Annotated in this window: 35 protein-coding genes; 28 read left to right on the top strand and 7 right to left on the bottom strand. The window is 40.1% G+C overall.

Annotated elements, in window-relative coordinates:
- Positions 1–63: 63 nt before the first annotated feature.
- Positions 64–1,077, bottom strand: coding sequence for a zinc-binding alcohol dehydrogenase family protein (locus NYF15_RS00470; protein WP_371352400.1), 1,014 nt, complete (start codon positions 1,075–1,077; stop codon positions 64–66).
- A gap of 93 nt (positions 1,078–1,170) precedes the next feature.
- Entirely contained in the window at positions 1,171–1,602 is a 432-nt protein-coding gene (locus tag NYF15_RS00465; RefSeq protein WP_130151823.1) for a MarR family winged helix-turn-helix transcriptional regulator, read from the bottom strand.
- Between the two features lie 123 nt (positions 1,603–1,725).
- Between NYF15_RS00465 and NYF15_RS00460 the strand changes: the two genes are divergently transcribed.
- On the top strand, positions 1,726–2,154 hold the full coding sequence (locus NYF15_RS00460; protein WP_054553604.1) for an organic hydroperoxide resistance protein: 429 nt from the start codon (positions 1,726–1,728) through the stop codon (positions 2,152–2,154).
- 27 nt (positions 2,155–2,181) lie between these two features.
- Here NYF15_RS00460 and NYF15_RS00455 read toward each other — a convergent pair whose 3' ends face one another.
- Complete coding sequence (locus NYF15_RS00455; protein WP_371352399.1) at positions 2,182–3,915, bottom strand: GMC oxidoreductase; 1,734 nt, start codon at positions 3,913–3,915, stop codon at positions 2,182–2,184.
- Between the two features lie 262 nt (positions 3,916–4,177).
- Between NYF15_RS00455 and NYF15_RS00450 the strand changes: the two genes are divergently transcribed.
- Positions 4,178–6,301, top strand: a complete 2,124-nt coding sequence (locus tag NYF15_RS00450; RefSeq protein WP_371352398.1) for a methyl-accepting chemotaxis protein — start codon at positions 4,178–4,180, stop codon at positions 6,299–6,301.
- A gap of 492 nt (positions 6,302–6,793) precedes the next feature.
- Positions 6,794–8,293, top strand: coding sequence for a DUF3360 family protein (locus tag NYF15_RS00445; protein WP_130151820.1), 1,500 nt, complete (start codon positions 6,794–6,796; stop codon positions 8,291–8,293).
- Between the two features lie 41 nt (positions 8,294–8,334).
- Here the strand turns inward: NYF15_RS00445 and NYF15_RS00440 are convergent, their stop codons facing one another.
- On the bottom strand, positions 8,335–8,916 hold the full coding sequence (locus tag NYF15_RS00440; protein WP_130151819.1) for a TetR/AcrR family transcriptional regulator: 582 nt from the start codon (positions 8,914–8,916) through the stop codon (positions 8,335–8,337).
- 101 nt (positions 8,917–9,017) lie between these two features.
- Between NYF15_RS00440 and NYF15_RS00435 the strand changes: the two genes are divergently transcribed.
- Complete coding sequence (locus NYF15_RS00435) at positions 9,018–9,560, top strand: carboxymuconolactone decarboxylase family protein (RefSeq protein ID WP_237119174.1); 543 nt, start codon at positions 9,018–9,020, stop codon at positions 9,558–9,560.
- A gap of 55 nt (positions 9,561–9,615) precedes the next feature.
- Here NYF15_RS00435 and NYF15_RS00430 read toward each other — a convergent pair whose 3' ends face one another.
- Positions 9,616–10,140: a hypothetical protein gene (locus tag NYF15_RS00430; protein WP_371352397.1), complete on the bottom strand. Its 525-nt coding sequence runs from the start codon at positions 10,138–10,140 to the stop codon at positions 9,616–9,618.
- Between the two features lie 49 nt (positions 10,141–10,189).
- Between NYF15_RS00430 and NYF15_RS00425 the strand changes: the two genes are divergently transcribed.
- A complete protein-coding gene (locus NYF15_RS00425) occupies positions 10,190–10,549 on the top strand; it encodes a DUF1294 domain-containing protein (RefSeq protein ID WP_371352396.1) in 360 nt (119 codons plus the stop codon).
- Positions 10,550–10,608: 59 nt separating this feature from the next.
- Here the strand turns inward: NYF15_RS00425 and NYF15_RS00420 are convergent, their stop codons facing one another.
- Both NYF15_RS00420 and NYF15_RS00415 read right to left on the bottom strand, forming a co-directional pair.
- A complete protein-coding gene (locus NYF15_RS00420; protein ID WP_130151815.1) occupies positions 10,609–10,959 on the bottom strand; it encodes a PEGA domain-containing protein in 351 nt (116 codons plus the stop codon).
- A 129-nt stretch (positions 10,960–11,088) separates the two neighbouring features.
- On the bottom strand, positions 11,089–13,050 hold the full coding sequence (locus NYF15_RS00415) for a serine/threonine-protein kinase (RefSeq protein ID WP_130151814.1): 1,962 nt from the start codon (positions 13,048–13,050) through the stop codon (positions 11,089–11,091).
- 267 nt (positions 13,051–13,317) lie between these two features.
- Between NYF15_RS00415 and tagH the strand changes: the two genes are divergently transcribed.
- The 23 genes from tagH to NYF15_RS00300 form a co-directional block, all read left to right on the top strand.
- Complete coding sequence (tagH, locus tag NYF15_RS00410) at positions 13,318–14,607, top strand: type VI secretion system-associated FHA domain protein TagH (protein ID WP_371352395.1); 1,290 nt, start codon at positions 13,318–13,320, stop codon at positions 14,605–14,607.
- Positions 14,608–14,624: 17 nt separating this feature from the next.
- A complete protein-coding gene (tssJ, locus tag NYF15_RS00405; protein ID WP_062567665.1) occupies positions 14,625–15,080 on the top strand; it encodes a type VI secretion system lipoprotein TssJ in 456 nt (151 codons plus the stop codon).
- Between the two features lie 15 nt (positions 15,081–15,095).
- Positions 15,096–16,424, top strand: coding sequence for a type VI secretion system baseplate subunit TssK (gene tssK, locus NYF15_RS00400; protein WP_130151812.1), 1,329 nt, complete (start codon positions 15,096–15,098; stop codon positions 16,422–16,424).
- 15 nt (positions 16,425–16,439) lie between these two features.
- Positions 16,440–17,720, top strand: a complete 1,281-nt coding sequence (gene tssL / locus NYF15_RS00395) for a type VI secretion system protein TssL, long form (RefSeq protein ID WP_130151811.1) — start codon at positions 16,440–16,442, stop codon at positions 17,718–17,720.
- Between the two features lie 10 nt (positions 17,721–17,730).
- Positions 17,731–21,231: a type VI secretion system membrane subunit TssM gene (gene tssM / locus NYF15_RS00390; RefSeq protein WP_371352394.1), complete on the top strand. Its 3,501-nt coding sequence runs from the start codon at positions 17,731–17,733 to the stop codon at positions 21,229–21,231.
- Entirely contained in the window at positions 21,213–21,941 is a 729-nt protein-coding gene (gene tagF / locus NYF15_RS00385; protein WP_371352393.1) for a type VI secretion system-associated protein TagF, read from the top strand. Before tssM ends, tagF begins: the two co-directional genes overlap by 19 nt.
- Positions 21,934–22,725 (top strand): Stp1/IreP family PP2C-type Ser/Thr phosphatase, encoded by a 792-nt coding sequence (locus NYF15_RS00380; protein ID WP_130151808.1) that lies wholly within the window; start codon positions 21,934–21,936, stop codon positions 22,723–22,725. Before tagF ends, NYF15_RS00380 begins: the two co-directional genes overlap by 8 nt.
- Before the next feature lie 176 nt (positions 22,726–22,901).
- On the top strand, positions 22,902–24,014 hold the full coding sequence (gene tssA, locus NYF15_RS00375) for a type VI secretion system protein TssA (protein ID WP_130152420.1): 1,113 nt from the start codon (positions 22,902–22,904) through the stop codon (positions 24,012–24,014).
- Between the two features lie 12 nt (positions 24,015–24,026).
- A complete protein-coding gene (gene tssB / locus NYF15_RS00370; RefSeq protein ID WP_062567659.1) occupies positions 24,027–24,530 on the top strand; it encodes a type VI secretion system contractile sheath small subunit in 504 nt (167 codons plus the stop codon).
- Complete coding sequence (gene tssC, locus NYF15_RS00365; protein ID WP_062567658.1) at positions 24,527–26,020, top strand: type VI secretion system contractile sheath large subunit; 1,494 nt, start codon at positions 24,527–24,529, stop codon at positions 26,018–26,020. The genes tssB and tssC (NYF15_RS00365) overlap by 4 nt, the downstream gene beginning before the upstream one ends.
- Before the next feature lie 28 nt (positions 26,021–26,048).
- Positions 26,049–27,575, top strand: coding sequence for a type VI secretion system contractile sheath large subunit (tssC, locus tag NYF15_RS00360; protein WP_130151807.1), 1,527 nt, complete (start codon positions 26,049–26,051; stop codon positions 27,573–27,575).
- A gap of 2 nt (positions 27,576–27,577) precedes the next feature.
- Entirely contained in the window at positions 27,578–28,345 is a 768-nt protein-coding gene (locus NYF15_RS00355) for a type VI secretion system accessory protein TagJ (protein ID WP_371352392.1), read from the top strand.
- 17 nt (positions 28,346–28,362) lie between these two features.
- A complete protein-coding gene (gene tssE / locus NYF15_RS00350) occupies positions 28,363–28,848 on the top strand; it encodes a type VI secretion system baseplate subunit TssE (protein ID WP_062567655.1) in 486 nt (161 codons plus the stop codon).
- On the top strand, positions 28,845–30,671 hold the full coding sequence (gene tssF / locus NYF15_RS00345; RefSeq protein ID WP_237119167.1) for a type VI secretion system baseplate subunit TssF: 1,827 nt from the start codon (positions 28,845–28,847) through the stop codon (positions 30,669–30,671). Before tssE ends, tssF begins: the two co-directional genes overlap by 4 nt.
- Positions 30,668–31,648 carry a type VI secretion system baseplate subunit TssG gene (tssG, locus tag NYF15_RS00340; RefSeq protein ID WP_062567653.1) on the top strand — a complete coding sequence of 327 codons (981 nt, stop codon included), beginning with the start codon at positions 30,668–30,670 and terminating at the stop codon, positions 31,646–31,648. Before tssF ends, tssG begins: the two co-directional genes overlap by 4 nt.
- 19 nt (positions 31,649–31,667) lie before the next feature.
- Positions 31,668–34,271 (top strand): type VI secretion system ATPase TssH, encoded by a 2,604-nt coding sequence (tssH, locus tag NYF15_RS00335; protein ID WP_130151804.1) that lies wholly within the window; start codon positions 31,668–31,670, stop codon positions 34,269–34,271.
- Positions 34,272–34,497: 226 nt separating this feature from the next.
- Complete coding sequence (locus NYF15_RS00330; RefSeq protein ID WP_062567651.1) at positions 34,498–34,977, top strand: type VI secretion system tube protein Hcp; 480 nt, start codon at positions 34,498–34,500, stop codon at positions 34,975–34,977.
- Between the two features lie 71 nt (positions 34,978–35,048).
- On the top strand, positions 35,049–36,902 hold the full coding sequence (locus NYF15_RS00325; protein ID WP_130151803.1) for a type VI secretion system Vgr family protein: 1,854 nt from the start codon (positions 35,049–35,051) through the stop codon (positions 36,900–36,902).
- Positions 36,903–36,905: 3 nt separating this feature from the next.
- On the top strand, positions 36,906–37,262 hold the full coding sequence (locus NYF15_RS00320; protein ID WP_062567649.1) for a hypothetical protein: 357 nt from the start codon (positions 36,906–36,908) through the stop codon (positions 37,260–37,262).
- Positions 37,263–37,287: 25 nt separating this feature from the next.
- Positions 37,288–37,578 (top strand): PAAR domain-containing protein, encoded by a 291-nt coding sequence (locus NYF15_RS00315; protein ID WP_130151802.1) that lies wholly within the window; start codon positions 37,288–37,290, stop codon positions 37,576–37,578.
- Between the two features lie 2 nt (positions 37,579–37,580).
- Complete coding sequence (locus NYF15_RS00310) at positions 37,581–38,597, top strand: hypothetical protein (RefSeq protein ID WP_371352391.1); 1,017 nt, start codon at positions 37,581–37,583, stop codon at positions 38,595–38,597.
- The gene (locus tag NYF15_RS00305; protein WP_371352390.1) at positions 38,594–39,439 is read left to right on the top strand and encodes a hypothetical protein; all 846 of its coding nucleotides are present in this window, start codon (positions 38,594–38,596) and stop codon (positions 39,437–39,439) included. Before NYF15_RS00310 ends, NYF15_RS00305 begins: the two co-directional genes overlap by 4 nt.
- On the top strand, positions 39,439–42,675 hold a 3,237-nt coding region (locus tag NYF15_RS00300), incomplete at its 3' end, for a DUF6531 domain-containing protein (RefSeq protein ID WP_371352389.1). The genes NYF15_RS00305 and NYF15_RS00300, both read left to right, overlap by 1 nt.

Genomic DNA, 42,675 nt, shown 5'->3' with positions numbered 1-42,675 from the left:
ACCCTTGGACGTAGGCGTGAAACTTGTTTCGCGCGCCAAGCAAGCGTGACGCCTATATGCTCGTCACTCAAATCCTTCCAAAACAAGCTTTCCGCGAGCTTTATGAGACTCTAATATCCCATGGGCTTTAACAAGGTTTGCTACGTTTATCTTACCTAAATGCTCACCCAATGTTGTTTTGATTGTGCCTTTATCAACTAAGCTAGCAAGCTCTGAAAGAAGCTGATGCTGGGCAATCATATCATCGGTTTGGAACATTGAGCGGGTATACATAAACTCCCAATGCAACGAAATACTTTTACGCTTTAACTTTAAAATATCAAAGCTTGCAGGGTCGTCGATCAGTGCTAATTTACCTTGTGGCTTGATCACTTCCATAATGCTATCAAGGTGTTGGTCGGTGTGCGTTAAGCTCACTACGTAATCAAATTCATTCAGGTCGGCCGCAAGACGTTGCTCGTTAAGGTTTTTGCTATGATCAAGCACATGATCAACACCTAAATCTTTAAGCCAGTTGGCGCTTTCTTCTCGTGCAGCGGTACCAACAACGGTTAAATTGGTAAGCTGTTTGGCAAGTTGCACTAAAATTGAGCCTACACCGCCTGCGGCACCTATCACTAATACAGAGGCTGGTTTATTGTTTTTAGATTTTTCAATCTGTAAGCGGTCGAACAATAACTCCCATGCCGTGATACTGGTTAATGGCAGGGCGGCTGCTTCACTATTACTCAGGCTTGTTGGTGCAAGACCGACAATGCGTTCATCAACAAGTTGCAGCTCAGCGTTACTGCCTTGGCGCGTTAAGTCGCCAGCATAAAACACACGATCACCGACATTAAATAACGATACGTTGTCGCCAACAGCTTTAACTGTTCCCACAGCGTCCCAGCCAATAACTTTGTAACCAGTGTCTGGTGACACATTAGCGCGAATTTTAGTATCAACGGGGTTAACTGAAATTGCTTCTACGGCGACAAGAATGTCGTGACCTGTCGTAACGGGATCTGGTAATTCAATCGCTTGTAATGATGAGTCCGACAACGTTGGGGTTGCTGTAGTGTATCCAAATGCTTTCATGATGGTGTCCGTATTGATGAGTTTTAAACACTATAGCGTATAGAATTATATTAAAAAGAGGTGTAATCCAAATTCACTTTCAAATAATTTTTGTTAATTGAGGTCACTATTTACTAAATCGAGTAACTCGATCAGTTGCAAGGCTTGTTGCTCGTTAATGCTTGGGAAGCGACAACGAATTTGCGACGGTATCTCAGCGGCTTGATCTTGCATCGCCTTGCCTTTGGCTTCGAGCTGCACCAGTCGTTTGCGTTTATCTTGGCTATCTTTAGTGATCGACAACAATGCTTTATCGCTCATTTTTTTCAAAATTTGTGTCATCGCACCACCATCAATGGCGGTTTTTTCAAGTAATTCAGCAATGCTGATCTGATCTTTTTCCCACAGCGCCATCATTACGACGTATTGCGGGTAGGTTAAATCTAATTGATTGAGAGAATCTCGATACGCACGGGCAATCCCATTCGATGCCATATATAAGCGGTGGCATAGCTGGTTATCTAATTTTAGTTGTGGGTATTTCATACTCGATCCTCAAAATTCAACACGAGTATTTTAATTTGCATACAAAGTATTTGCAATCCCGAAAAAGCTGATCTAATATATTTTGCGTGCAAAATATATTTTCACTCAATTAGGAGAGTAAACATGAAAGAACTACAAAGCGTCGCATACACAGCAAAAGCAACAGCAACAGGTGGTCGTGAAGGCACAGCAAAATCAGATGATGGTCGTTTAGATGTGGCACTATCAACACCAAAAGGGTTAGGTGGTGATGATGGTCAAGGTACAAACCCTGAGCAGTTATTTGCAGCAGGTTACGCGGCTTGTTTTATCGGCGCATTAAAGTTAGTTGCTGGCCAAGCAAAAATTAAATTACCAGCTGATACTCACATTAACTCTGAAGTATCAATTGGTCCTATCGAAGGTGGTTTTGGTATCGCTGTTAAGCTTGCGGTATCGGTGGGTGATCTTGATAAAGACACCGCTCTTGCACTGGTTAATAAAGCGCACGAAGTATGCCCATACTCAAATGCAACGCGCGGTAATATTGCTGTCGAATTATCAGTGATCTAATAGCTCTATACCAAAATAGGCCGTGCTTTATGCGCGGCTTTTTTGCTTTTCAGCAATCGATTTTGCTAAATCACCTGAACCAGTCAGCGCTGATACTAGGCCTTCGCGTGGTTCACTAAATTGTATTGGTTTAATTTGGCTTGCTCGGGCTGCATCGAATACCGGTATTTGGCTCATCGCGTATTCCGACAAGGCGGTAATGGTTAATGATGGGTTTACCCCTAAATTACCCGGTATGATTGAGCCGTCAATAACACGTAGGTTTTGATAGCCGAACACTTCTCCTGAGCTATCAACAACGCCGTTAGAAGCATCAGTGCCCATGGCGACTCCACTCATTATATGCGCTGTCATCGGGGCACCAAAGAGCACTTCAGATAAGGCTGAGCCTGGCACGCCACCGAGTTTCTCGGCGTAGAGTTTGGTTGCTTCTTCTGCTTTTGGAAAACTAACACTAAGCGGCGTGTCATTGTCTTTTTGCACCGCAGTAATGCCATTTTTAAATAATCGATACCATTTACGTCGCCATTCAAGGTGAATAAACGCCTCAGATTTTTGCATCACCAAAAATAGAATTGAGCTGCGGGCTTTGCCTTTTGGCCGCAATACTTTGGCTGTTTTTATTGGATGACGCAGTGTATTCACTAAAAATTTAGCAATACGCTTGAGGCCTTTTCCAGTCACCATAGGAACATAAGGTAAATATAGCCATGTGCCATCGGCGCCTTCTCTAAAGCGGCAAATTTCAATGTTAGTGTCTTTATCGACCGAAATAAATGAACTGATCGCAACGCCATCATCAACTTTTTTAGTAGTGTTGTTTGCGGTGGTGAGAGTTTCTGAATTAGTGCGAATTTGCTGACCAAGCCAAGCTGAAATATTGGGCAATGTTTTGTCTTTATCACGCATTTTTAAAAGCAAAGGCACGGTGCCCATGACTCCAGCGCTTAGCACAACGCCACGTGTTGTTAGCGTATAAACATGGCTATTGCGATGACTGGTATCTTTAATCTTAATTTTGTATCCGGCGCTGCCATCTGCATTAATCGGGGTGATTTTGATTACTTCAGAGCTGGGTCTTATCTCTACGCCATTGCGCTCGGCAAAGTACAGATAGTTTTTCATCAAGGTGTTTTTGGCATTATGGCGACAACCAATCATGCAGCTACCACAGTAATGGCAGGTATTTCGCCTTGGACCATCACCATTAAAGTATGGGTCGGGTAGCTCTTTGTTATAGGCTTCGCCTGGTTTTGCAAAAAGCACCCCGGTGTTCACGGTTTTGAACGAGTCACCTTGACCCATCTGCTCTGCAATCTCTTTTAGTGTGTGATCGGCAACATTGGTATAGGTATTTTTGGCACTGCCTAACATGCGCTGTGCAAGGCCATAGTAGGGCATTAGGCTTTCTTTCCAGTCTGATTTTATTAGTGTCCACGCTGGAGATTGAAATACTTCATCATCAGGAATAAGGTGCACATTGGCATAAATTTGTGAGCCACCACCCACACCCACACCATGCAGCACAGTGACTTTGCTGGTAAACGAAAATTGAATGCAGCCTTTTAGGCCAATTTCTGGCTGCCACATATAGTTTTTGATATCTAGGTTGGTCTTTGGAAACGCTTTATCGTCGCGCCGTAGGCCTTTTTCGAGTACTAAAACCCGGTTGCCTTTTTCGCTTAGGCGAAGCGCACTCACAGAGCCACCAAATCCAGAGCCTATAATAATTTGGTCAAAATCAAATGTGTGTTGCTGCATTATTATCACCTGTTGGTGTTTATTATTATGTGCTTATAACTTAGAACGTTTCTGGATAAAAGATAGAACGTAATTTGAAAAAATTAAATAACCATCTAAATATAGTTAATTAATTGTGCTAAGACGTTTCGGCAGAAACAGAGTAAAGCAATTTTCATGGACTGATGGCCCTTAAATTCATACTTTTTTTCTATTCGTCCCTCTGTTGTCATGCAAATGGTCTAAACTATTAGCAAACCAACAATAAAAATGGGAAAAATCGATGCGGCAGTTAGCATTAGCAAAGAAATTATTATGGCTTACCGTAGGCAGTATTTTCATTACTGTGTTTGTTCTATCGAGTGTTTTATGGTGGCAGTTATCAAGCAGTAACCAACAGTTATCTGCGCAATCAGAAAAGCTGATTGTTGCTGAGGTTGAAGACAAACTCGCCTCTAATGCAGCAGCCTATGGTGAACAAGTTGCTGGGTTTATTAACGAAGCGTATCGTGTGCCATACTCTTATGCTGCGATGTTGGGTGATGAAAAAGCTGCAAGTACTCTAACGCGTGAAGCTGTTGTGGAGTTAAACCGCTCATTGCTTGAAAAAAACACCTTACTGTCGTCTATTTATACTCAATTTGAGCGCAATGGGTTTGACAACCGCGATGCAAACTTTGTCAGCGGTTATGATCACTCAGTTGCAGGGGCGGGGACGCTTGAAATTTATTTTACCCGTAATCGTGATGGTGCTATTGAGCAGCAAGTTGTTGAAGAGGTAGAAGAAAAATACGTAGACACACTCAATGAATTTGGTCAACGGGAGGCTGAATGGTACCTGTGTGTGAAAGATACGAAAGTCCCTTGCATTATGGAGCCGTACCTTTACGAAATTTCGCCTGGGTACTCAGAAATGATGACTTCTCTAACTGTTCCAATTCTGAGAGGTGAAAAGTTTATAGGCGTTGCAGGTGTTGATTTAACCCTTCCTGTTTTCCAAAAAATGACCGAAAAGTTGTCAAAAGAGCTGTATAACGGTAAAGCCCGGGTTACTTTATTAAGCTCCCTTGATTTAGTCGTTGGCAGTAGTCATTACAAAGACAAGCTTGGCAGACCTTTAAAAGAAGCTGTGCCCAAAAATATGCTTGAAAACTACAATAAGTTAAAAAAGCAAAGTGGTATTTTTAAGGTGGGCGCAGAGTATTTGGTTAATTATCCAATCACCATTAAGCTTGCAAACACACAGTGGAATTTATTAATAGAAGTGCCAGCAGAGCTTGCTCTTGAAGGCCCGCAAGCACTTGCTAATACGATGAGTGAAAATGCAAATACGTTAGGCGGTTTAATACTGGTTACAGGACTAATCATTGCTGGTGCCGCATTTTTGATTATGCTGTTAGTGATAAGAACGATTGTTGCGCCACTGCAACAAATTCAACAACGGGTCGATAATCTTGCCAGTGCTGAAGGTGACTTAACGCAAACTTTGCATGTCGAGACCCACGAAGAGCTTATTGCATTGGCTACAGGTTTTAATGCGTTTCTTACCAAACTACGAATACTGATTAGCGAGCTAAAAAACGTATCAACTCAAACAAAGCAACAGGCAGAGCTTGCAACCAGTGTGGCCGTTGATACCAAACATAATGTTCAAGCTCAGTTCCAAGAAATTGAGAGCGTCGTAACTGCAATGAATGAGATGAGCGCGACTGCACTGGAAGTAGCGAGAGCTTCGGAGCAGTCAGCTCAACAAGCTGATGAAATTAACGGGTTAGTGGTCAGCAGTGAGTCAAGCTTATCGTCTGCGGTGACACAAGTTAAAACAATGTCGAGCGAGATAAAAGAAGCTAATCAAGCTGTTGAAAAAGTAGCGGCGCGAAGTAACGACATTACACAAATTCTAGACGTGATCAGAACAATTGCAGAGCAAACTAACTTGCTTGCGCTTAATGCAGCTATTGAAGCGGCAAGGGCAGGGGAGCAAGGCCGTGGTTTTGCTGTGGTTGCCGATGAAGTGAGGGCGCTTGCATCTAAAACACGAGCTTCAACGGATGATATCAGTGGTCTAATCGACAGCTTGCAGCTTGAAGTGGGCAATGCCTCTAAAGTTATTGAGCAAGGGGTTGTGAGAGCTCAAACTGCGGTGGATGAAACCTCGGTTGCTTTTGATGCGCTGCATGAAGTTGTGGTAAAAGTTGATGAAATTACACAACAAATTACCCATATAGCAACGGCAGCAGAAGAGCAAAGCTCAGTCACAGAAGAAATTAACCGTAACCTTACGTTAATTTCGGATGCTGCATCGCAATTAGCCGAGCTATCAACACAAGCTGGAGATGGTAGTCAAACGCTTAATGCACTCGTTGCACAGCAAGATGATGAATTGAATAAGTTGAAGACGAAATAGCTCTAAGGAGCTAGTTGCGAGATACGAGTTCGAGATAAAGCGCGATGTAAAATCGCTCTTACGAACTCGTACCTCATTTCTTATTTCTCGTAGGAATGACTTTAGTCATGAATAATTAACCATCACAAAAAGTTAAAACCTTGGACGTAGGCGTGAAACTTGTTTCGCGCGCCAGGCAAGCGTGACGCTTGTTTTCTCCGACCTAATAACGTCACTGTTTGCTATTCATACAATTTATTAGACTAATAGTTAATGTGCTTTAAAAGTAAACTGTAACTTATTGTTTATCTGTCTTTTTATAAATTATATATTAAAAAGCTCTTTTATTTCATTGGTTTAACTTTTCTTTCTTAATGTTCTACATTTTAAAACTGCCTTTTTTACAAATTCATACCCTACCTTTTGCCTAATCGTGTTTTATACCTTGCTGCTTTACCCTAAATGCAGAATAAAGACTCACACAATTTTCAAGATTAAGTAGTAGGAGAAGTCATGAATAAGACGCAGCATCAAGCATCAACTGCGCCTGCTGAGCTCGACCAGCAAAGCTATAAAGCACTCCACAAACCTAGCAGCGAATTTTCAAGCCGCGATGAATACCTCGAGAATGAACTGCAAATCATGCAACCTAAGCGTTGGCGACCAAACTTACCCTTTCGGGATTATCGTTTTGAGTTAGAAGATTCAATCCCTGCGATGGCAGGTACTATTGGTAAAGTGGTGATGGTGGGGGCAATTGCTGCCACATTTGCAGCTCCGCTTGGCCTTGGCGAAGCATTTATTTTAGAAAACGTTCGCTACGAGCTATTAATTGTTTCTATATTTATCTTATTGTTTTCAGGATTCTTTTTACCTACAGCAAACTTGGCTGGTACGCATGGGCCGCTGATCCCTTTAATACCTATTGTGGTTGCTGCGGGAGGGCATCCTATGGCGTTTGGATTACTGATCGGGGCATTTGGTTTATTGCTCGCACTCAGTAAAGGAGGCAGTTTACTGGCGGGCTTAACAAGCCGTGGTGTGTGTGGGGGATTACTGCTTTACCTAGGCTTTATCGGTACAATTTCACAGGTTAAAAAGCTGTTTGCATGGGCTGAGGGCATCGATATGACTCACATTGCCTTTATTGTGATTTTATCGACTATTGTTTTGTATGCACTGCTTGAACATTACAAAAAGCGTTGGTTAGCCGTACCGTTAAGTTGTTTGTTGGGTGGTTTAATCGCCTTTTTACTGGGTGCTCCGTTTGAATTTAAAACAGCCCCAGGGTTGCCTAATATGAACCCGATGTATTGGTGGGGTGAAAATACCGGTTGGATGCTAGGTTTACCAACACTTGAGAGCTTTGTAGTGGTATTGCCATTCGCGGTGCTGGCGGTTGCGATGTGGTCACCTGACTTTTTGGGGCATCAGGTGTTTCAAAAAATCAGTTACCCTGAGCGCACCGAAAAGGTACAAATGAATATAGACGATACAATGTTTAGCGCCTCAATTCGTCAAACCTTTGGTTCGTTGTTAGGTGGTTCAAACTTTACCTCGTCATGGGGAACTTACATTGTGCCAGCAGCCATCGCGAAGCGACCGATACCAGCCGGTGCGGTGTTGACGGCTTTATTTTGCATCATCGCAGGTATTTGGGGATACCCAATGGATTTAGCAATTTGGCAACCGGTATTATGTGTTGCACTTATTGTCGGGGTATTTATTCCATTACTTGAAGCTGGTATGGAAATGACGCGAGAAGGCAAAACCACCCAGTCAGCAGCAATTGTGGTGTTTTCTTCTGCTTTAGTGAACCCTGCGTTTGGTTGGTCACTGACTATGTTATTGGATAACTTGGGTTTGATTGGCTGTAAAGAACGTAGCTCTGAGTTGACTCCAATGAGTCGTTGGATTATTCCACTGGTAATGTTCGTCATTTTAACTGGAGTGATGGCTATTGTGGGTATGCTGCCAGGTATTCCAGCGTTAATGGCTGATTTTAGACATTAATTTTTAAGGGCAAGGCGAGTGTCTTGCCCTAACTTGCTTAGTTAAAAATCTTTAATTAATTTAAACATCATGTTCACTAATTCATTGCTTATCGTGTGTGAGTGAGGTCTGTGCATGTAGCTTCTAAGGCCTGTAAATTGGATTTGGAACAAGCGCGCATATTCTAGCGGTGCATGGTTTGTTGCTAGTTCGTTTTGTTTTTGCGCAGTGTCAAAAATATGTGTTAAGTAACATTCAAACTGTTGCAGTAGATCATTCGTTAAGTTTTTAAGTAGTGGTTGTGAGTGGTCAAATTCAGCATTTGCTTTAATTAACATACATATTTCACAACCGGGTTCTGAATCATTCAATACAGCCTGAACAAAAGAGTGCAACCCTTCAAGTATGCTATCACTACTTGATAAGTGCTTGGCAAGTAATGTTTTAAGTTGTTCAGCGTAGTCCTTAAGTGCTTCACTATATAAGCCTTCTTTTGAGCCAAAGGCAGCATAAATACTCCCTGGGCGCATATCAACAGTGGTTTGTAAATCCCGCGTTGAGGTGGCCGAAAAGCCTTTTTGCCAAAATAGAATCCCCGCCTTATTTATTACCTTTTCTCGGTCGAACTTAACTTTATTTACCATCTTTTACACCAATTTGAGCACCTGTTCAATTTTAACTTGAGCGAGTGCTCAAAAACAACTAGGCTATGCACTCATAATTTAAAAAAGACTAAGGAGAACACATGTCAAACTTTACGTTACATACTAAAGACACCGCTCCAGAAGAGGCTAAGTCACTTCTAGATAATTCAGTTTCTGCGTTTGGGATGATCCCTAACTTGCATGCTGTAATGGCTGAAGCACCAACATTACTTGAGGGATATCAAGTGTTGCATGAGCTATTCCAAAAAACATCATTCACCGCTGAGGAACTAACGGTTGTATGGCAGACGATTAATGTAGAACATGATTGTCATTATTGTGTGCCAGCACATAGTGCAATAGCGGCAAGTATGAAAGTTGATCAAGCAATTGTGGATGCGCTTGTTAATAAAACCCCTTTGGCGAGTGCTAAGCTCGAGATCCTTCGTGGTACTACATTAGCGATGACGCGAAATCGAGGAGTTATTGATAAAGAGCAACTAGACGCTTTTTTTGATGCGGGTTATTCGAATCAGCAGTTATTAGAAATTGTATTAGGCTTATCGCAAAAAGTGATGAGTAACTATACCAACCATCTTGCTAACACTGAGATTGATGAACCTTTTAAAAAGTTTGCAAAATAGCGTTTACTGAGCACGGCTTAGGTTTACTCGCTTAGACCGTGCTCAAACTGAGTGATTATTTAAACTTCACCTCTTTATTACTTCGGGTATAGATACGCTTTTCAGGTTTTGTCCATTGACCTTTCTTTAAGTATGACGTTGAAACAATAAAGCTGTTATCTTTATACTCACTCGTCGATTTTACTTTCGTGATACCTTCTTGACTGCCATTCACATTTTCGTAAGCAACAAATTGAGTAGGACTGAGGACGTTCATCGTTCCTTTTGTGTAAAACCCTGCGGTCGTGAAATAATAAAATACCAGAGACTGCTTGTTATTATCCCAGAAAATCATCGACTCGCCGCCATATTCACCTTCATTTATTGAATGAATGGTTTTTATTGCCATACCGTTGAGTGCGCGTTGCCATGTACTTACATCCTGTACAGCTGGCTTACCTTGTGCAACATCAAAGTCAGCTTGCCATGTGCCTAAATAAGGTTTAAAAACTTGCAAATGTTCTGATAGCTGCGGCTCTGCCGAAAATACCGAAAAAGTACACAAGCACATTGATAGTAAAAGCGATTTTAGATGTGCCATAATAATGCCTCGTTTAGTTATAATTTTGTCTAGTATAGGTGATAATTCTTTGATTAAGAAAGCACTAACGTTTTTTGCCGTTTGTTTTTTACTATTTTTATGGGTTGTATCTTGGCAGCTAAATCTATCTTACTTGATTGCTGGTATTTACTCGGGAGTAAGTCTAATAACCTTTTTGGTGTATGGCTGGGATAAACGTTTAGCAGTTGAACACGGTGAGAATGTGATTAGAGTCCCTGAGCGTACCTTGCATATTTTAGGTGTTTTCGGTGGTTGGCCAGGCTCATTACTTGCTCAGCAATGGTTAAGGCATAAATCTAAAAAGCGCCGTTTTATCTTTGTGCTTTGGCTCACAATTATTGCAAATGGATGTGCTTCATCATTGTTGTATTATTTGCAATATATGTAGTAGGGCATAAAAAAGGAAAGCTGAGCTTTCCTTTATGGTTGTTAAAAAGTAACGATACGTTATTGTGCTGATTCAGTTGCTGGGACGCTATCAAGCTCAACAGTTAATACAGTCTTTTTATTTACTTCGACCCATTTACGATAAGTTAAGTAGCCAGGTTTGCTTACCTCAATATCGTATTTACCTTCATCAAGCTCAATACCGTCTTGGTAAACAGGCTTAATATTCATAATACGCACACGCGCATCGTCAGGTGTTGTGATAACAGTTAAAGAGGTTGCTGTCTCTTCTGCTACAACGGCTGTCGCCACTGGCTCTACTACAGGCTCGGGTTCAGGAGCAACTTCGGTAGAGGTTGTCGAACAACCTGTTAAAAATAACATGACACATAACGTACTTAACTTTTTCATAACTACTCCATATTCTGTTGTATTGACGTTGACTGCATAGACTAAAATTAAAGGTAACAACAAGGAAAACCAGCACGTGAGATGTGCAAATTGAGTCTTCCTTGACGTTTGGCTAATTTATAAATAGCGCTAAATTGTATTCTCTAAACTTTTTCTTATTACTTCACTTCGTTCGACTAATTTTTCCGCGGTTCTATACATTTTGCGTTTCATTAGTTGACTTGCCATAGAAATATATTTGCTCGCAATTTCATCTTTAATTAATAAGATTGGCTCAAAGGTCTCTGGGAAAATCTCAGCTTGTTTAGAAAATGCTTCATCGAACTCCATTAGCTCTTTATAGTCTTCTATTTCAGCTAAACGAGTTTTAAAGCCTTCTAGTTTTTCATGATAAAAAATAAGCGCATCTTCAGAAGGGTAGCTTGCTGATTGGCCGTTACTTACTTTATCGTTGTAGTTAATAAGCGCAGTCATTGCTGATTCTTTCTTCCTAAGTGCGATAAGCAGAGGTTGAAGGTTATCAGCATTTTTAAATGCGAGTTCACCAACATTTAGCAGTGTTTTTTGCATCGCGAAGTCGTCGTTTTCAATCGCATCCATTACAGCTAATTTATAAACATTTTCGTACTCTTCGCTTGGCTTATATTGGTAATTTAGGTCAATAATTGAAAGCTGCTTAATTAAGTTTTCAATACTATTTTCGCCACCTTCATCATATCTCCCTTGTGCAAGCAGCACATCTAAGCGGTAGCTTAAATCTGAGATAATAGATTGTCTTTCTGTTAGTAGACTATCAAGCTTGCTAGCTAATAATTGTGAATCTGGGTAATACACCCGTGCCTCATTATAAATGTCTATCGCTTTATCATAGTCTTTTGTATTAAGTGACGTGCGAGCTAAGTTGTCGACTCGTTGCTCAAACCTACCAACAATTTTGTTTTGATGAACTTTTAAAAGACCTTCTTTTAAAACATTATATTGTGGAGGTATTTCATCTAATCGTTGAGGTAACTCATCGCCGCCCCAAGTCATCCATGCCTCTAGCTGTTCAACTTTAGCAACTGAGTTCTTGAAGTTAGCATCCAATGTTGTTTGCTGCTCTTTAACCGAGTTGATGTAGAAAAAGCTACCAGCAATAATAATGAAATAACATGCAACATGCGCAAGTAAAGGAACTCTGCTTTTAGTTAGTTCATTATTTAGTTCGGCTAAAGAATCAGCTCTTTTGGCTTCATCAAGTTGTAAGCATCTTTTTAATTTTGCCCAGAGAAAGGCTGAACAGTTGCTTGGTTTTTTAACTGTGGTGTCTTTGCTAACTGTGTTAGAGGCTTTTCTGTTATAAGGATGTTTGCTTGTTAAAAGCTCGTACGCGATACAGCCTAAAGAGAAAATATCGTCTTTCTTAGTGGCTTCTTTACCATTTAGCTGTGCAGGACTTGCATAGGTCGGGGTGTAACCAGTACTGGTTGGTTTGTCATCATTTAGGCTAGGTGCTGCATATAGATCTTCATGGCTATGGGTTTTTGCAATCCCAAAATCTAAAATCTTTAGATTGCCCTGAGAGTCAAACATAACATTAGATGGTTTAAGGTCATTGTGAATGATCCCTTTTGCATGCGCGTATGACAATGCATCAATAAGCTGTTTTAAAATAGGCTTAGCACGCTTTTGAGTGAGTCCATTAGGTTTATTTCTTTTTATTAGCTGTTCTAATGTTTCACCTTCAACCCACTCCATAACAACAAAGTGGTGTGATTCATCTGAAGACGCAGAGAATACTTTTACAATATTTGGATGAGATAAAGAACGAGTTTTAACTGTTTCGTCTTTTAGAAGCGAAATGGCTTCCTCTGAGTCACAAAGCTCTTCATGTAAAACTTTTATCGCTACAAAGTTATCTTGATGGGTGCTTGTTTCTAAGTGAATGTCGCGGGCACGGTATATGTGGCCCATACCACCTTCGCCTATTAACTCTTCAATTAGATATCGTTGGGCTAACTTCTTACCAATAAGATGAAGTTTATTTGAATTTTGGCTTTTGCCTTTAGTTTCAATTGAAGCAATGCGTGTTTTATCGTTATCGGTCGTCATTTAAATTCCTTTTTTGAAATCAACATTCCTGTTTGATTGGTGTGTATTTTACAAAAAACAAAATAATAAGCAATCATTCAGCTAGTATAAATAAACAAGGAACTATGTTGTTTAACTATTTTTGAGTTATTTTTATTAGATAGAACGCCTATTGTTTAGTTTTATGAAATAATTAAATTGGTTTTTTGTATATTAGACAGCGTTGACTTTGGTTAACGAAGTATTTTATTCTATTAGAATGTTTAGATTTATGGGACTAACAATCAAATGGAAGTGGTTTTAAATGTTACCAGCTATCATAGACTTTCACCTGAGATTGAGGCTACAAAAATAGTAGAACAGGAATTAACTTTTGGCCGCTCTGATCAATGTGATTGGCATCTACCTGATCCTGAAAAGGTCATCTCTGGTCAACACGGTAAAGTTGTCAAAGAAGCAGATGGCTTCTACGTTTATGATTACTCTACGAATGGTTTATTTATCAACTATTCTGTTTCACCGCTGGGTAAGGAAAATAAACATTTGCTATCGGATGGTGACGTACTATCCATTGGTGATTTTCAAATTGAAGCTAAGTTGTCTAATCAGCTTCAAAAGCAAAGTTCACATCAATCAGCTGCAGCCTTTAGTCAGCCCAATCCGTCAGTAGAGAACTATAACCAGAATAATGACGTGGCTAATTCGTCGTTAAATAATGAATTTACTAATGGCATGGATGAAGCGATGATTGCGCCTTCTTTCCAGCAACCGCAAGCACCTATTTCAGAGCCTGTTAACAGTAGCCCATTAAGCCAACCAATCCCTGAAGACTGGGATGAAATAGCGTTTATGGGTTCAAGTAATGAAGTAGCAAGTGAAAGTAGTCAACATTTGGCTAGTCCACCTGTTACTGAACCGCCTGTGCAAGTTCAACAAAAGCCAGCTCAGCCTCGCGCTACTCAACCTGCTAAAGCACCTAAACCTGTCACTGGCAATGGTGATTCGCCTTTAGTTGCTGCTTTTTTAGAGGGCTTGGGAGTGAATAGTGAGCTTGCGAATGAATTAAACGATGAACGTGTTTGGGCACAAATGGGCGAGAGCTTGAGACACTTTTTAGTTGGCTCTATGGATTTAATTCGTCAACGTTCATTACTGAAAAATCAACTCAAGTTGAATCACACGACATTTCAGGTTGAACAAAATAACCCTTTGAAGTTCTCTGCTACGCTTGATGATGCTATTCAAAACTTATTTATTCGTAAAAGTTCAAGCTACTTACAGGCAAATAAAGCCGTTCAAGAGAGCTTTATCGACACCAAAGCTCATGAAAAAGGGCTGTTAGCAGGTGCCACCGGCGCGCTTTCTGGTGCATTAGAACAATTATCTCCTGATGGTATCAAGCAGCAAGTGCGTAACAAAGAGAGTATTTTAAATTACTTACCAACTTATTCTGACTCATCGAGTTGGGATATATATCAAAAATTACACGCTGAAATTATTGAAGATGTTGAAACAAAAGGTGTATTAGCATTATCTGAAGAATTTTTGCGAGCTTACAATAATCACAGTAAAGCGTGATATAAGGGAATAAAAGCATGTTAAAGTCCAAACTTACTTTTGCTGGAGCTCTATTAGTTTTTTTAGTTGGCTGCTCAACGGTTAATAAATTTGTACCACCGTCAACTGATCTAAATATTAATGTTGCCGCTGACGTAAACCCTGATATTTCAGGACGTCCTTCTCCTGTAGTTTTAAAAGTGTTTGAACTTAGTTCGCGAACTATTTTTGATACGCAAGACTTTTTTAGTCTTTATGATACACCAGAAGAAATTTTAGGACCTGACCTCCTAAAGAAGGATGAGTTAGAGTTACAGCCAGGGTCTAAGCTTGAGTATAAAATGAGCTTAAATAGAAACACACGATTCATTGGTGTTGTATTGGCGTACAGAGATATTGAAAAAGCACGTTGGCGTTCAGTTATTGAAGTAGATCCAACAGGTTATGACGATATCGATGTGAATGTAGAGTCGCTAGCGACTTACATGAGATGATTAAAAGGAATTAAAATGAGTGATTACACGCGGGTCGCATGGACAGAGGGCATGTTTTTAAGGCCCCAACATTTCCAGCAAGCAGACAAGCATACCTTCAGCACGATTAGGAAAATTATAGAAGCGAATGTTGCTGACTCGTGGGGCGTTGTTGATATCGATATTGACACAGGCTTATTGGTAACAGGGCAGTTCGCTGTTGATAGTCTAACGGCTGTTACCTCTGATTTGTGTCCAATCAACATGCCAAGTAATGAGCAGTTGCCTGCTCCGCTTGTGGTGCCAAAAAATACCTACAATGAAATTGTATGTTTAGCTGTTCCAGCGTTGAAAAGCAGTGGTATAAATTTAGCGACTGAAGAAGATGAGCTAGTTACACGATACCGAATTGCCGATTTATCGATTAGTGATGATAACTTAGGCTCTCAAGCGCAAGAAGTTATCCAGGTGGCACAGCTTCATAGCAAACTAATGTTAATGTCTGATGATACAGCCGGTTATGTAACATTGCCCCTTGCACGTATTAGTGAAGTAACGAACGAGGGGGCGATTAAGCTTGACTCTAAATACGTTCCGCCATGCTTGCAAGTTACTCATTGTAAACCGTTAATTGGACTTGTAAGAGAGATTGGCAGTTTGATAAAACAGCGCGCTGAAAGTATCTCTGGAAGATTATGTCAAGGGTATGCTGGCAGTGCGTCTGTGGCTGATTTCATCATGCTTCAAACACTTAACAAATACGACGCTGTTTTTGAAAGCTTATTAAGTCATTCTCATGTTCATCCAAGAGCATTTTATACGCGCTTAATTGAGATGGCTGGCGAACTTGCGACATTTAGTGCGGCCAATAAGCGTGTACCTGTCTTGCCTAAGTATGATCATGCAAATTTACAGTTTGTCTTTTCTGAGGTTGTAAGCTTCTTGTATCAATCTCTGAGTCAAGTTATTGAACAAACTGCAACCGAAATTAAGCTTGAACAAAGCAAGTTTGGTATTTCTTTTGGTGCCTTAAAAGATAAAAGTATTCTTGATTCGTCTCAGTTTGTGCTTGCAGTTAAAGCCAGTGTGCCGCATGAAGAATTACGTAAACTACTACCTTCACAAATTAAGATAGGTAGTGTGGAGACTATTCGTGACTTGGTAAATAACCAAATACCAGGGATTTCGATTAATAGTCTGCCAACAGCACCGCGTCAGGTTCCGTATCATGCGGGCTATCATTACTTTGAACTGAACAAACAAAGTGAACATTGGAATAAGCTAAAATCAAGCGGTGGGATTGCAATTCACTTGTCCGGTAACTATCCGGATCTTAACTTGGTTTTATGGGCTATTAGAAGCTAACAGAGGGAAGTTTCAATGGATGAAACAATAATTAAACCACGTCCAGGTCGTTTGAGCCGAGGCATGGAGGATGCAAATACTTCAAAATCGCATTCAGATAAAACAGTCGTATCGTTGAGTCAATCTGAAAGTGGAAGTGCACCTTTAAATAATATTTCAATATTCAAAAATGGTTTGCTTGAAGCCGCTAATGACTGCTTTTCTTTAGTGATTTTCATCAACCAATCTTCGGAAGTTGAAAATTTAGCGGCCTTGAAGCACCGAGCCATTGAGTCGATTAAACGTTTTGAAAGTACTTTGCGTGCCAAATCTATCGATTTGTCAGTGATAAATAATGCCCGATATTGTTTGTGTGCTGCACTGGATGAAGCTGCGTTAAATGCTAAGTGGAGCTCACTGGAGTGGGCAGAAGAAAGTTTACTATCAACATTCCACAAAGAGACGTTTGGCGGAGAATACTTTTTCACTCTGCTAGATGATGCCTTGCTACACCCTGAAGCAAACAAAGAATTTTTAGAACTACAGTACCACTGTCTAAATTTAGGTTTTAAAGGTAAGTATCGGGTTGATACCGGCGGCGATAGTAAGATAGATGATTATCGAAATCGCGTATACCACATTTTAAATCAACTAGATGGACCTCAAAGTAAATACCTAACTCCGTCTTGGAAGAGCCGTGTTGCAGCCGGTATGGAGTTAAGAAACCAGATCCCACTTTGGGTCGTTGTATCTGTTTTGACCCTACTCACATTGGCCGTGTATTTATTTTTTAATATGCGTTTGAATGAAAAAGTGGCGACGACAACGGATAATTTAAATTTAGTACATCCTATTTCATCTTCACAAACCGAAGACACGAAAGATACACAGCTTGATCTACTAACGCAGTTAATGCACACCGAAATACAACGTGGTGTAGTTAGTATCGAGCGTCAATCGGATCGAATTAGAATTACCATTAATAACGAAAGCCTCTTTAATGTTGGTGAAGCGTCGTTACGTCCTTCATTCCAACCAATATTAGAAAAGCTTGCGCTGAGCCTTGAGGGCACAAAAGGTAAAATTTTAATAACAGGTCACACTGATGACAGTCCAATAAGTACCAACCAGTACCCCTCAAATTGGCATCTGTCATTAGCAAGAGCAACGCAAGTTGCAAACTCTATGGCCAAAAATACAGGCTTAATGGGTAGGTTATGGCCAGAAGGAAGAGGTTCTGCGGAGCCCTTGGTGAGTAATGCCGATTCAAATCAGAAAGCATTGAATCGCAGAATTGAAATCGACTTACTTTTTTAATGGAGTTGCAATGAGTTTTATTCAAAAGTGCAAGCGTGCTATGTACGCGCTTACCTCTCGTAAAGTTATGATTGTAATTGGCTTTATAGCGCTCTTCTTATTGATCTGGTTTGGCGGTCCATTGATCTCTATTGCTGATTACACTCCTTTGGCAAGTGTTGCGGCACGCGCGATTCTGATACTCGCTATTCTATTAATTTATACCTTAACCAAGCTATTGCATCTAAGAAAGCAAAATAAACGCAACGAAAGCATGGCCGAAGAACTAATTGAGGTTGATGAAGGTGCTGGTGATGAAATCCAAGAGGAGATCAAAACATTAAAAGCACGTATGGTTGAGGCGATTGAATTACTTAAGAATGCCAAGTTATTCAATGGACGAAACATCTACCAATTGCCTTGGTATATCATGATTGGCCCTCCTGGTGCTGGTAAAACAAATATCATCAATAACTCAGGTCTTGATTTTCCGTTAAAAGATAAGCTTGGCACTGATTTAGTGCATGGTGTTGGCGGAACGCGAAACTGTGACTGGTGGTTCACCAATAAAGCCGTGATTATTGACACTGCAGGGCGCTATACAACACAAAATAGTCATGCTCTACATGATGCGAAAGCATGGCAAGGGTTTTTAGGCTTATTAAGAAAGTACCGCCCGAAAAGACCTATTAATGGTGTGGTGATTAGTATGGGCATCTCTGAATTAATGAACCAAACAAAAACAGAGAGAAACTTACACGCACGCGCCATTAAACAGCGCTTACAAGAACTACAAAGTCAACTTGGAATGACATTCCCCGTGTATGTTATTTTATCAAAAGTTGACCTAATTGAAGGGTTTAGAGAATTCTTTTGTGAACTCAGCGATGAAGAGTGTGAGCAGGTTTGGGGTGTTACCTTCGAACTTGATGCTAACTCTGACAATCAAATGGATGCATTTAATAAAGAGTTTCACGCGCTTATCTCTAATTTAACAACATTACTTAATCGACGTTTGATCAATGAACATGATCTAACGAATAGATCGAAGATCTTTGAGTTTCCTAAACAGCTTCGTGTTTTACAAAATGTAGGTTACTCATTCTTAAAAGAAATTTTCACACCTAATGCATACGAAAGTCTGCCAATTTTCCGCGGTGTTTATTTAACAAGTTCGACTCAAGAAGGCGTACCTTCAAACCTGTTAAACGAGCAAAGTTCGGTAAAGAAAGATTATATCAATCAAACAAGAAGTTTCTTTATTAAACGCTTATTAGAAAAAGTCATTTTTCCTGAGCAAAACTTAGCAAGCACTAACAAACACCATGAAAAGCAGAACAAGTGGCTACGTATATCTTGCTTAGTCGTAACGAGTGTCGTTTTATTAGGCTTGAGTATTTCATGGTATGTGAGCTTTTCGTGGAATAATGAGCTTATCGGTAAAACCGATAATGCGCTCAGTGAGTATCAAGCTCTTGATCAAAATACGGTCGATAAAGCGAATTTAATTGTGCTAAATCAGCGCTTTAATATGCTTAAAAATTTCCCTGTTAATCAGTTAGAAGCCGATGATTTTGAAGCGTATGGCTTTAGTAAAGTAGAACCTCTTACAGAGGCTTCACAGAAAGCATATATACGTTCATTAAAAACATACTTAGAGCCTTACTTATTAAATGCACTTACCTCTGAGATGACAGAGCAGGCTGATTATTTAAGTTATCTCTACGAAACCTTACGTTGTTATTTAATGTTCTTTGAACCTGAGCATTACAATAATGAAGATGTGCTTGCTTGGTTTAGTGCATATTACGAGAGAAACTTACCAGGTGATGTTAATTTCCAAACGCGTGCTGAATTATTTGAGCATACAAAAGCATTGTTAGAGCATGGTTTCTCTGAATCAGAAATTGATCATCAAGCCGTACGATTAGCGCGAGCTGAGTTAACTAAGTTACCTATTGCTGAACGTGCTTATCAAAGGTTACAAGCTGACTTTATCGACAGCAGCATTCCACCTTTCAAATTAACTGACATTATCAGCTATGAAAGTGCGAAACAGTTTAGCTTCCAAAACTCAGAATCAATCATGAAAAGTATTCCAGGCCTTTACACCTATAATGGCTATCATGGCATCTTCAATGTCGAGAAAAGTAAGATGTTGGGTAATTTGATGGCAAGTAGCTGGGTTTATGGTGAAGAAGCGTCAGGGACCTATGATATTTCGAAAGCAGATATAGAGAAAAAGCTTGAACAGAAATATTTCCAAGATTACATCTATTATTGGCGCTCGTTTATTAATGAGCTTACGCTAAATGAGTTTAACTCGCCTAATGAAGGCGTCAGAGTTACTGATGTGTTAGCGGGTCCAGAAACCCCAATAAAAAATATCATTACCACAGTACAAAAGAATGTGCGTTTAACGAAGCTACCTATCTCAGAAAATCAAAAAGCAGCCGGTAAGGTTGCGGCGAATGCTGCTGAAGTTGCAATGCATACTAAGGCTAATAGACTTAAGCGCTATTTGCCAAATGAAGCACCACAGTTTGATATAAAGCTTCCGGGTTATCAGGTTGAAGAAGCTTTTAGTGATATTTTAGAAATTGATGAGCAGCAACTTGAACAGATTCAAGCAAGTTTAAGAGAGTTAAATATTTACTTAAATCAACTTGATAGAGGCGGGTTACTAAAATCATCTGTAAAAAATCAATTAAGTGGTAAGAGTAAGCCTGAGTTCCTTAGTCAATTAGAGTTCCAGAGTAAAGGGTTACCTTATCCTGCGAACAACTGGTTATTGAATATCAGTCAAGATACATCAAATATAACCAGAAGCAGTGCAAATCGTCACTTGAATGAAATATGGAAAAGTACTGTATTACGCGAGTACAACGATGCAATTGTTGGTCGTTATCCGTTTGTTTCGACTTCATCTAAAGAAGTAAATCTTAAAGATTTCTCAGACTTTTTTGGCCCAGATGGCACAATCGATAGCTTTTTTAATACTTATATTGCACCAAGTGTCGACACCAGTAAGAGCCCTTGGCGATTCGAAAAGAATATTGGTGTAAGCAAGTCAGCATTAGAAATGTTTGAAAAAGCCGCCAAAATTCGCGAAGTATTTTTTGATGGTAACAGCAAAACACCGCGCATTGAATTTGGTTTAAAACCATTAAAGTTAGATCAAACAGTTTCCAGTTTCATGCTAGAAATAGATGGGCAATCAATGATTTATCGTCATGGTCCACCTAAAGTTAAAAGCATCGTTTGGCCTGGTGATGTCGCTCAAAATAAAACCCGTATTGTGTTTACTCCACCATATGGAGGACGCACTATTAATGCCAGTTACGAAGGTGAATGGTCTTTGTATCGTATGCTAGACGACTTACAGGCGAAAAGAGCACAGACAGAAAAGGATTTGCAGCTGCAATTTTCATTGCAAGGAAATAATGCGACGGTTGAGTTACTGCCGAAATCGATTAGACATCCATTCTGGAACGCAAGTATAGAGAGTTTTTCATGTCCGACCAGGCTTTAAAGTTAGGCTACTTGGGTAAGGTCCCCTTTCTGGGCGACTTTGTCCAAGATGGTATTTGTCAGCAATTTAGTGAGCATTGGGAACATTGGTTACAAGCTGCTATTGCTGTAAGCAAAGAGCAGCTCGGTTCACAGTGGCAGGAGCGATACTTGACCAGTCCTGTATGGCATTTTGCATTATGTGAAAATGTTGTCACTGAGGATAGAAAAGTAGGCACATTACTGCCAAGTGTTGATGCCGTTGGCAGACATTACCCGTTTACCGTCGTGATAGACACGCAGCAGTTACCAATGAAGGCTTTACATTCAAACTTGCTTTCATTGGAGTACGAAGATGCGGTGCTATCAGTGCTTGAAGAGAGCGTTGACTTAAGTGTGTGGCGTAAAAAAGTGCTGGGTACATTACAAAATACGCCTGTGGTGAAAAAACGTTTTAGTAAGCATACTTCACCAGATGAGAATAAATCAGCGATAGCTTTTGAGTTTCAAGGGGTTGAGCTTGGCGACGAATCATTAGAGGACATTTTACATAGCTTACTCACAAGTAAGTATGGCGATTACAGTGTTTGGTGGACACATGGTTCGATAAACATTAAACCAGTGGTATTTATTACTGCTGGATTACCGCCTGTTAATCAGGTTGCAGCAATGCTAGATGGCCGATGGCAGCATTGGGAGTGGAATTATACTCAGGTAAGAGAGCGTGAATAAAAATTATACAAGTTATGCGGTGTCTCATCGAGGTGCAGTAAGGCAGTTAAACGAAGATGCTTATGTTGAGCTAAATAAGTTTAATATTTGGGTTGTCGCTGATGGTATGGGTGGCCATGAGGCTGGTGATTTTGCAAGCCAAATGGTTGTTGATGTTATTAAGAATGAAGTTGAATCATTACCAGCTTCTTCCATATCAACAATCATCCTTATTAACGCGATAAAAAAAGCAAACCAAAAGTTGTTTGAGTACAGCACTGACTACCTATCGAATAAAACCGCAGGGAGCACGGTCACTGTTTTGCTTTTGAAGGATGACAAATACTATGTACTTTGGGTGGGTGATAGTCGCATTTATCTATACCGTAACGGCGGCTTATCACAAGTCTCTCGGGACCACAGTCAAGTCAATGACCTTATAGATGAAGGTGTTTTATCTGAAGCAGAAGCAAGGCATCACCCTTTAGCGAATGTGATAACACGTGCTGTAGGTGTGCAAGATGAAGTTGATGTTGATTTTAAAGAAGGTGATTTGCGCAGCGAAGACATTTTTTTGCTCTGTTCGGATGGCTTAACTGGAGAATTGAACGACTCAGAGATAAGTCTTGCGTTAGAACCAAAAAATATTATTGATTCTGGCATGGCACTAATTCACTCTTCGCTTGTGCGTGGCGCAAAAGATAATGTGACATTTATTTTAGTGAAGAATGAAGGGGTTAACTCTTGTGCTAATCAAAAGTTAACGCTTGATGATTTGACTATCCCGATGTTGTCAAGAAAGTAAGTTTTGTTATTTTTATTAACTCCATCATAAATATGGTTTTATTATTTATTTTGGTTGTTATAATTGAAATTGTGTATTTATAAGAGCGATGTTCTCTTGTAATCTTAAATAAGAAATGTAATATACCATATCGTTTCTTTTTTAGGTGTAAAATGGAAGGTAATAAAGGCAATGGAATGTTCACACTTGAAGAATATATAGCCCCTATCTCAGAAGAGCATTTTGCGGGTATTGAACCTCGCTCAGATGTGTCTCCAACATCAACGTATTATTCTCTGAAAGATTTAAGAAATCAGTTGCGTGCAGCTGAGCGCTTAGCGCTTGTTGATGATGAAGGAATTGCATCTATAGCACGTGATTGGTTGCCATTACTTGACCAATGTAGCAATGCGTTAAAAACCGAAAGTAAAGATATTGAATACTTAGCTTGGTTCATTGAAGCAATGTGTAGAGTACACGGTTTCAAAGGCTTAGCCTTTGCTTTTCGTGCCGCGCATGAGCTAATCGAAAATCATTTCGATGAATTATACCCATTACTGGATGAAGACGATGAGATATCCGATAAAGTCTCTGCATTAATAGGTTTAAATGGTGTTGCGAGTGAAGGTGCGCTAATTATCCCTATTAAAAGTATTCCACTGACAGAAAGCCATAACTATGAACCATTTACTTTCTGGGAATATCAACAAGCTTACGACACCTCTAGGTTAAGTGACGAAAAACGTGAAAAGAAAATAGCGCAAGGCGCTATTGATTTTGATGTCATCGAAAAAGGCGCCCAAGAAACGCCCGTTGAGTATTTTGTTGATTTAAAGAATGGCATTGAAAATGCGCTGACAGAGTTTTTACAACTGAGTGCATCACTTGATAAAGCAACAAACCAATCACAGCCAACTTCTTATATTAAACAAGCGCTTGAACAATGCTTAAATGCTGTACTTCATCTTGGTGCAGATAAGCTGTCTGCGCTTGAACAGCAAGTTTTAGAAGAACAACAAGATATTGCTGAGGAAGATGAGTCTCAAGAGTCATCTTCTGCGAGCACCAGCAAAAGTGATAATGGTGCAATCACCAGCCGTGAAGGCGCAATTAAAAAATTACAAGAAATAGCTCTCTACTTTAGAAAGACAGAACCACATTCACCTATGTCTTATACCATTGAGCAAGTTATTCGATGGAGCGAATTGTCGTTACCAGAGCTATTAAATGAATTAATAACCGATAGTGATGCTAGGACTGGATACTTTAAGCTGTCTGGCATCAAAGTTAGCGAAACAGAAACCGAGTAAAAGGAGTTTTGAATGAGTATCCACGACAAATTAAAACGTGTTCGTAAACCACGAGTCCACATTACCTATGATGTAGAAACTGAAGGCGCAGTTGTAAAAAAAGAACTCCCTTTTGTTGTTGGTGTAATGGGTGATTTTTCTGGCCACAATAAAGAAGTATTAAAGCCATTAAAAGACAGACGATTTATTCAAATTGACCGTGACAATTTCAATGATGTTTTAAAGAAAATGAGCCCTTCGCTACAGTTAAATGTAGACAACACTTTAACGGATGATGGCTCACAATTCAGTGTTGATCTGAACTTTAAAACGATTGATGACTTTGAGCCTGCGGCTGTTGTTAACCAAGTTGAACCACTACGTAACCTAATGGAAACACGCAACAAGTTACGTGACTTAATGACAAAGATTGACCGCTCTGAAGAGTTAGAGAATGTGTTAGAAGAAGTACTGAGCAACACAGCGAGTCTTGACTCTATTGCGAAGGAATTAAAAGTTGAGGAGTCTGAAAAATGAGCACCGAAACGTTAGCACAAGATGTAGAAAATACAGCAACAACTGAGTCGGCGTCGTTATTAACGCAAGCGATTGGCGCAACAAAACAAACTGATGCAAGCAGAGCTGAAGAGTTATTACGTACGCTAACTGAAGAAGCATTGAAGGGCACTGTGCAATGGAATAAAAACATGACAGTGACGTTTAATGAAGCCATTCAGCTGATTGATCAAAAAATATCAAAACAGCTCAGCGTCATCATGCACCACGAAGACTTTCAAAAGCTTGAAGGTTCATGGCGTGGTCTAAGTCACTTAGTGATGAACTCAGAGACCAGCTCAACGCTTAAAATACGCGTGCTTAACATGAAGAAAAAAGAACTTCATAAAGATTTAAGTAAAGCGGTTGAGTTTGACCAAAGCCAGACATTTAAAAAGATTTATGAATCAGAGTTTGGTACACCAGGTGGTGAACCTTACGGCACGATTGTTGGTGACTTTGAATTCACAAATCACCCAGAAGATGTTGAAACATTAAGCTTAATGTCTAATGTTGCAGCAGCAGGTTTCTGTCCGTTTATTTCTGCGTCATCACCTTCTTTATTCGGTTTTGACAGCTGGGAAGAGCTAACAAAGCCTAGAGATCTAGAAAAAGTATTTGAGTCACTTGAATACACTAAATGGCGCTCGTTCAGAGACAGCGATGATTCTCGCTTTGTATCGCTTACTATGCCACGCTTCTTATCTCGCTTACCTTACGGTGCGGCGTCTAAGCCAGTAGAAGAGTTTAATTTCGAAGAGTTCACAGTTGATCCGATTGATGGCCGTTCTGTGAATACTGATAACGGTGATTACTGTTGGAGTAATGCGGCATACGCAATGGCGACCAACATGACAAAAGCGTTCTCTCAGTATGGCTTCTGTACAGCTATCCGCGGAGCGGAAGGTGGTGGTAAAGTTGAAGGCTTGCCAACCCATATTTTCACAAGTGATGATGGTGATCCGGATCTTAAATGTCCAACTGAAATCGGTATTACTGACCGTCGTGAAGCAGAGCTAAGCAAACTTGGTTTCTTACCGCTTTGTCATTATAAGAATACTGATTATGCGGTATTCTTTGGTGGCCAGTCTTGTCAGAAGCCACAAGTTTACTCAACGCCAGATGCAACAGCAAATGCTGCAATTTCAGCACGTCTACCATACTTGATGGCAACATCTCGTTTTGCTCATTACTTAAAAGTAATGGCACGCGATAAAATTGGTAGTTTCATGGAAGCAGAAGACGTTGAGTCTTGGTTAAACCGTTGGATCCTGTCATACGTGAATGCGACTGAGGGTGGTGGTCAAGATATCCGTGCGCGTTACCCATTAGCGGATGCAAAAGTATCTGTAAAAGAAATACCAGGTCAACCTGGTGCGTACAACGCAGTTGCGTGGTTACGTCCATGGTTGCAAATGGAAGAGCTAACTTCGTCACTAAGATTAGTAGCGAAGATCCCTGAGATTGGCTAATACCTATGTGCATTAAGGATGATGCAAAATGAACTCTGAAGAGTTTTCATTCATAGAATCAGATGCTGTATTGAATCGCAATACAGCATCTAATATTTGTGATAACAGTGCTTTATTGGAACGTTTTCTCAATGAGAAAGACACCTATAAGGCACTGTTGCTATGGCTTGAAGGCTCATCAGATTCACCATTAATATGGAACAAAGAATCAGTTGGTTCATATTTACAACATACCATTGTCAAAATAGACGCACTTATATCTAAGCAATTAGATCAAATTTTACATCACCCACAATTACAACGCTTAGAAGCAAGTTGGCGTAATTTGTGGTGGTTAGTAGGACAAACCGAACTTCACGACAAAGAAAAAAAAGTGAAGTTGCGTGTACTTAATTGCGATTGGATTACGCTATCTCGTGATGTAAATAAAGCGATCGACTTTGATCAAAGTAGTTTCTTTCAACTTATTTATCAAAATGAATTTGACCGCCCAGGTGGAGAGCCATTTGGTGTGCTTATTGGTGATTATGAAATTACCAATGGGTATACAAAAGGGACGATTTATAACGACATAGATACGTTAAAAGAAATATCTAAAGTAGCCGCTGCCTCTTTTTCACCTTTTATAAGTTCAGCTTCGGCAAACTTATTCGGTGCCGATAGTTTTGCTGATCTTGGCTATTACTTCGATTTGTATAATCAATTCGAACAAGTTGAATATGTTAAATGGCGAAGTTTTCGGCAGATGGAAGATTCACGCTTTGTAGGGCTTGTTTTACCCCATGTGCTGGCGCGTGCCCCCTATAAAAATGATGGCACTCGCAACCAAGATTTTGCTTATCAAGAGCGAATAACCAGCCCTGAAACCGAAATGCTTTGGGGCAATGCAGCTTATCAGTTTGTATTAACGCTTGTTCGTGCTTACTCAGAAAGTGGCTGGTTTGGTCAAATTCGTGGCATTGAGCCAGGTAAGGTTTCCAAAGGCATCGTCACAGGGCTTACGAAAAACTATTATTCGACAGATGTTTACAGAAAAGAAGCAAAACCACCGCTGGATTTAATTGTAACGAGTAAATTAGAAAAACAATTTTCAGAGCTGGGTTTTATCCCTGCATCATCTGTGACGAATACTGAGCACTTAGTTTTTTATAGTAATGCTTCGGTGCAACAGGCTAAGTACTACGACAGTGAAGTTTCAACAGTCAATGCGCGCCTGTCATCCATGCTGCAATATATTTTATGTGTGTCACGATTTGCCCATTATTTAAAATTACTTGCCCGCGACCGTGTTGGCTCGTACAGCACAGCCCAAGCATGTGAGCAAGGGTTGCAATCGTGGGTGAATAATTACACTACGGCGTCTGACTCCGCGTCGGAGCATATTCGTAGTAAATACCCTCTTGCGAATGCAAAAGTGAGAGTGACCGAAAATAAATCGAGGCCAGGGCATTATTTTTCAGTTTTGCAACTACAGCCGCATTTTCAACTTGATCAAATGATATCGAGTATCAAATTAGTGACTGAGCTCAGTCCTCACCACCAAATAAAGGAATAAAAATGAGAGAGATCCATGCACTCATCAGAAACGGAAAATTAAAAGAAGCACTTGAGTATTGTGCTGAAAAATTAAAAGATGATCCGCTTAATTTTGACATCAGAAGTGCCTACACGGAATTGTTATGTGTAAATGGTGAATTAGAAAAGGCAGATAAACAGCTTGATTTTATGGTAACCAAGTCACCAGAATTTGCTGTAGGTGCTGTTAATTTAAGACACCTGATTAGAGCAGAGCAGGCAAGACAAGACTTTTACGCGGGTAAAGCTGCACCCAAGTTATTTCATGATGCAAATGAGCTAGATGAAGCTTTTCTGGAAATGCACATCAACTTACTAGCTAACGATATTGATAAAGCTACTGAGATTGCAGCGCAAGTTGAGCAGCTTCGTACTAACACAGTTGAAGATCAACAAGCTGCCATCCGAGACCTAGATGATTCGATTAATCCGTATTTAGAGATACTTGGAACGAATGGTGAGTTTTATTTAGCTCGCTTTGATGAAATTGAAAAGCTTGAGTTCGAACCTGTTGATTCAATTGTTGAACAAATTTGGTTGCGCGCTGAAGTTATCATCAAAAATGGCCCAAGTGGTACAGCTCATATCCCTCTCGTTTACCCGTATTCTGAAACGGAGCTTGAGAAGCTAGGGCAAGTGACTGAATGGCAAGAATTAAGCGAAAACTTGATTCAAGGTAAAGGAATGAAAATGTTTTATGCAAATGATGAAGCCATTCTTATTTCTGACCTTGGTCGTTTCATCGCTTAACGAGTGTTCGCATAATCATGATTGAAAGCAAACAGTCGCTCAAAGCTTCGATTCTAGACCGTTTAATTGACGATGAGCCTGAAATTCAGGAGTCGCCACAAAGAACGGATGGAATTAGTCTATCTCAGTTAAAAAATTCAGTGCGACGAGATATGGAAGCTTTGCTTAATGCTCGTATTCAATGGCATACATGGCCTAGTCAGTATACTGAGCTTGCGACATCTTGCTTATCTTATGGGCTCCCCGACTTTTCGAGTATGTCTGTGAGCTCTCATGAGGGGCGACTCGTGTTGTGCGAAAAAGTACGCGATGCCATTTTACGATTTGAGCCGCGTTTCATTGAAGTTGAAGTGTTAGTTGACGAAGAGTTGCCAATTAATCGTGTGTTAAACCTAAGAATAAATGCATTGTTATATGCCGATCCTGAGCCTGAGTTTATTAGTTTTAACTCTGAGGTTGAGCCGGTTAGCCTTGGCATGAAAATTTTCGAGTCTTCACTATGAATGATGAATTATTAAAATATTATAACCGTGAGTTGGCGTATGTTCGCCACTTAGGTAAAGACTTTGCTGAGAAATACCCAAAGGTTGCTGGAAGGCTAAAACTCAGTGATGAAACGATTGAAGATCCTCATGTTTCAAGGTTGGTTGAATCATTTGCGTTTTTGACAGCCAACATCAGACAAAAGCTTGATGATAGTTTTCCTGAACTTACAGATGCACTATTAGGTCAGCTCTATCCTGATTACCAAGCACCTATCCCTTCACTGTCTGTTATTAAGCTTGAGTCAGAAAACTTATCGACAACAGGTATCGTCATACCGAGAGGAAGTGAAGTCGAAACCAATGTTGAAAACATGAAGCAGTGTAAGTTTAAAAGCTGCTTTGACACCAACCTCTGGCCAGTTGAAATCACGGCGGCTCAATTTGATAATAGTCCGTTTATTGCACCAAAACCAACTTGGAATGAGCCTGCAAAAGCCATTTTCAAAGTACAGCTCACAGGTGAGTACGAAGGAGTACCGCTGCATGAGACTGAGCTTAATAATCTAAAAGTATTTATACATGGGCAGTGGCATTTTTCATTAAAAGTGTACGAATTATTATTCAAACACTGTATTGGTATTGCCGTTGATAATGGCGATGAAGGTGTTCACTATCTGTCAAATGAGCATTTAAAGCCTGTTGGTTTTGAGCACGATGAGGCTGTAGTGCCTTATTCATTACGCTCTTCATCTGGCTTTAGGTTATTGGTTGAACACTTTATTTTTCCTGAAAAGTTTAAATTTTTCGAATTACAAAATATTCGTCATGTGTTGCCGCGTGATTCAAACACAACGACCTTGTATTTCTATTTAGATACAGAGTCTACAGAGCTAGAAAAACAAGTTGATAAAGACATGTTCTTATTGGGATGCACACCCATTATTAATATGTTTGAACAAGAAATTGAGCCGATCAGACCTGAGCTAAGTGAATACGAGTACAAGCTTGCACCACGTTATATCGATTCTGAAATATCTGAAATCATAAGCATTGAAGAAGTCGTGGCATTTGACCATAAGGGTAATAAACAAATCGTTACGCCTTTTTATGGGCAAACACACCCTAAATATCAAGAACATAAAGATCTATTTTGGCATACACGCCGTGAAACCGCTTTATGGGCTGGCGGCTATGCAGAGGCGGGGACAGAAACCTATTTATCTTTGGTTAATGGTGGCTTTGAAAATAGTGCCCAAGAGCTGAGTGAAGGCAATAGTGTGTTAACCGTGCGCGCTCAATGCAGTAACCGAAATCTGCCAGCAAGCTTACCGTTTGGTGATGATGAGCTTGGTTTGTCTATGCCAAAACGGGGTGATGTAATTAAAAAAATTAGGTGTTTAGTGGCACCTACTCACGCAGTCAGACCAGTATTAGGAAGTAGCACGCGTTGGCAGCTAATTAATCACCTCACCATTGATTCATTTAGCGGTGAAAACGCAGTCGATAAGTTGAAAGAAACACTTAGATTATATGATTTCAAAGCAACGCCACAATCAAAAGGCATGATCGATAATATCTACAATGTAAAAATTGAGCCTGCAACGGCGCGTGTAGTGCAAAATGGTCGAGTGGCGTTTGCATCTGGCACAGATATCGAAATTACCTTTGCAAATGATGATTTCTCGGGCAGTGGTGTATTCTTTTTTGCATCTGTTTTAGATTGTTTTTTCTCACAATTTGCTTCAATTAATAGCTTCACCCGTTTGAGTTTAAAACTCAAAGAGCAAGATCGAGTTTACCATCAATGGCCTGCTCGGGTTGGTTCTGGGGTTTTACTATGATTGATAAGTTACTGCACAGTGCAACTCAAACTGATTTTTATAAAGCGGTGTTCATTATTGAATCACAGTTACAAGAATCTGCGCAGCAGTATCGTAAGGTTGGCTATGACAGTCATCCTAAGCTAGAACTTATTCGTTTTTCGGCCACTCAAAAATTTGGTTTTGCCGGCAACGCGATCACAAATCTAAAGTCATCAGGAACATACGAAGGCGCCACAAAATTTAATATGGAAGTCTCATTTATGGGAATGACGGGATGCTCTGGTGCGTTGCCTCATTTTTATAGTGAGTTGGTGATGCAAAGGTTGCGCTTTAAAGACACAACCATGCGTGATTTCTATGACATGTTTAATCATCGCTTAGTCTCTTTATATTATCGTGCTTGGAAGAAGTATAAGCCCACACTTAACTTTGCCAATAAAGAGCATGACCAACATACAAAGATCTTATCTTTGTTAAGCGGTGGTCGTGCCCCGCATCAGTTGTATTTTGGTGGTTTATTTAGCCGAAGAGCACGTAATGCTGCTGATTTGCGAAATATTCTCGCTTTCTATCTCGATTGTGATGTTGAAATCGCGCAGTTTGTTGGCCAGTGGCAACCATTAAAACAAAGCGAACAAACACAAATAACCAGTACGGGTTTTAATGCAAAGCATGCGCGTTTAGGTGTAGATGCGATGGCAGGAAAGCAAGTATGGGATATTTCTACAAAAGTGAAAGTGATTGTTAAACCAAAAGATGCAAAGCAAACAACGCGTCTTTTGCCGCGCAGAGATTTATACGATCTTGCACACAAAATAACGAAAGATTTTCTCGGTAATCAAGTTCAACATGAGCTGGTTATTAAGTCGAATTTTTATGAATTAGATGCAACACAACTAAAAGAAGAGCGTTTTCAATTAGGCTGTAATAGCTTTCTTTTACCGCAAAGTGGTGTTCGTAAGGGAAACGTCACTGAGTTGTCGTTTAAAGGATAAATAAATACAAGGAAATATTATGTCTACCATGACACTAAATAAACTAGTTGAAAAGCTAAGTCCTGAATGTAAAAAAAGTCTTGAGCTAGCTGTTGCTATTTGTAATAGCCGCAGCCATTTTACTGTTGAACTAGAGCATTGGATTTTAGCATTGCTTGAACAGCAAGTTGATGACCTTAGACTCATTTTAAGTGCTTACGATATTGATGAAGATAAACTGAAGCACGACTTAAATAAGTCACTTGAATCGCATAAAACAGGGTGTAACTCATCACCTAGTTTATCAATTCATGTAACAAGCTTATTGAAACAAACTTGGCTAAGTACAAGTATTGAGTTTACAGACACACAAATACGCAGTGCCTACATTATTTATACGCTAGTGAAAGACGATACGTTAGCAAGCGTTGTCAGCCGTTGTAGTAAAGAGTTCAATAAAATAGATGCAGGGCAACTTTTACATGCTTGGCCAGAACTGGTTACTAAGTCGAATGAGGTAAACCCTGCTTCACAGACACAACACGATGCGCCGGTAAATGTGTCATCGAAAACACCTAATCTGGATCAGTTTACAGTTGATTTAACGGCGCAAGCTAAAGCAGGCAAGATTGATCCTATCTTAGGCCGCGATTTTGAAATCCGCCAAATGGTCGATATTCTTACCCGCCGCAGACAAAACAACCCAATTTTAACGGGCGAAGCTGGGGTAGGTAAAACTGCGGTAGTTGAAGGTTTAGCACTGCGTATAGCGCAAGGAAGTGTTCCTGAAGTATTAAAAAATGTAAAAATACATACTTTAGATCTTGCACTATTACAAGCTGGCGCAGGTATGAAAGGTGAGTTTGAAAATCGCTTAAAGTCACTTATTTCAGAAATTAAAAATGCCCCTTACCCAGTTATCCTTTTCATCGATGAAGCACACACTATGATCGGCAGCGGTGGCCAAGCGGGTCAAAATGATGCGGCAAATTTATTAAAGCCTGCACTAGCGCGTGGTGAGTTAAGAACGATTGCTGCAACAACATGGGCTGAATATAAGAAGTTTTTCGAAAAAGATGCTGCATTAGCAAGACGTTTCCAAGTCGTTAAAGTGGAAGAACCAACACCAGAAAAAGCCATTGCTATGTTACGTGGCTTAGTGCCAGTGATGGAAAAACACCATAATGTATTTATTTCTGAGCAAGCATTAGAAAGCGCTGTTAACTTATCTCACCGCTATATCATTGGCAGACAACTGCCAGATAAAGCGGTCGGCTTACTGGATACTGCATGCGCGCGCGTTGCTATGAGCCAAGCATCTAAACCTAACTCGATCGAAAAGCTAGAAAACGAGCAGTCAGAAATTAAATCTCAAATTGCTATGTTAAGCCGTGAACAGCGTACAGGCCTTGATCACAGCGAGATACTTGCAACACTAAACGAAAAAAGTGAGCAAATCTCTCAGCAGCTTGAACCTCTAAAAGAGCAATTTGAGAGTGAAATGTCATTAATTAAAGACGTAAAAGAAGTACTTACTGCGCTTAACGATGATGACAATGACAACGCTGAGGAAATTCAGAAACTGCAGCAGTATAAAGAGAACCTTGCACAATTTGATTCGAATATGGTGCATTGGCAAGTAGATGATGAATTAATTGCCCAAGTTATTTCTGATTGGACTGGTATTCCTGTAGGTAAAATGCATGAAGATGAAGTTATCAGTGTTTTAAAACTTGCTGATACCATGAAACAACGTGTTGTAGGCCAAGACCATGCGCTCGATCTAATTGCAAAAGTTGTGCAAACATCGAAAGCACACTTAGCCGATGAAAGCCGTCCTAATGGTATCTTTATGTTGGCAGGCCCAAGCGGGGTAGGTAAAACAGAAACTGCGCTTTCTTTAGCGAACGAAGTGTATGGTAGTGAAGAAAATATCACCATCATTAATATGTCTGAGTATAAAGAAGAGCATAAAGTGTCGCTGTTACTTGGTTCTCCTCCTGGTTATGTTGGCTACGGTGAGGGCGGTGTATTAACAGAAGCTATTCGTCGTAAACCTTATAGCGTAATTTTGTTAGATGAAATAGAAAAAGCACACCCAGGTGTTCACGATATTTTCTATCAAGTATTTGATAAAGGTACAATAAAAGATGGTGAAGGTAGAGATATCGACTTCAAAAATACCATCATAATCATGACTTCAAACGTGGGTACCGACACCACAATGAGCTTATTTGAGGATGAGGAGACTGCACCAAGCATTGCCGGTCTGCAAAAAGCATTACAAAATGATTTGTTAGATGTGTTTAAAGCAGCATTCCTTGGTCGCATAAATGTTATTCCTTACATTCCACTAAGTAAGAGCACTCTTGCAGATATAGCAAGACTGCAATTGAATAAAATATGTAAGCGAGTCAAGAATAATTATAATTCTGAGCTTGTATACTCTGATTGCGTTATTGATTATATAGTTAGTAATTGCAATGACTCTGGTTCGGGTGCTAGGAATATACATACATTGTTGCAAAATAATGTATTGCCACTTTTATCGAAGAGATTACTTGATAACATAGTTTCAGGTGAGCAGTTAAATGAGATATCATTATTTATTAATGATGGTAACTTTGATTTTAAAGTAAGTTAATTATTAATCATAAGTTTTCTTGTTTCTTTTTTTGAGTCGGATTATAATTTCTCCGTCTTCATTAATTGATGGAACATTGAGACATTGTCTTCGTCTAGGGAAAGGATTGAGAAGACCCTTTCGTTGCGCAGTTAAAGATAGTGATTTCAAAGGAATTTTGGGTAACCAAAAGTAAATAATCCAGTTTAATGGATAAAATTTATAAATTAAAAAGGAGCATTATCATATGCAAGCAAATACATATTTAAAATACGGTTCAATTAAAGGTGAAACTACAGCTGAGTCTTTCAAAGACTTAATCACGGTTTTATCACTAGATTGGAATGTAAGTCGTGAAATTTCAGCTCACACAGGTACAGCAATGGACCGTGAGTCTAGCTCAACTCGTTTAGGCGATGTAACTATCACTAAACTTCAAGATAAAGCGTCTCCGGACTTATTCAAAGAAGCAACTATTGGTAAAGGCTTACCAGCTGTTTTCCATATCACTAAACAAGGTGATAAAGTTGAAGAAATCATGAAAATCGAATTAACAGATGCAATGATTTCTAGCTACTCTGTATCAGTTCAAAACGATCGCCCAATTGAAACTATCACTATCAGCTACACTGAAATGATGATGACAGTGACGCCTACTGATGATAAAAACAACATCACTGCACCACTTGTTTATGGTTACAGTGGCGTTAAAGGTCAGCAAATGTAATTTTTTGCAAAACCGACTAGCTCTGAGTTTTACTCAGAGCTTTTTTGATCTGTAGGAATAGGAAGCAAGGAATGCAAAAAGCAACACAAGATAAAAATGTAATTCAGATAAACACCCCAGCAGGCAAAGACGCACTGTATTTGACTCGACTCGTCGCACAAGAATCGATGTCAGATTTGTTTGTGATGTCAGTGAATATGTTTACTATTGGGACGCAAATCGCACATGAAGATCTTGTTGGTAAGCCTGTTTCCATAAAAGTTCGAAATGCCGACGGTGCAGGTGAGCGATACTTTCATGGTATTGTTAGCCAGTTGGTATCTAACGGAAGCCGCACGGCTGATGTAGACGAACAAAAGAATTATATTGATTATCACGCAACGATTGTTCCTTACGCAGCGTCAATGCGTAACAGAAAAAACAGTCGTATTTTTCAAAAGAAAACCATTCAAGATATTTTTGCTGATTTATTTGGTCAGCATAATGTTGCATTCAAAGATAACACCACTAAAACGTACCCTAAGTATGAATATTGTGTTCAATATCAAGAATCTGACTTTGACTTTATTCAGCGATTACTACAACAAGAAGGGATTTTTTACTTCTTCGAACACAGTAAAAGTAATCATACTTTGGTTCTTGCCGATGATATCACTGCCTATGAAGAGTGCGCAGAGGCTAAAGTTGTGTTCAGCTCTGGCCATTTAAGCGAGTCTCATGTCAATAAATGGCAAGGTGGCTTAAGTTTAGCACCTGGCAGCTACAAACGAATTGGTTATGATTTTAAGCAACCGCCAAGATACCCAGATGGTGATCACGCTAAAGCTGATTTACCCACTCAGTCGGTTGCAGAAGTATTTGAATACACAGGCGAAGCAGAAACGCATCCTCGTGCTGCAAATTTAGCGGCACTGCAGCTAGAGTCACTCCAGCGAAATATGAAATTAAGTAGTGGTCGAAGTGACTGCCGATCTTTTTCTGTTGGTAAACTGTTCAGTTTTAAAAAGCATGAAGATCCGCGTCTAGAGGGCAAAACATTTGCAATTACCTCATTGCTAACCGCGATCACGGTGCCAAACCAATCTGGCGGACAACAATCTCAAACTGAAGAAGTTTTTTCTAACCACTTTGAGTGTGTTCCAAAAGATGTGCCTTACCGTGCAGCCCATATTAAAAATAAACCTGTTATAAACGGTGTACAAACGGCCATCGTGACGGGTGACAGTGCCGATGAAATTATGATCGACCAGTATGGTCGTGTAAAAGTGCAATTTGATTGGGACCGTGAAGGTAAAAAAGATTCTCAAAGCTCGTGTTGGATTAGGGTTGCTCAAAATTGGGCCGGTAAAAAATGGGGCGCATTCTTTTTCCCTCGCGTTGGACAAGAGGTGTTGGTTGACTTCATAAATGGTGACCCTGACCAACCGATTATTAGCGGCGCGGTTTATAACGCCGATCTAATGCCTCCGTATGCTTTGCCTGCTGAAAAAACACAAAGTGGTATAAAAACTCGCTCTACAAAAGAAGGTGGGGCCGATAACTTTAATGAGCTGCGTTTTGAAGATAAAAAAGGCAGCGAATTAGTTTACATGCAAGCAGAAAAAGACAAACAATTGTATGTAAAGAACGATCAAAAAGAAAAAATTGATAACGATCGTTTTCTAGAAGTTGGCAACAACGATGACGCGAAAATAAAAGTAAATCGTACGGTTGATATTGGCGATAATGACACGTTAAAAGTGGGTAAAACACTTAATATTGAAGCTGGAAAAGAAATCGTTATTAAAACGGGCTCAGCAAAAATAACGATGAGCAGCAGTGGTAATATTGCCATTGAAGGCACAAATATTGATATTAAAGGCAGTAATGTAAAAGTAGATGGCAGTGCAATTACACTCTCTGCCGGCATGATTAAGCTGAATTAAGCTATGGAACTGATTACAACTTTTCAAACAGGTGCTGTTCATGGAGCTGCTAGCAGCGGCTTTACAGTGTATTGTCGCTATGGTTTACCGCATTTAGTGTGTTTATCGGTAAACCGTCCGGATGATCCTTTTTTGAGTCTGCCAATTGATTACTTTAAAGGCCATGATGGTTATTTTGCTGAGCAATTTTTTTATAACCTTCATCCTAATTTGAACAGTAGTAATGTGCTTTCTTATGTATATCAATATGCGACACAGACCAGCTCAATCATAAACGACTTATCTTATGATGACATCGTAGAAGAGCTAGCGAAGCTTGTGAGTGTTAATAAGTTACAAGTTATCCCTCTGTACGATTAATGGATGTGAAAACAAGGAATAGGTTATGGGTAAACCCGCTTCAACAATTGGTCATATGCACCTTTGTCCTAAAGTAACTGCAAAAGTTCCTCACGTTGGTGGCCCTATTGTGGCGGGTTCATCAAATGTATTAATTGGTAGTATGCCAGCAGCAAGAAAAGGCGATATGCTGATTTGTGTTGGCCCTCCTGATAGCATCAATAGCGGATCATCTACCGTTAAAATAAACGGAAAACCAGCGGCTAGAATGGGCGACGGAACGTCTCATGGCGGCAAAATTATCGTTGGTAATCCCACCGTGTTGATCGGTGGTTAATCATGCTTGCTATGTTGCTAAAAGCGCATTCAAATACTTTAAATCAACTACACAGTGCACAACAGAATCCTTTTTATTCTGTTGACTATTTGATGCAAGCTCGTCAGCAACTCATATTAAAACTTCATGCTTACGATTCTGATATTCTGCAAGTTACATTGTCAGCCGCCCACTTACTGCAAGCTCTTCGAGACTTGAATACTGGCGAAGTATTAGCAAGCACATTAGCTGAAGCATGCTTGGTCACGTTATTAACGTCACCTAAAAAGTTAACTCATGAGTGCGTAGCGCAGTTAAATGAAAGTGACGAAAAAGAGCTGCCAGTTAAACAGCTACTCGTTGAAAAGTTAGCAATTTATCGTGGTCGTACACAAACGGCTTATGCGCAGACATTTGATGCACTTAAGCCGATTTACTTTAGTCAGTCTGCTCAGCATGTTGAGTTATTTAAAGCATTTAAACAAGCCGTTATAGAATTACCAACAACAAAAGCGTTGTTTAAAACCACGAACGATTTTGCTGAGCTAAATTTAATTAATTCACCGTTAATGTCTGCTTATTTATTATTGCTAGATCAACAACGCGTGAATCATGTATGCAACTTTGCAAGCCAAGCGCTGTCTCGAGAAGAGGCGTTACAAGTGATGCTACATACAGGCATGCCTAAATATGTTCCGTTAGTTGTGTCGTTATTATCGGATGTTGAGGATGCAGAGCCACTTATTAATGGTATAAAGCGTTGTTTAGGGGCTGAATTAGATAATTTAGTGACCTATGAAACTCAAGTGCAAGCACAAACAGATGCGCAAGCAATCGTTGATTTCCAACAGCAGTTTAACCAGCATTGGCCTGAGCACGAGTCATATTACGTTGGCAAAACTTTAGTATATGGCTATGCATTAAATCAACCGATTGATAGAGTAAAACAGCAAGGTGTTGATCAACAAAGCTGGCAAGTATTAGCAATTTTAAATGCGCTTAAGATGGATAGTAAAAACTATCAAGAGAGTGTTCATTGAGTGCATTTAAAATTAACATCGATCAGTTTGAAACGCCGTATAAGCTCAGTCCTGAAGAATTACTATTAGAAGGTGGTTCTAGTGAAGGCTGTATAGTTCCTTGGCATTCAACTGATGCGTTTGTGTACGACTGCATCATGAAAGCTAAGTCTGTTTTTAAAACGGATTTCGCGCAAAATGGCACTGTAATGTGGCTTTTGCCAGCGTTGCCGTTCCAAAGTGAATTAAAAACACTTTTTGCAACGAGCTTACAGCAATGCTTTGGCACGCCCTTAGAACATCTGTTTTTTGAAGGTTGCCATGGTATACATTCAGCACTAATGCTGGCTCAAGAGAACAACCTTGAAAATGTAACAGTGATTGCCATTGATGGTGTTTTTAAGGCAAATAAGCGCGAACAGTTTGATTATTTAGGTGTTGCAGCATGCACGGCTAATATTGAGTTTATAAATACTGGTTGGGTGTTACAATCAGCAGAGATGGTTGCTTCGATAGACCTTGCCAAGCATAACCCTATTCAAGGGGAGCTAAAGCGTGTTTTATCGCTTAATGAGCAGCCAATAGACATAATTTTCGCCCCAGGAAATGGCGTAGAAAGTGATGACTGGTTAAATTATTTACCAGTGTTAAGTAACAAAATTAATGAACAGACGATTTTTCAATTACCTAATTATAAATTAGGAAAACTAGGTGCATTAGAAGGGATTATCAATCTTGCAACGCTGACAAACAGCCCATTTTATAATGACAGTTTGTCTCAGGCGTTAGTGATAACTCAAGAAAGTAACAAGTACCAAGCCGTCGCGTCATACTTATGGACAAGTAAGGAAGTGTGCAACTAATGGATAGCAGAGCAGTTGTTTTACAAGGAATAAGCTACCCAATTTGTGTGGTGTTAGCTAAGCAAAAAGCCCCCAGTGGCTTTGAGCCTGTTTCGACTAGCACGCCTGATAGTGCGTACAAGTACGTTGCTGAGTTAGGCACGGCATTAAGTGGTGATGCATCGAAACGTTTAGATCTCATTCAACTACTACAAGCTGCGGGTATTCATTGTCCAAGGCAAGCATCTGCGCGTGAAACCGCCACCGCCTTAGTGAGTGCGCTTACCTCTGGCGCAGTGAGCTGTTACCGACAAAAAGCTAAAACAGTTATTCAAGTGAGCGATAATACTCGTCCATCGCAAGCCAAAAAATCACAATCACAAAGCAGCTCAAGTAGTGGTAAAAAGGCAACGCAAGCACCTGCAAGTAATAGCGGGGGGGCAAGCAATGCCACTGCCAGTGAAACCCCAATTACAGAGCAAGAGTGTCGTTCAGACCCTGTTTCAATGTTGACGGGCGAGGAAATATTGCCATTAGTGGATTTTACGCTCGCTGCGAATAAGCCACTTAATTGGCGACGTTTGTATCGCTCATCAAAGTGTAATCAACGCTCATTGCTTGGTAATGGTTGGCGCCATGATTACATGGTGAAATTAACAGAGCATTACTTACCACCCCCAAAAGTTGGCCCTAAGAAAAAAGGCACTTACTGGTTAGAGTACCATGATGAACATGGTGCGACTCATCGATTTGAAAAAGTAAAACCAGGCCAGTCTAGCTACCAGCTGAGCAGTAACCTTGCCTTGCATTACAAAACAAATGGCAAACAAGTGTTGGTAACACCGAATGACCATCACTTAACGTTCATGCCTAGCGAGTCTGCGTGGTTACTTGAAAAAATCATTAACGAAAAAGGCCAGAGCACACGTTTTTATTACGACTCTCAAGAGCGCTTAGAGCGTATTGAGGTGAATAAAGCACGTGGTTGCGTTTTAAAATATAATAAACAAGGGCTGCTAAAAACAGTTCATGCTTATAGAACAAATGAACACAATAAGCTTGTTCTGATTGATCAGCCTCTGGCACGTTATGAATACGATGAACAGCAAAATTTAGTTGCTGCAACAAACCAACATGGTGAGCAAGAGCGCTATGAGTACAATGCTGCGCATTTATTAATAAAGCGGACCAGAGCAAGCGGTTTTAGTCATCATTTTGAGTGGGATTCATACGGTTACGATGCCAAATGTATAAAACAATGGGGTGATGACAATACCTATTGCTATGAGTTTGAGTATCAAGGGAATAAGACAACCAGTATCGACTCTCGCGGTAATCAAGAGCATTTTGTTCATAACGAACAAGGTAAATTGATTGAGCATACGGATGCCAACGGTCACACCACAACCTACGGATACAATACGCTTGGACAAAAGCTGACACAAACAGACCCCTTGGGTAATCAAACTCAATATGCCTATACAGACTATGGTCAGCTTGCCTCTGTCACTCAACCTGATGGTACTCGTACTCAGTTTGGCTATAACCAACTCGGCCAACAAGTGTTAACTATCTTGCCAAATGGCGACAAGATCCAACGTAAGTACAGTGCTTCTGGATTACTGCAAAGCGAAACCCTAGCAGATGGTCGAATTGCGCTTTATAGCTACGATCAACACGGTAACTTAACGCAACATATCACGCCTAACGGTCATGTTTTAAAATATACGTGGAACGAGCATGGTGAGTTACTTGCTAAGCAGCATAATAATGAGCTTATTCGTTATAGCTACGATAACTTAGGCCGCATTAATGCAACAATAAACCAAGCAGGGCTGCTTACTCAGTATAAATACAATGAGCAGGGGCAACTTGTGCAAACCACCGCGTTTGCTCAAAATGATCCAGAAAATAAACAACAGCAATACTTTACATACGATGAAGCGGGTAGGTTAGTTAGCTCACAAAACAGCAACGGCGATACCACAGAGCAACACTTTGAAGGGCTGAGCCAGCCGCATTGTGTTATTCAACCCGACGGCAGCGCACTGCATTTAACTTATGATAAAGAGCGCAACTTAACGGCAATTGAGCGCAGTGACGGCCATGTATACCGTATAAACTACGATGCAAATGAAAACCCGACTCAAGTAACGGGGTTTGATGGCACGATACAACAATACAAGTATGATGCTTGTAATCGCTTAGTGTCAGTAACACAAAGCGATAAACGCCATGTAAAAATTAAGCGTGACAAACTAGGCCGCATAATTTCGCAGCACGCAAGCCTTGCCACAGGCAAACAAATCATTAATAACGCTAACCATTACACCTACACGGCAGAAGGTAAAATAGCGCGAGCTCATAATGCGCAATCAACGATAAAACAAGCGTTTGATAAGGGCGGGCGATTAATTAGTGTTGAGCAAATTCATAATCAACATCAAACACATAAACTTGCATACACCTACGATGACTATGGTAGAAGACAGTCTCTCACTCTGCCAGACTCAACAACACTTGATTATCACTACAATGAATTTGGTCAGCTTAGTGCAATTCAAGTAAAACAGGCCAGTGGCGATTTAACAAAACTGGTTGAGCTTGGTTACGACAGCCAAAATAACATTCAAACACAGCTCTTTGGTAATGAGGTCACCCTTACTCAACAGTTTGATGTATTCAACCGCTTAACACAGCAGCAGTTAACCCATCCTGCGCAAGCACTATTCGATACCTGTACATACAATTACGACAGTGTTAACCAGTTAATTGCGCGTAAAGAAGAAGGGGTTAGTAGTCATAACATTAATTTTGAATACAACAGCCTTGGCCAGTTAATTAAGCAAAACCTAGCAAGCGCTGAGGTTGATACGACTACCCAATACCAGTGGGACAGCTTTGGTAACCCTGTTAGCCAGTCAAAACTAACAAATGGCGAATTAACCGAATCGCAACCTGATACCAGCGATGCAATTAATCACGTTGAAAATAACGATTCAGCGTATACAAATGATGTTATTCACAACGAATATAGTGATTCGATTGCGGCATCAGATAGTAACTTAACCGATGATACTGTTATTCAAAGCGCAACCGAGGCCGACCGCCTAACACACTTTGGCGACAGCGACTTTCATTATGATGAATGTGGTAACCAAATTCGTGAAACCGGTAAAGGTATTAAAACGCACCGTGAATACAATGCGTTCAACCAATTAAGCAGCTTTAACAACAACGGTACGCTCACGCATTAC

The sequence above is a fragment of the Pseudoalteromonas sp. 68 DY56-GL68 genome, from assembly GCF_041414825.1.
Lineage (GTDB): Bacteria > Pseudomonadota > Gammaproteobacteria > Enterobacterales > Alteromonadaceae > Pseudoalteromonas.
Note: the sequence above shows the minus strand (reverse complement) of the source record. Positions and strands in the feature narration are given on the sequence as shown.

Bases quoted from the DNA above. Each gene is read 5' to 3' on its own strand.
- NYF15_RS00470 (WP_371352400.1), bottom strand. From the start codon at position 1,077: ATGAAAGCATTTGGATACACTACAGCAACCCCAACGTTGTCGGACTCA.
- NYF15_RS00465 (WP_130151823.1), bottom strand. From the start codon at position 1,602: ATGAAATACCCACAACTAAAATTAGATAACCAGCTATGCCACCGCTTA.
- NYF15_RS00460 (WP_054553604.1), top strand. From the start codon at position 1,726: ATGAAAGAACTACAAAGCGTCGCATACACAGCAAAAGCAACAGCAACA.
- NYF15_RS00455 (WP_371352399.1), bottom strand. From the start codon at position 3,915: ATGCAGCAACACACATTTGATTTTGACCAAATTATTATAGGCTCTGGA.
- NYF15_RS00450 (WP_371352398.1), top strand. From the start codon at position 4,178: ATGCGGCAGTTAGCATTAGCAAAGAAATTATTATGGCTTACCGTAGGC.
- NYF15_RS00445 (WP_130151820.1), top strand. From the start codon at position 6,794: ATGAATAAGACGCAGCATCAAGCATCAACTGCGCCTGCTGAGCTCGAC.
- NYF15_RS00440 (WP_130151819.1), bottom strand. From the start codon at position 8,916: ATGGTAAATAAAGTTAAGTTCGACCGAGAAAAGGTAATAAATAAGGCG.
- NYF15_RS00435 (WP_237119174.1), top strand. From the start codon at position 9,018: ATGTCAAACTTTACGTTACATACTAAAGACACCGCTCCAGAAGAGGCT.
- NYF15_RS00430 (WP_371352397.1), bottom strand. From the start codon at position 10,140: ATGGCACATCTAAAATCGCTTTTACTATCAATGTGCTTGTGTACTTTT.
- NYF15_RS00420 (WP_130151815.1), bottom strand. From the start codon at position 10,959: ATGAAAAAGTTAAGTACGTTATGTGTCATGTTATTTTTAACAGGTTGT.
- NYF15_RS00415 (WP_130151814.1), bottom strand. From the start codon at position 13,050: ATGACGACCGATAACGATAAAACACGCATTGCTTCAATTGAAACTAAA.
- tagH (WP_371352395.1), top strand. From the start codon at position 13,318: ATGGAAGTGGTTTTAAATGTTACCAGCTATCATAGACTTTCACCTGAG.
- tssJ (WP_062567665.1), top strand. From the start codon at position 14,625: ATGTTAAAGTCCAAACTTACTTTTGCTGGAGCTCTATTAGTTTTTTTA.
- tssK (WP_130151812.1), top strand. From the start codon at position 15,096: ATGAGTGATTACACGCGGGTCGCATGGACAGAGGGCATGTTTTTAAGG.
- tssL (WP_130151811.1), top strand. From the start codon at position 16,440: ATGGATGAAACAATAATTAAACCACGTCCAGGTCGTTTGAGCCGAGGC.
- tssM (WP_371352394.1), top strand. From the start codon at position 17,731: ATGAGTTTTATTCAAAAGTGCAAGCGTGCTATGTACGCGCTTACCTCT.
- tagF (WP_371352393.1), top strand. From the start codon at position 21,213: ATGTCCGACCAGGCTTTAAAGTTAGGCTACTTGGGTAAGGTCCCCTTT.
- tssA (WP_130152420.1), top strand. From the start codon at position 22,902: ATGTTCACACTTGAAGAATATATAGCCCCTATCTCAGAAGAGCATTTT.
- tssB (WP_062567659.1), top strand. From the start codon at position 24,027: ATGAGTATCCACGACAAATTAAAACGTGTTCGTAAACCACGAGTCCAC.
- tssC (WP_062567658.1), top strand. From the start codon at position 24,527: ATGAGCACCGAAACGTTAGCACAAGATGTAGAAAATACAGCAACAACT.
- tssC (WP_130151807.1), top strand. From the start codon at position 26,049: ATGAACTCTGAAGAGTTTTCATTCATAGAATCAGATGCTGTATTGAAT.
- NYF15_RS00355 (WP_371352392.1), top strand. From the start codon at position 27,578: ATGAGAGAGATCCATGCACTCATCAGAAACGGAAAATTAAAAGAAGCA.
- tssE (WP_062567655.1), top strand. From the start codon at position 28,363: ATGATTGAAAGCAAACAGTCGCTCAAAGCTTCGATTCTAGACCGTTTA.
- tssF (WP_237119167.1), top strand. From the start codon at position 28,845: ATGAATGATGAATTATTAAAATATTATAACCGTGAGTTGGCGTATGTT.
- tssG (WP_062567653.1), top strand. From the start codon at position 30,668: ATGATTGATAAGTTACTGCACAGTGCAACTCAAACTGATTTTTATAAA.
- tssH (WP_130151804.1), top strand. From the start codon at position 31,668: ATGTCTACCATGACACTAAATAAACTAGTTGAAAAGCTAAGTCCTGAA.
- NYF15_RS00330 (WP_062567651.1), top strand. From the start codon at position 34,498: ATGCAAGCAAATACATATTTAAAATACGGTTCAATTAAAGGTGAAACT.
- NYF15_RS00325 (WP_130151803.1), top strand. From the start codon at position 35,049: ATGCAAAAAGCAACACAAGATAAAAATGTAATTCAGATAAACACCCCA.
- NYF15_RS00320 (WP_062567649.1), top strand. From the start codon at position 36,906: ATGGAACTGATTACAACTTTTCAAACAGGTGCTGTTCATGGAGCTGCT.
- NYF15_RS00315 (WP_130151802.1), top strand. From the start codon at position 37,288: ATGGGTAAACCCGCTTCAACAATTGGTCATATGCACCTTTGTCCTAAA.
- NYF15_RS00310 (WP_371352391.1), top strand. From the start codon at position 37,581: ATGCTTGCTATGTTGCTAAAAGCGCATTCAAATACTTTAAATCAACTA.